Source organism: Musicola keenii (assembly GCF_014855505.1).
Taxonomy (GTDB): domain Bacteria; phylum Pseudomonadota; class Gammaproteobacteria; order Enterobacterales; family Enterobacteriaceae; genus Musicola; species Musicola paradisiaca.
The window spans coordinates 1-57,671 of sequence record NZ_JAAWVW010000013.1 but is presented as its reverse complement, the minus strand read 5'-3'; the positions used below and the strand labels follow the sequence as shown (position 1 = coordinate 57,671).

Sequence of the window (57,671 nt, the reverse complement as noted above, 5' to 3'; positions counted from 1 at the left end):
GACAAAACAACTGGTATTGCTCGCGGTTGTGTCGGAAGGCAAAGCCGCTTTTGGCTGCCCGTTGGGCGTAGACATCCAGCAGTTCAGCGGCGACGTCGCGCACTTTCTCGGCTGCTTTTTGTCGGGCGCGCGCCCAGGCGTCACCGCCCAGTTTGTGCAGCGGCGCGTTGTCTTCGGCGCCGCCTGCGTAACGGCTGATCAGGTGTAGCGAGGAGACCGGCACATACAATTTATCTTCGCCGGCGTAGTGCAGGATCAAATATTCGGCTTTCACGCCGCCCGCTTCCAGGGTGGTTAATCCTACATACCGGCCAACGCCATGCTCCAGGTGTACCACTGGCTGGCCGGGGCGCAGCTCCGCCAGATTGCGGATCAGCGTATCGGCGTTGATGGTACGGCGGTTATCCTGCCGACGGCGATTGATGCGCTCACCGAGTAAGTCGCTCTCGCAGATTAGCGCCCGCCGGCGCAGCGTATCGATGAAGCCGTGTTCGCTGGCGCCGATCGTCAACGAGAATCGCGCGCTTGCAGCCAGACGCGGGATCGCCATCGGTACGATCTTGATGCGAGATAGCAACTCTTGCAACGTTTCACGGCGCCCTTCGCTTTCTACGGAGAAAATGATCTGGCCGTCGAACTGTTCGGTAAACTGGCGTAATGCATCCAACGGTGATTTGTTCTGATGACGGATCGCCAGATCGGGCAGGGCTTCATAGCCCAGATTTACGTGAGCCACTTTTTTCGGCAGGGTCTCCTGGCGCAACTGGACGCGCGGCCAGGGCTTCAGTTCAGCGAACAGCGCATCCACCGGCAGCCAGAGATCATCCGGCGGCAGTAACGGACGCATCGGGTCAATGCGTCGGCTTTGGTAGCGCTGCTGGATATCCAGCCAGAAACGTTCGGCGCTACTCTGAATGTCGCCGGTGTTAACCAGCAACGTACCGGCGGGCAGATAGCTGAACAGAGTTGGCAGCGGTTGGCTGAAAAACAGCGGCTGCCAGTATTCGATCCCGGCAGGGAGAATGTTTTTGCTCACCAACTGGTAGAGATGGTCGGCATCCCGGCGTACCTCGAACCGCTCGCGCCATTGGCTGCGGAACAGTTCTACCGCGTTTTTTTCGGTGGGGAATTCCCGGGCGGGCAGCAGGTTGATGTGGTCAACTTCGTTCAGCGTTCGCTGAGTATCGACATCGAACAATCTTAAACTGTCGATTTCATCGTCAAAAAAATCAATGCGGAATGGCTCTTCACTCCCCATCGGGAACAGATCGAGCAGTGCACCGCGAGTGGCGAATTCACCGTGCTCCATCACCTGATCGACGTTGCGATAGCCGGCTTGTTCCAACTGGCTGCGCAATTTGTCCCGCGATAACCGCTGCCCTTTTTTCAACACCAACGCATGCCCATGCAGGAAGGTATGCGGACACACTTTCTGCATCAGGGTGTTGACCGGTAGGATCAGCACGCCGCGCGTCAGCGTGGGCAATTGGTAGAGGATGGACAGACGGGCGGAGATGATTTCCTGATGCGGGGAAAAACTGTCATAGGGCAGGGTTTCCCAATCGGGCAACGTCATGATCGGCAATTCGCTGAACTGTTGGATTTCATCCCGCAGTCGCAGCGCATTCTGCATGTCTGGTGCAATCAGCACCACCAGTCCGGTATGGCGTTCAATGATTTCCGCGCATTCAACGGCGCAAGCGGCGCCGGTAAGCTGGCCTAGCAGACGTTGTTCGCCTGCATTGGCAGGTAAGGAGTAGCGATATTGTTCAGGCATTATCCAGTTATCAGCGCTTGCCCTCGTCTCAACTAAGAAAAAGCCGGGAAGAGAGGGGGTTAGGGTTCCATAAAGCAGAGCTACCCATTATTATCCTTGATCACTTTGCTTTAGCAACCTCATCCAGACGGATTTCATGTATCAACCTGTCGCGTTATTTATCGGTTTGCGCTACATGCGCGGCCGCGCCGCCGATCGCTTCGGACGGTTTGTATCCTGGCTTTCCGCTATCGGTATCACTCTCGGCGTGATGGCGCTGGTCACTGTGCTTTCAGTGATGAACGGTTTTGAACAGGATCTCGAAGACAGCATTCTGGGGCTGATGCCGCAGGCGCTGATCACCACGCCCCAGGGTTTTCTTGACCCGCAAACGCTGCCCGCCCCGACGCTGAATTCGCTCAAAGGTGTCACTCAGATTACGCCGTTGACCACCGGCGACGTGGTATTGCAGAGCGCCCGCAGCGTGGCGGTGGGAGTGATGCTCGGCGTCAATCCGGAACAGCCGGAGCCGCTGGCGCGCTATCTGGTTAACGCCAGCATGCAGGCGCTGAAACCGGGAGATTATCAGGTGATCCTCGGCGAACAGTTGGCCGCACAACTGGATGTTAAGCGCGGCGATCAACTGCGATTGATGGTGACTAGCGCCAGTCAACTGACGCCGATGGGCCGTATTCCCAGTCAACGTCTGTTTACCGTTGCGGGCACCTTTTACGCTCACAGCGAGGTCGACGGTTATCAATTGTTGGTTAATCAGCAGGATGCCTCACGATTGATGCGCTACCCGGCGGGGAATATTACCGGTTGGCGTTTGTCGCTGGCGCAGCCGCTGACGGTGGATGTACTGGCTCGTCAATCCCTGCCGCAGGGGACGGTGTGGAAAGACTGGCGCGAGCGCAAAGGCGAGCTGTTTCAGGCGGTGCGGATGGAGAAGAACATGATGGGGTTGCTACTGAGCCTGATTGTGGCCGTCGCCGCGTTCAACATTATTACTTCACTGGGATTGCTGGTGATGGAAAAGCAGGGCGAGGTCGCGATTCTGCAGACGCAGGGGCTGACCCGGCGTCAGATCATGACGGTGTTCATGGTGCAAGGCGGCAGCGCCGGCGTGACCGGCGCACTGTTGGGCGCGTTGCTGGGCGTGGCGCTGGCCAGTCAGCTCAATACGCTGATGCCGGTCTTAGGGTTGCTGATCGATGGCGGTTCGCTGCCGGTGCAGATCCAACCGTTGCAGGTGGCCGGCATTGCGCTGGTGGCCATGCTGTTGGCGTTGCTCTCTACGCTTTATCCTTCCTGGCGCGCCGCCGCCGTCCATCCCGCAGAGGCTTTACGTTATGAATAATTCACCTTTATTGCAGTGTCACCGCCTGTGCAAGCGCTATCAGGAAGGGAAACTCTCCACCGACGTTTTACGGGATGTGACGTTTGAGATGCAGGGCGGCGAAATGATGGCGATTGTGGGCAGTTCCGGCTCAGGTAAAAGCACGCTGCTGCACCTGTTGGGCGGACTGGACACACCGACCTCCGGCGATGTGGTGTTCAAAGGGCAGTCGCTGAGTTCGCTGTCGGCGGCGGCGAAGGCCGCGCTGCGTAACCGTGAACTGGGGTTCATCTACCAGTTTCACCACCTGCTGCCGGACTTCTCTGCGCTGGAGAACGTGGCGATGCCGCTGCTGATCGGCCATATTGCGCCGAAAGAAGCGCATCAGCGCGCGCTGGAGATGCTGGCGGCGGTTGGGCTGGAAAAACGTAGCCAGCACCGTTCGTCCGAGTTGTCGGGCGGTGAGCGTCAGCGGGTGGCGATTGCTCGTGCGTTGGTGAACCGGCCGTCGCTGGTATTGGCGGACGAACCGACCGGGAATCTGGATCAGCGTAATGCCGATGCAATCTTTGAGTTGTTGGGCGAACTTAACGTGCGTCAAGGCACCGCGTTTCTGGTGGTGACGCACGATCTCCATCTGGCTCATCGTCTTCATCGTCAGTTAGAGATGCGCGATGGGCAATTACAACAGGAATTGACCCTGACGGGGGATGCACGATGAGTTTTCCTCCACTGTCGCTGCGGGTGGGGCTGCGTTTTAGTCGCGGTCGTCGCCGCAGCGGGATGGTGTCGTTGATTTCAATCATCTCTACCCTCGGTATTGCGCTGGGAGTGGCGGTGCTGATTGTTGGTCTGAGCGCCATGAACGGTTTTGAACGTGAGTTGAATAGCCGCATTCTGGCGGTGGTGCCTCACGGCGAAATCGAGGCGGCCGAGCAGCCGTTCAAACGCTGGCAACCGCTGATCCCCAAAATTGAACAGGTGCCCGGCATCGTTGCCGCTGCGCCTTATGTGCGTTTCACCGGCTTGCTGGAGAATGGCGCAAGTTTGCGCGCGGTGCAGTTCAAAGGTGTGGAGCCGCAAGAGGAAGACCGGCTGAGCGCGTTGCCGCAGTTTGTGCTGAATCAGGCCTGGTCGCGTTTTCGCGCCGGTGAGCAGCAGGTGATTATCGGTAAAGGCGTGGCGGATGCCTTGGGCGTGAAGGCGGGGGATTGGGTAACGGTGATGATCCCCAATAGTGACCCGCAGATGAAGTTGCTGCAGCCCAAACGTATTCGTCTGCAGGTTAGCGGTATTCTGCAACTGAGCGGCCAGTTGGATCACAGCCTGGCGCTGGTGCCGCTGGCGGATGCCCAGCAATATCTGGATATGGGCGATGCGGTGACGGGGATCGCCATCAAAGTGAAGGATGTTTTCGACGCCAGGAATCGGGTTCACGATGCCGGCGAGGCGACCGGTGCTTATGTCTATATCCGCAGTTGGATTGGCACCTACGGGTATATGTATCGTGATATCCAGATGATTCGCACCATTATGTATCTGGCGATGGTGCTGGTTATCGGCGTCGCCAGCTTCAATATTGTGTCGACGCTGGTGATGGCGGTGAAGGACAAAAGTGGCGATATCGCGGTATTGCGCACACTGGGAGCAAGCGACCGTCTGATCCGCGCTATTTTTATCTGGTACGGTTTGCTGGCCGGGCTGCTGGGTAGCGTCCTCGGTACGGTGTTCGGGGTGATTGCCGCTCTGCGTCTGACCGCGATGATCCGTGGGATCGAATCGTTGATTGGTCATCGTTTTCTCTCCGGCGACATCTACTTCATCGATTTTCTGCCTTCCGAACTGCATATACTGGATGTGGCGCTGGTGCTGGCAACGTCGCTGGCACTGAGTCTGCTTGCCAGTTGGTACCCGGCGCGGCGCGCCAGTCGCATCGACCCCGCCAGAGTATTGAGCGGCCAGTAACACCTGCCTTGCATGATGATTGTGCGCTGCGTTCGACGCGGCGCGTTTTCTTTCTACGCTCAGCCATTCTGAGGACGTACATGTACTACTACGGTTTTGACATGGGAGGCACCAAGATTGAGCTGGCGGTCTTTGATGCCGGCCTTCGGCCCGTATGGCGCAAGCGGGTGCCTACACCTCACGATGATTACGACCTGTTGCTAGCGACAATCGCTGCGCTGACTCACGAAGCGGATGCGCGTTTTGGCGTGGGGGCCGTCGGCATTGGCATTCCCGGTGTGGAACAGGGCGTAGACGGGCCATTATTTACCGCTAATTTACCGGCGACGATGGGCCGTTCGTTGCGCGCGGACCTCAGGCGGTTATTGCAGCGTGATGTTCGGCTCAGTAACGACGCCAACTGTTTTGTACTCTCGGAAGCCTGGGATGAGGAATTCCGGCAGTATCCGGTGGTGTTGGGGCTGATTCTCGGCACCGGTATGGGTGGCGGCCTGGTGGTAAACGGGCAGTTGGTTGATGGGGCAAACGGTATCGCCGGCGAGTTCGGCCATTTTCGTCTGCCGGTGGACGCGCTGGACATCCTGGGCGCGGATATTCCCCGGGTGGCGTGCGGATGCGGGCAGCGGGGATGCGTGGAGAATTATCTGTCCGGCCGGGGGTTCGAGTGGCTTTATCAACATTTTTATCAGCAGGCTCTGCCTGCTAGTGCGATTATCGCTGCCTACCGACAGGGCGATCTCAAGGCGGTAGGGCATGTCGAACGTTTTATGGCGCTGTTGGCGATTTGTCTGGGTAATCTGCTGACGATTATCGATCCCCATCTGGTGGTGTTGGGTGGCGGGTTGTCGAATGTTGACGAAATCTATCAGCAATTGCCGCAGCGCCTTGCCGCCAGCTTGTTGCCTATTGCCCGAGTGCCGCGGATTGAAAAAGCGCGTTATGGCGATGCGGGCGGCGTGCGGGGGGCGGCCCTGCTACACTTTACTGTGGTAAACGAATAGGTTAGTGCGGTAACGAATAGGGAGCCGACATGCAGCCGCGTCAAAGGTTACGTCGTTTTCGTCTGCGAGAGCGGTTGCGCCGCCAGCGGCTGCGTGCCGGTATTTTTCATTTTGATTATCTGGTGGTCAGAAACGTGAAGAAACCGCGTGTAGTGGTACTTACCGGAGCAGGGATTTCTGCGGAATCCGGTATTCGCACTTTTCGTGCATCGGACGGACTTTGGGAAGAGCATCGGGTCGAGGATGTGGCAACGCCTGAGGGCTTCTACCGCGATCCGCAAACCGTACAGAATTTCTACAATCAGCGCCGTCGTCAGCTACAACAGCCGGAGATTGCGCCCAACCCCGCGCATCTGGCTCTGGCGGAAATGGAAAAAGCGCTGGGGGATCACTTCCTGCTGGTGACGCAAAATATCGATAATCTGCATGAACGTGCGGGCAGCAAGCGTATTGTGCATATGCATGGCGAACTGTTGAAAGTACGCTGTAGCCAGAGTGGGCAAGTATTTGAGTGGAAAGGGGATGTCGCAGCAGATGAGCGTTGCCACTGCTGTCAGTTCCCGGCGCCATTGCGTCCGCATGTGGTGTGGTTTGGTGAAATGCCGCTGGAGATGGATCGCATTTACCATGCGCTCTCCGAAGCGGATGTGTTTATCGCCATCGGTACGTCCGGCCATGTTTATCCAGCCGCAGGGTTTGTGCATGAAGCGCATTCCCACTGTGCGCATACCGTAGAGTTGAATCTGGAGCCCAGCCAGGTGCAAAGTCAGTTCGACGAACATATCTATGGGCCAGCCAGCAAAGTGGTTCCTGCCTTTGTGACCCAGTGGCTGGCCAGACATAACCTCCTGCCCGCCTGATTACTCCTCCGTCTAGACTACCGCCGTCCCCCTGGCTACGGCGGTAAATTCATGAGGCAAGATTTATGGGGCAAGCGTCATGAGGCATGGCTTTTCGCTTCCGGCGTTGAGCGTTGCAGGGTATGCAGGCACTCATCCGTCTGGTCGAACGGCAGGTTGGCGGCGTGACTGTAAAGACAGTATTCACATTCGGTACAGGTAAGGTTTTCCGTGCTGTCCGTGCGAGGGAATGCGCGACGTGTCAACAATGCCCGGATGAGTGATGCCAGCATGACGATACTCCTTGATGCGTGCCTTTGTTCTGGTAGCGGCTGTGCGGATCTCCGCCGTGTTTTCCGGTTATGTCTCGACGAGAGCGGAACGTCCGCCCGACGCCCAATATGGGATAGCGGTGCGCAGGCGACGGCGTCTGCAGATAGTTATGGTTAATAAATAGACAGATGTCAATTATTGACGGTGACGAACTTTTTATGTGCTGCGCCTGACAAAGCGCCGTGCGGTTAGGCGTGATGTGCTCGGCGAGGCACAAAAGAGGGAGAAATGCCTGCAACCGGCTGTTCTCCTGGACTGGCCCTGCTGGCAACGCGAGCCACGGATGTGGATGATGCCAGGCGGGAATATTTTTTACATGATCTTGATATTCCTCATGATATGACGATGATCAAACCATGCCGCGTAGCGAGAGACGAGCGGTTATCCGCAGGCATCGTTTACGCCTGATCAGGTTTCATCCTTTTTGTTTGCAAACTTTCTGATGGTAATCGTTCAATGCAGCCAGTCGGCGTAAGTTATTCCCAATTGAAGCAGCGGCAGCGTCGACGCGATCGTCAGCGTGTGTTCGGGCTGGCGCTGATTGCGTTGTTGGTTTTTTTGGTCAGCCTGTGCGCGGGCGATCGTTGGATATGGCCGACACGGTGGCTGGAATCGGATGCGTCGCTGTTTTTATGGCAGTTGCGCCTGCCGCGTACCGTCGCCGTTATGCTGGTGGGCGCCAGCCTGGCGATGGGGGGCGCGGTGATGCAGGCATTGTTTGATAACCCGCTGGCCGAGCCGGGATTGTTGGGGATCTCCAGCGGCGCGGGTGTCGCTATGGTGCTGGCGGTACTGGTCGGTCAAGGCGCGGTGTCGGTCTGGGGATTGAGTCTCTGTGCTATCGCCGGCGCCATGCTGATTACGCTTGTGTTACTGCGAATCGCCAGAACCCGGGTATCGAATGCCAGATTACTGTTGACCGGCGTGGCATTCGGCATTATCTGCAGTGCGCTAATGACCTGGGGTATTTATTTCAGCACCAGCATTGACCTGCGCCAATTGATGTACTGGATGATGGGCGGTTTCAGCGGCGTCGACTGGCGTCAGTCGGGCGTGATGTTGGCGCTGCTGCCGCCGTTGTTTTGGCTGGCGCGCCGGGGAGAGATCCTCAATCAACTGGCGTTGGGCGAGATTGCCGCCCGGCAGTTGGGCGTCCCGGTGTTTTACTGGCGTAATTTGCTGGTGCTGCTGATGGGGTACATGGTAGGACTCAGCGTTGCGCTGGCGGGTGTTATCGGGTTTGTCGGTCTGGTCATCCCGCATATTTTGCGCTTGTGCGGGCTGACGGATCAGCGCTATCTATTAACCGGATGTGGTCTGGCCGGCGCCGCGGTGTTGATGCTGGCCGACACGGTGGCGCGAACGATGTTGGCGGCGGCAGAGTTGCCGGTCGGCGTCGTGACCGCCACGCTCGGCGCACCCTGGTTTATCTGGTTGTTGCTGCGCCGCCGGGCGTAATTTTTTCGGCCGCCGAAGAGTGGCTTTTCACCATACAGGAACGGACAATGAGCAACGATTTGTACGCAATTCCCCTGCAAACCATCGATGGCCGTGCGACGACGCTGGATAGCTGGCAGAACAATGTCATGCTGATCGTCAATGTGGCTTCCCAGTGCGGACTGACTCAACAGTATGAAGCGCTGGAAAATCTGTATGAAACCTATCGCGATCGCGGCTTTGCGGTGCTGGGTTTCCCCTCCAACCAGTTTGCCGGTCAGGAACCGGGCAGCAATGAGGAAATCCTGGCGTTCTGTCGGGGCACTTTCGGGGTGCAGTTTCCCCTGTTCGGCAAGATTGACGTCAATGGCGTCGGCCGCCATCCGCTGTATCAGGCGCTGATCGCGGCGCAGCCGGAAGCGGTTCGTCCTGCCGGCAGCGAGTTTTATGAACGCCGTGTGAGCCGCGGGCAGGCGCCGGCGCACCGGGAAGATATTCTGTGGAATTTCGAGAAATTCCTTATCAGTCGACGCGGCAAGGTGATCGCACGTTTTTCGCCGGACATGACGCCGGACGACGGTGTGTTGGTAACAGCGATTGAGCAGGCGCTGGCACAATAATTATGCCTGACGACGTCCTGCTTGAATTGCGGGGGACGGGGGTGCCGCAACGGCTGCATCCCCTGGATGCCCGGTGCTATCGCGGTGAATTGTTGCATATCATCGGCCCGAACGGTTCCGGCAAAAGCACCTTGCTGGCGGTGATGGCCGGGTTACTGATGCCGCACGGGGATGTCCTGTTACAAGGGCAATCGCTTCCGGCGTTGTCGGCGGGTGTGTTGGCCGAAATGCGCGCTTATCTGCCGCAACAGTATCCGGTGTTGGCCCGCATGCCGGCGTTTCAGTATTTGCAACAACATCAGCCGATGGCGGCGGATGAGACGGCTGTCGACGATGCGGTCAGCCATATCGCCCGCAGCCTGTCGCTGACGGATAAGTTGCACCGGCCGCTGACCCAGTTATCAGGTGGCGAGTGGCAACGAGTACGGCTAGCGGCATTGCTGTTGCAGGTCTGGCCATCGCTCAATCCTCAGGCGCGGTTGCTGTTGTTGGACGAACCGACGACCGGGTTGGATATCGCCCAACGGGTGGCGCTGGATACGCTGTTGGCGGGCCTGTGCTTGGCGGGCATTACCGTGGTGGCGTCGAGCCACGATCTGAACCACACGCTTCACCATGCTGATCGGGTTTGGTTGATGTCGAAAGGGGCATTGGCGGCGCAAGGAACGGCTCAGGACGTTATGCAACCGGAGCGGCTGGCTCCGGTGTTTGAAGTGGGTTTCCAACAGTACGTGTTGGATGGCCGTTATTGGATGATGGCGGTTGGTGATTGAAAATCAACCCGTCAACAGCGGTGAAATGCCCCTGTTTTCTGGCGATTAGCGCTGAAATATGTTGATAGGATAAGCGACGGAACGGTTCGACGGGTCATTCCAGAGAGTGAATAGCCTGCTGACGCATAGAGGGTGATGGCATGATGCGCTGGAAGGTATGGTTATTGTTGATAAGCCTGATGTTGGCGGGGTGTAGCGGCCATGGGCCGCAGCAGAATGCCCGCTTGGGCGATTCGGGCGAAGTGCGTTCGCAACTGAATGCTCAGTTGTCCACATGGCGTGGGACGCCTTATCGCTATGGCGGACTGGATCGGGCCGGCATTGATTGTTCGGGCTTTGTTTATCTGACCTTCCGGGATCGTTTTGGATTAATGCTGCCCCGTTCGACGGAAGAGCAGACTGAAGTCGGTACCCGGATTGATCGCGATGAACTGTTGCCGGGGGATTTGGTGTTTTTCCGAACCGGCAGTGGCAGCAGCGGGTTGCATGTCGGCATCTATGACAGCCATGATGAATTTATCCATGCATCGACCAGCCGTGGCGTTACGCGATCATCCCTGAATAATGTGTATTGGAGACGGGCTTACTGGCAGGCCCGCCGTATTTAACACGCCGATCATTTTGTCGTTTTTGGTATGGAGTCGGTTATGTCGTCACTGCGTTTGCTGCTCTCTTCGTCTGTTGACCCCTGGTTTAATCTGGCGGTGGAAGACTGTATTTTCCGTCAAATGTCTGCGACCCAGCGGGTGCTGTTTTTGTGGCGAAACGCCGATACCGTGGTAATCGGCCGGGCGCAGAATCCGTGGAAAGAGTGCAATACCGGGCGCATGGAGCAGGATAACGTTCGGCTGGCACGGCGCAGCAGCGGCGGCGGTGCGGTATTTCACGATTTGGGCAACACCTGTTTTACCTTTATGGCAGGCAAACCGGGTTACGACAAAAGTATATCGACAGGCATTATTCTGCGGGCGTTAGCGATGTTGGGCGTGAATGCGCAAGCCTCTGGGCGTAATGATCTGTTGGTGAATACCGCCGACGGCGCACGCAAGATTTCCGGTTCCGCCTATCGTGAAAGTAAAGATCGTGGGTTTCATCATGGCACGTTGTTGTTGGATACCGACTTGTCACGACTTGCCAACTATCTGAACCCGGACGTTAAAAAGTTGCAGGCCAAGGGGATTACCTCCGTGCGTTCCCGTGTCGCCAATTTAACGGAATTGTTACCCGGCGTTTCGCACGAGGCGGTGTGTAACGCCATTGTCGCAGCGTTTTTCGAACACTATCAGGCGCGCTGTGACGCAGAGTATGTATCGCCGGAGGCATTGCCGGATTTGCCAGGATTTCGCGAGCAGTTCGCCCGGCAAAGCAGTTGGACATGGAATTTTGGCCAAGCGCCGAATTTCTCCCATGTGTTGGATACCCGTTTCGACTGGGGTGGCATTGAACTGCATTTTGATGTTGAAAAAGGGGTGATCAGCCGCTGTCAGCTTTTTACCGATAGCCTGAATTTAACGCCGCTGGAAACATTAGCAGAGAAAATGGTGGGGTTGGCGTATCGTCCAGATGCTGTTTTGGCATTGGGGAAGGAACTCGGGAATATATTTCCGGCACACTGTAAGGATTTTGATGCATTGAGTGTCTGGTTAGCGGAAAGCATTCGTTAATAGATGGTTCAGCATATTGATGTTTTGTCTGAAAAATGAAAAACAGATTGTTTTGCTAAAAAGTTCAACTATAACTTAGCTGTGGACTTTGTAACGTAATATTGGGTATTCGCGTTAAAAGGGATTGAGATTATTAATAAAAATTTCGACTGTGTATTCAGAGAACGGAGGGGGTTGTTATGACTATCCGTTTTCTCAGGATGAAGTTATCGTTAGTAATCTTTATGGGTGTTGTTGGAGTTGTTGCAGCGAATAGCGTCAGGTCTGATTGCTCAGACAGCCCGTATTATCAGGTTTTTACCTTCTAACCCTGGCTATAACACTATGCATATCCAGTTTGACGTTGATTATGTTAATCACTACAGTTTTCTTCCGGTCTATGGCCTGGACGCCCGGCTGATAGCGGTGGAAATAGTGAATAGGTTTCATAATGAATCCAATAAGTTATCAATGCCACAGGAGTTTTTGTCCGGGACGTTAAGTCAACGGCAGAGAAAGACTTTGCTGAAAGAACAACTCACGATATTGAAGAGCAAGTCTTCCTGGTTTATCGATAACAAAATTAACGCACAGCTTAAGATTGATTATTCGCTGGCCGAGATTTTCGTTGAAGACGATGCATTGAATGAGGATTTTCAATCGCTTCCTTTTTTACATCTCGAAATGAATGAAACCGTCTCCGATATTTCACGAGGAGGGGATTTCTCGTACCTTTATAAGCTCGGACATGATTTCCCGCTCTGGTTGGATAATTTTGGTTCTGGGAAAATGAATCTGAAACCTTTTTATGACGGCATTATTCATGGTGTAAAAATGGATGTCAGATTCGTTGGGAAGTTATTAGCTCGACCGACTTCAGTTTCTATTATCAATCCGATGCTGCGTGTGATGAGACGCCATTGTCCTGATTTGAAAGTGGTGGCAAAAGGCATTGATGATAAATCATTTCTTGAGAAAGCCTTTGAGATTGAAGTCAATGCCGTTCAGGGCAACCTGTGGCCGGCATTTTCTCAAGAGACGCTGGATTTACCGCTGTCGATATCCCGTCATAAGCAAGGCGTTCCTTGTTGAGTAGAGGTCTTCCTCGAGATAAAAGGCGCGTTTCAGACGCGCCTTTTTGCATCGTTAACGTATAAATATTAGCGAGATGTGAGGATTTATTGCCCTGCGGCGTAAAGGCCCTGCGGTTATTCCGTGTTAATTCCCTGAATACGGTTTTACACTGTGTTTACATGGCAAGGGGGATCGCATGTCTCGTCATCTGCAGTTTGATAATCATTATCACCGGCAACTGCCCGGTTTCTATACCGAATTACAACCCACACCGTTGCAGGGCGCGAGGCTTCTCTATCACAGCGCGCCTCTGGCGCGCGATCTGTCGCTCGGTCAACACTGGTTTGACGGTGACAACCAGCGTATCTGGGCAGGAGAAATCAGCTTACCCGGAATGGCGCCGCTGGCTCAGGTCTACAGCGGTCATCAGTTTGGCGTGTGGGCCGGGCAGTTGGGCGACGGGCGTGGCATTTTACTTGGGCAACAACGGCGGGAAGATGGCTACACCTATGACTGGCACCTTAAAGGCGCGGGGCTTACGCCGTACTCCCGGATGGGGGATGGGCGTGCGGTATTACGCTCGGTAGTCCGGGAGTTCTTAGCCTCGGAGGCGTTACACCATCTTGGGATACCCACCACGCGGGCATTGACGATTGTCACCAGCGACCATCCCGTGCAGCGGGAACAGGAGGAGCGCGGCGCCATGCTGTTGCGTGTGGCGGAAAGTCATGTTCGGTTCGGTCATTTTGAACATTTCTACTATCGTCGTGAGCCGGAGCGTGTACGCCAGCTGGCAGATTACGTTATTGCTCACCACTGGCCGCATCTTCAAACGGACGTGGATAAATATGCTGTATGGTTCGGCGATGTGGTCGTGAGGACGGCGCAGTTGATCGCGCAGTGGCAGGCGGTGGGGTTTGCACATGGTGTGATGAATACCGATAACATGTCGATTTTGGGGATTACGCTGGATTATGGTCCCTTCGGGTTTATGGATGACTATCAACCGGGATATGTGTGCAACCATTCAGATCATCAGGGACGCTATGCGTTTGATAATCAACCTGCGGTTGCATTATGGAATTTGCAGCGTCTGGCGCAGTCGTTGTCGGAATTGATACCGGTGGCGCAGTTGCAGCAAGGACTGGCGGGCTATGAACCTGCGCTTATGCAGCGCTTTGGCGAATTGATGCGCGCCAAACTCGGTTTTATGACCGCAGACAGCCAGGATAACGCGCTGTTGGTCGAACTGTTGCAACTGATGCATAAGGAATCAGCGGATTACTCCTCTGTTTTCCGGTTGTTATCTGAGACCGAGCAACAGAGTGCGCTGACGCCTTTACAGGATGTTTTTATCGACAGGCCGGCATTTGATGCATGGTTCAGTGCTTACCGGCGACGTCTGGTTGCGGATGGTTGCGATGATGATAGGCGCCAGCGTGTGATGAGGCAGGCGAACCCTCGATTTACGCTACGTAATTATTTGGCGCAGCAGGTTATTGAGCACGCCGAGCGGGATGATGTCGCACCACTACAGCGATTGCATCAGGCCCTGATGCATCCTTATGACGAACAGCCTGATGCATCCGATCTGGCGGTACCGTCGCCTGACTGGGGAAAGCATCTGGTGATTTCTTGTTCCAGTTAATCGCGCCATTGTGGATAGAGTGGATCTGTGAGCGAGAGTGATGAATGCTGTTGGGGCGGCAGTACGCTCCAACAGCATTCAAATCGATTTGCCGATCACCCGAATCACTTGTCGGAGTAAGTTGATTAAAACGCTTTCCTACAACTCGAATTATTCAGGTTATATGTACTCTTCATGGCTTGTCTGGCAGTGGAGTAATTCGTTTCAGCAGATTGAAAATAGCTTGGGAAAGTTTATTTTTATGTTTATATATTGGCAGTTAGCAATAGACATATTCTTCAATTGAATTGTTATTGTTCTGATAGAAAATGAGAGCGGTTGCTGATTATTTTTTGGTCTTTCCAGTATGTTCCGACATGTTATTTTCAGACCTATTTTATGCTTTATGCCGTTTATTTTGTTTTCACCAGGCTTTATGCCGGATGAGAGAATATGTGGTGTGATGTACAGAGGGTAAATGGATGTTATTGACTAAACGAAAAGTGCCCGGGCTGCTTTGGGGGATGACCAGCGCACTCTGGCTGAGCAGTCTATTTCCTTCGTTTTCTGTCCAGGCGGCAAAAACCGCTACAATCGGCGTAGCTTCGGCACCGACGGATAGTTCTGGGGCCAACGGCCATTCACTGACTGCAGCGTTGCCTGCCGGAGTTTCTCTCCATTATCTATCCGCTCTGAATGCACTCTATACACAACGGCATATGTTGCCATTGTGGAGCGATAGTCGTGCGGTCAAAGCGTTTCAGCAGCAGTTGGCTGAAGTGGCGTTGTCCGGCGTTCAGCCTCAATTTACCACCTGGGTCACTTGGTTGACTGATCCCAAACTGACGGGGATTGGGCGGGACGCCGTGTTGTCTGATGCATTGCTTGGTTATATGCAATTTGTCGCCGGGGTGGAGAAGAACGGTAGTAATTGGCTGTACGGCAATGTGCCTTATACGCTGGCTGCGCCGCCATCCAGTATGGTTGCCCAGTGGCAGCAGGCCATCCATGAGGGCAGTAGCGCGGCATTTGTTGCGTCGCTGGCGCCTCGGCATTCGCAATATGCCAAGATGCATCAGGCGTTAAAGGACATGCTGACGGATAACCGTCCGTGGCCTCGTTTAGTGCTCGGCGAGACGTTACGTCCCGGTGATGAGAGCCCGGCATTGCCGGTATTACGAGATATCCTGTTGCGGACAGGCGCGCTGAATCAGGGCAATGTTTCCATGCCGCTGTTCAATGAGACTCAGCCTTCTGGGCCAGAGGCATTGCGGTATGACGGGGAATTGGTTGAAGCCGTTAAACGGTTTCAACGTCTGCAAGGGTTGCAGGATGATGGGTCGATTGGCAAGCGCACACGCGACTGGTTGAATGTTTCATCACAAACCCGCGCGACCCTGCTGGCGCTGAATATCCAGCGTCTGCGTCTGGTGCCGGATAATGTGAGTACCGGTATTATGGTGAATATTCCTAACTATTCATTGAGTTATTACCTGAATGGAGCGGTTATTCTCTCGTCCCGGGTCATCGTTGGGCAGCCCAAACGTAAAACGCCGTTGATGAGCAGTTCTCTCAGCAATGTGGTGATGAATCCGCCGTGGAACGTCCCGACGACATTGACGCGGCAGGATATTATTCCCAAGGTGATTCAGGATCCCGCCTATTTGCAAAAACACGGTTATGTGCTGTTGTCCGGCTGGAGCGAGAATGCACAGCAGATCGACCCCGCGATGATTGACTGGCCGATGGTGAGCGCGAGCAATTTTCCTTACCGGCTGCGCCAGGCCCCTGGGGAAAATAACTCGTTGGGGCGTTATAAGTTCAATATGCCGAATACCGATGCCATCTATTTGCACGATACACCGAATCATAATCTGTTTCAGAAAGACATCCGGGCATTGAGCTCTGGTTGTGTTCGTGTCAACAAAGCATCAGAACTGGCCGCGTTATTGCTGCAGGATGCAGGATGGAATAATGCGCGCATCTCTTCAACGCTGGAACAGGGCAATACGACGTATGTTTCCATTCGTCAGCGGATACCGGTCAATTTTTATTATCTGACCGCATGGGTGGCAGATGATGGCAAACCCCAGTTTCGCACAGATATTTACAATTATGACGATACCGTCAAATCTGGTGTTTCAGCCCTATCCCGAGCCGGGTTGCTGTTGCAGTAAGTACCGGGAATTCGAGTGGTTCCTGAGTGAGCGTTTGATTGATGGGAGCGGTGATGCCGCTCCCAGTGTTTTATTGTGAAAATAAAGCGGGTTGACGGGTGTTATCGGGGACGTTAAGGTTCGTTGCGGTGCATTAATGCGCCGCTTCATTATTATGTTTCTTTTATTTTCTGGCCCAGGGTAATGCTCTTTTATGGAACATATTGATAATCATCGACGCAAATGGTTGGCGCTTGGCGGCGCAGCGTTAGGGATTGCACTATTGCCTGACCAGTCGCTGGCTTCTCTGTCCACTTCCCGTCCCCGTATTCTTACCTTAAATAATCTCAATACCGGGGAGCATCTTAAGGCCGAGTTTTTTGACGGACGCCGTTATAACAAGGATGAGCTTACCAGACTGAACCATTTCTTCCGGGATTATCGTGCCAATAAGATAAAAACGATCGACCCCAAGTTATTCGAGCAGTTGTATCGGTTGCAGGTGATGTTGGGAACCCAGCGGCCGGTGCAGCTTATCTCTGGTTATCGCTCTCACAATACTAATGAAGACCTGCGAGCCAGCAGTAAAGGCGTGGCAAAGCAAAGCTACCATACGCAGGGGAAAGCCATGGATTTCCATATTGAAGGCGTGCAGTTGGCTAATATTCGTAAGGCCGCGTTGAAACTGGGCGCTGGCGGTGTGGGGTATTATCCACAAAGCAATTTTGTTCATATTGATACCGGCCCGGCGCGTACCTGGTAATAAAAATAGTGGTGTAGGAGAGCAGGGCGATGTACAGGGGCTGGCATCGTTATTCGCTGAGGTAAACAAAGCTGTATGAAATACCAAATTATTCCCGTTACGGCGTTTAGCCAGAATTGTACTTTGTTATGGTGTGAAAAGACCCTTCAGGCGGCGATCGTCGATCCAGGCGGGGAAGCGGAAAAGATTATTCGCGGTGTTGAACAGGCAGGCGTTACCGTCAAGCAGATTTTATTGACGCATGGCCATCTGGATCATGTCGGTGCGGCGGTGACGCTGGCTGAGCATTATCAGGTTCCGGTCATTGGCCCGCAGGAGGCTGATGCTTTTTGGCTAAATGGGCTGCCGGCGCAGAGTCGAATGTTTGGTCTACAGGATTGTTCTCCTCTGGTTCCGGCCCGCTGGCTGCAGGATGGTGATCGCATCAGCGTCGGCGAATGTGTCATGACGGTGCTGCACTGCCCAGGGCATACGCCGGGGCACGTAGTATTTGTTGATGAACAGGCGAGGTTGGCCCAGGTCGGTGATGTTCTTTTCCGCGGTGGTGTGGGAAGAAGTGATTTTCCCGGTGGCAACCATGACGCGCTGATTAATTCGATACGATCCCGGTTGTTTCCATTAGGCGATGATATTACGTTTATCCCCGGTCATGGACCGACCTCGACATTCGGTGAGGAAAGGCGGACAAACCCGTTTGTCCGGGATATGTGATAGTTATCAACGACGGTGATATGTCCGGTTGTGGAAAAGAAAAAGCCAGCGAATGCTCGCTGGCTTTTTGCTATCGGTTTTAACTCCCCAGTTCAGGAGGCGGTCTACTGCCTTACAGCACGGCAACGATGGCTTCGCATAGAGGAGCCATATTTCCCGGTGTCATTCCGGCTACATTAATTCTGCCGGAATTAACGGCGTAAATGCCAAACTCGTTGCGCAGACGGATCACCTGATCTTTATTCAGACCACTGAACGAGAACATACCGTTCTGGTGAGTGATAAAGGAAAAATCCTGCTGTGCGCCTTTTTCTTGCAGAGTATTGACGAATAGCTGACGCATGCGATGAATACGTTCGCGCATCGCGGTCAGCTCTTGTTCCCAAAGGCCACGCAGAGCGTCGTTCGACAGAATGGTGGCGACGACAGCAGCGCCGTGTGAAGGCGGGTTAGAGTAGTTGGCGCGAATAACGGCTTTAACCTGGCTAAATGCGGTATCGACGGTAGCGGTATCTGCCGCAACCACCGTACAGGCGCCGACACGTTCGTTGTACAAACCAAAATTTTTCGAATAGGAGCTGGCGACGATAAGTTCCTTATGGCTGGCGGCAAAGATACGCAGGCCTTCTGCATCTTCATCCAAGCCTTTGGCAAACCCCTGATAGGCGAAATCAAATAACGGCAACCAGCCTTTCTCCAGCGACAGCGCTGCCAGTTGTGACCACTGTTCCCGCGTCGGATCGATACCGGTGGGGTTATGGCAACAACCATGGAACAGTACCACATCACCTGCTTGCGCTGCGCTGAGAGAAGAAATCAGACTATCGAAATCCAGCGTATGATTCTCTGCGTCGTAATAAGCGTAATCGCAGACTTCCAGCCCGACAGCGGAAAACACATTTTTGTGGTTCGGCCAACTGGGGTTGCTCACCCAGATGCGTTTGGCGCTGGTTTGTTTGGCGATAAAATCTGCCGCGACTCTCAGCCCCCCAGTGCCTCCTGGTGTTTGGGCGGTACGGGCGCGTTTATTGGCGATGATGTCACTTTGTTTGCCGAACAGCAGCTCCTGAGTACAGCGAGCAAATTCAGGCAAGCCGTCAATACCCAGGTAATTTTTTGTCGTTTCGGTTTCCAGCAGCAGTTGCTCGGCTTTTTTTACACTGGTCAGCACCGGTGTTTTTCCGGTTTCATCTTTATAAACGCCAATCCCGAGATTGATTTTATGAGGGCGGTCATCGGCACGGAAAAGATCGGCTAATCCGAGGATCGGGTCAGCGGGCGCGGCAGAAATTTTTTCAAACATTGCGAGGTAATTCCCTGACTGAGAGTAAGCAGAATTAGCAGGGTAGCGCCAGTATCTGGCTTTGCCAACCGTTTGCATCAAAAGATGTGGAAATAATTGAGGAATAAAATATGAAGGGAGAACAGGTTAAAAGCGGACGCAAATAATGAAAAAAGCAAAGACAGGGCAAGCCCTGTCTTTGCACAGCATCACGTAAGTGAAACTGGATTAGAACTGGTAAACCACACCAACAGCAACGCGATCGTTAGTTGACAAACCGTAAGCGTTGTTTGCGCTCAGCAGGTTGATATCATACTCGGTATACGTCGAGAAGTTTTTGTTAAATGAATAAGTCAAACCCAAGCTAACGTATTTGCTGATGTAATCACTAGTCTTCGTTGCAGAAGTGTCGTTATCTGCTTTAGCCGATACGTAACCGATTGATGGTTTCAGACCGAAATCAAATGCATACTGGGCAACAGCTTCAAACACTTTGGTTTTGTCTAATGCTGCTTTCTGAGTAGCAGCAGATGGCACTATAACGCCGCTGCTGTTGATGGAATAAGTAGTGCCAGTATTGTAGGTGCTTTTATTTGTATAGCTCAGGTTATGGTATTCACCATAGGTTGCAGCTACGTAGATGCTGTTCGCATCATATTTCAGGCCTGTAGCCCATACTTCGGCAGATTTACCACGACCATCAACAACCTGAGTCTGAGTGCGGTTGGCTTCAGCGTATGAAGCGATGGCACTAACACCAATCGGAGTGGTGTAGGAAGCAGAAGTTGCCCAACCAGCACCAGTCTGTTTTGCAACGTTAGTAGAATCAGTGTGTGCTGATTGATAGCTCAAGCCAAAGTTCAGGCCTTTAACCAAACCAAAGAAGTCTTTATTACGGTAGTTGGCAACACCGGAATTACGACCAGTCAGACCGTCAGTATAACCAGAATCGCCACCCCATTCCGGCAGTACGTCGGTGTAAGAGATACCGTCGTAAGACACGTTTTTGTTACGGCCGTAATCCAGAGAGCCGAAGTTGGCAAATTTCAGACCGGCATAAGCATAACGGGTTTTGCTGCTGGCAACATTACCTGTGCTTTCTTCAGTTTTCGCTGCGTTAAACTGGTATTCAAAACGGCCATAACCGGTCAAATCGCTGTTGATTTTGGTTTCACCCAGGAAACCCAGACGGGCATAGGTCTGGTCGCCAGAGTTGTTAGAATCTTTAGAGAAATAGTGCAGGCCGTCGATTTTACCGTTCAGGTCCAGCTTGTTGCCGTCTTTGTTGTAAACTTCGGCGGCATTGGCTGCACCAGCAGCCAGCAGAGCCGGGATAACCACTGCAAGAATATTGCGCTTCATCATTATAAATACCCTCATTGTATTGTTTTGCCCCGGTCGCATTAAAACAGATAACTCTTAACGGAACTTCTTTTATGCGCCGGTGTCTTGTGTGTCCAAGGGCAGTGTTCCATTCATACTGATGTTTATCCATCGCACAAATGATTCCATTGTCGAGTATATGAAACACTATGTTTTTATGTGTTTCTAAATATTAATTTAGAGGTGTGTCACATTCGAAAAATATGAAGTTCTATAAGCAAATACCGTGTTTAGGAAAAAATCGCTTAATATCCATTTTTAATCATATGGTTATAAGTTTTTCTTGTAATAAAAAATACGTATAACCGACATGGGAAATTCATCTTAAGCGCGCTTTTTGGTCATGAACGGTGGGTAAATTGTTCAAGCACGTTTTTTTGACGGTTTATGAGCCACGCAGTTTTGAGGGGAGTATGAGTATCCGGGGGATAATAGGCTGTGGTGTTATCCCATCACGGTGAAAAGGCTGGCGGTGCGACATAAAAAACGCCAGCCGGTGTTACCGACTGGCGCTTGATTTTTACGCGGCCTAAATGGGCGGGTAAACAGTATCAGAACTGATAAACCACGCCAACGGCAACGCGGTCATTGGTATTCAAACCGTATTGGTTGCTGTCTTTCAGCAGGTTGATATCGTACTCAGTATAAGTCGAGAAGTTTTTGTTAAATGCGTAGGTCAGACCCAAGCTAACATACTTGGTGATGTAATCATCTTTCCGAGTAGCAGAAGTGTTATCTTCCGCTTTGGCAGATACATAACCGATAGAGGGAGACAGACCGAAATCGAAATTATATTGAGCGACTGCTTCAAACACCTTGGTCTTGTCAAAAGCAGCTCTCTGAGTAACTTCCGCCGTTGATGTTGTCCCATCACTATTCAATACACCAGTTCTACCCGTTGTAACGGTATGACTATCAACGTAGCTTAGATTATGGAATTCACCGTAAGTAGTAGCTACATAAATGTTGTTTGCGTCATATTTCAGGCCAGTCGCCCATGCTTCGGCTTTCTTCCCTGCTCCATCTAACTGCTGGGCTTGGGTACGATTCGCCTCGGTATAGGAAGCTATTACACCTACGCCAACTGGTGACGTATATGATGCCGATGTAGCAAAACCTGCACCTGTTTGTCTAGATACATTAGAAGAGTCTTTGTGCTCTGATTGGTAGCCCAAGGCAAAATCCAGACCATCTACCAGACCAAAGAAGTTTTTATTGCGGTAAGTAGCAACACCCGCGTTACGACCAGTCAGGTTATCTGTATAGCTCTGATCGCCACCGAACTCCGGCAAAACGTCGGTATAAGAAATACCGTCGTAACCTACTGCGCGGTTACGGCCGTAATCCAGAGAACCGAAATCACCAAATTTCAGGCCGGCATAAGCGTAACGGGTTTTACTTTTGCTGGCATTGCTGTCTTCAGCATTTTGAGCGTTGAAGTTGTATTCAAAACGGCCGTAACCGGTCAGATCGCTGTTGATTTTGGTTTCACCCAGGAAACCCAAACGAGCGTAGGTTTGATCGCCAGAATTGTCAGAATCCTTGGAGAAGTAGTGCAAACCAACAACTTTACCATTCAGGTCCAGCTTGTTGCCGTCCTTGTTGTACACTTCGGCAGCGTTAGCTGCGCCTGCCGCCAGCAGAGCCGGGATTACCACTGCAAGAATATTGCGCTTCATCATCATTACCCTCATTGGTTTTCTTCAGACATCTTTCCCACTGTTTAAAAAACCTTACGGAACTTTCTATGTGGTTCAGATGTCATCCTGTGTCTGCACGCAGTTTTCCATTCACTCGTTCGTTAATCTACCGTTAAAATGATACCAAGTTCGAAAACGAGTAAATTTTAGAAAAAATTGATTTCAAAATGTAAATTTCTGGGAACTTTCTGAATGTGCTTTGGTATAGCAAAAAGGGCTCCCATAAGGAACCCTTCTTTTTTTCACAGCTATTTGTTTTTCTTATCTTCTTCTGACGTTAGAAGCTGGCATTACGCGGAGTGCGCGGGAAAGGAATCACATCGCGCACATTTTGCACGCCGGTAACGTAAGCGATCAACCGCTCGAAACCCAAACCGAACCCAGCGTGTGGGACTGTGCCGTAACGGCGCAGATCACGGTACCACCAGTAATCTTCTTTATTCAGGCCCATTTCTTCCAGGCGGGCATCCAACTGTTGCAGACGCTCTTCGCGTTGCGAGCCCCCGATGATTTCACCGATTCCCGGGGCCAAGACATCCATGGCGGCAACAGTTTTACCATCGCTGTTCATTCGCATATAGAACGCTTTGATGTCTTTCGGGTAATTTTTCACTACCACTGGCGCTTTGAAATGTTTCTCCGCCAGATACCGTTCATGTTCTGAAGAGAGGTCGATACCCCAGGAGACTGGGTTTTCAAAAGATTGCCCTGAATTTTGCAGAATGGTGATGGCATCGGTGTAATCGACCTGGGCGAAGTCCGAATGGATAAAACGCTCCAGACGCTCAACCGCGTCTTTGTCGACACGCTCGGCAAAGAACGCCATGTCATCTGCCCGCTCTTCAAGCACGGCTTTGAACACAAATTTCAACATGTTTTCTGCCAGCGCGGCGATATCGTCCAGCGACGCGAAAGCAACTTCCGGCTCGATCATCCAAAACTCTGCCAGGTGACGGCTGGTATTGGAGTTTTCCGCCCGGAACGTCGGGCCAAAGGTATAGATATTGGACAGCGCGCAGGCGTAGGTTTCGCCGTTGAGCTGGCCAGATACCGTCAGAAATGCTTCTTTACCGAAAAAGTCTTCGCCGAAGTCCACTTTACCATTTTCAGTACGGGGCAAATTCTCCAAATCCAACGTGGATACACGGAACATCTCTCCAGCGCCTTCGGTATCTGACGCGGTAATCAGCGGAGTGGATACCCAATAGAAACCATTCTGATGGAAGAAACGGTGAATCGCCTGTGCCAGCGTGTGGCGTACACGCGCTACGGCGCCAATCAGGTTGGTGCGAGGGCGCAGGTGGGCCACTTCGCGCAGATATTCGATACTGTGGCGCTTCGCGGCCATTGGATATGTATCGGGGTCGTCAACCCAACCGACGACGGCGACATGGGTGGCCTGTAACTCAAAACTTTGGCCTTCTCCCGGGGATTCGACCACGTTGCCGGTGACTTCCACTGAGCAGCCGGTCGTCAGGCGGAGAATCTCACTCTGATAATTATCCTGATGATTATTGACGACAGCCTGTAGCGGATTAAAGCAGGAACCGTCGTAGACGGCGATGAAAGAAATACCGGCTTTAGAGTCTCTCCGGGTACGCACCCAGCCGCGCACGGTGACTTCGCTGTCAACGGCAACACGGCCTTGCAGTACGTCGACTACAGGCACAACGCTCATAACATTCTCTCTGTTGGCAAATTAGGTTGATAAGTATCCGTGCCCCAGAAACGGGCGTTTCGATATGTTACTTGTCGTCCGGCAGGACACAAGCAGAAATAGCAGGAAGGCACCAAGTTTTGCGTGATTGGCGATGTATCGGCTTAAAGATTACCCAATCCCTGCAGCGTTGGCGTCTATCGCAATCCGGCGCTAAATAATGGCGTCTATTATGAGGCGGCGATCCGATAGGCATTACGCCGGGTGTGATAATGCGGATGTTCGGAAGAATATATAGAAGAAGGAAACTGCGTCCGAGGTCTTCTCTATATAGAAGAAGGCGTATAGCGATGAAGGAAACTTTGTCTGAGGTCTTCTCGATATGAGAAGAGATCCGTCTCATCCAAAGTCGCCTTCTACTATAGAAGAAGAGATTCTGCGTGTGTTCGTAAGGAAGTCAGGAAGCCTTTCTGATTTTGGGCAGATCGAACGCCTTGCGCAATGCGCTGACAAACGCCTGATCCTGACAAATCGTTTTTCCCGGGCTATCGGACAGCTTGGCAACCGGACGGCCGTTGCACTCAACCAATTTGATAACGATATTCAGCGGCTTGATACCGGGAATATCGCATGTCAGCCGAGTACCAATGCCAAACGTGACATTAACGCGCTGCCCGAAGTGACGATAAAGATCCAACGCCTTTTCCAGATTGAGGCTGTCGGAAAACACCAGCGTCTTGGTCATGGGATCAATGTCCAATGACTCATAATGGGCGATGGCTTTTTCGCCCCATTCGACCGGGTCGCCGGAGTCATGACGCAGCCCCTGATAATGGCGAGCGAAATATTGGTCAAAATCACGCAGAAATGCATCCATAGTGATGCAGTCGGTCAAGGCAATGCCGAGCTGGTTCGGGTATTCCCGTAGCCAGACTTCGAGCGCCGCGCGTTGGCTGTTGGCCAGTATCGGGCTGATCTGCTGGTGGGCCTGGAACCATTCGTGAGCCTGCGTACCGACTGGCGTCAACTGTAGACGACGCGCCAGATCGTAGTTACTGGTGCCGATTAGATAGGGAAATTCATCTTTGAGCGTGTTGACGATGTGCTGTTGCACGTCGCGGGAAAAACGCCGGCGAGTACCGAAATCCATCAAACGGAAATGCTGCAGATCCACATTTTCGCTGTGCTGACGGAACCGCTGTAGGTTGCTGTGCAATTGGTTGATTGCTGCCTGGAGATGATCGCCGGGAGAGCGTACCCGGTGGACAACTTCGCTGATCACGGCCAGCAACGGCACTTCCCAGAGAATGACTTCACGCCAGGGGCCGGTGATGCGGACATCCAATTTGCCGTGGCGGTTGACGATACGAACCTGACGCGGATCGAAGCGGAATGACCGCAACCAGTCAAGATAATCCGATTTGAAAAACGGCAGTGATGATAAGTAGGCAAGTTCGTCCTGGCTGAGTGTCAGCTGGCTCATGGCCTCGACTTGTGTGCGGATTTCATCCGCATAACTCCCTAACAGCGCATCGTCACGGCAACGGAATTCAGCGGCGACGTCAACATCATAATAATGGTGGAAGACCGCCTGTTGCATATGAAGTTTGTAGGCATCCGTATCCAGCAGTGACGTCAATATCGGGGAAGAGTGTGAAGTCATAATGCGTTACCGCATCCTTGTTTAATACTGTTTACTGACATGACAACCCGCGCAATGATGCGGACTATCTGTTTACTGGCGCTTATCACATCATATCGGGGCGGTGAAGGCGAGATTCAATCGTGCGATTGTGACAAAAAAGTATCTTTTTTTGCCGCTCTTTTAACATTACTCATTGAATAACAATGTTTTTTATACTAAACACGCAAATGAGATAAATTCTCAGAAATGGCATGCTGAACGGTGGCGGGGGGAAAGTTTGCAATCCGCCATACTCTTCCCTTTAATAGACGTAACAGGCTGTCATATAACGGAACTGTGCAATAAACAGGCGATTAATGACGTAAAAGCGTACTCTCTGTCTGGAAGGGGAGACTTCCGGGTTGATGTCGATGTTGTTTACCTCAGTTGACGATAAGCGCGAGGAAGAACAGGTCGTCTGGTCGGCGCGCGTTTTGCATCGGTTTCACGCCGATTAAACGTAATCATGTTGTTAATGCCTGGTCAAATAAGGCGCGCCTGTCAATATTATTTCATGCCATAAAGGTAACGAATGATGAGTCAACAGCCACAAATAAAATATCGGCACGATTATCGTGCACCGGATTACACCATCACGGATATTGCACTGGCGTTTGATCTGCACCCGGAGAAAACCCGTGTGGTGGCTACCAGCCGGGTCGTGTTGCAAGGGGAAAAAGGGGCGGCGTTGAAGCTCAATGGTGAAGGGCTGACGCTTACCGGGGTCAGTGTCGATGGTACATCCTGGGCTGACTATCACGTGCAGGAAGACGGGCTGGAATTAAATAACCTGCCGGAAAAATTCACGCTGCGGATTGAAACGGAAATCAGCCCAGCCGCCAACAGCGCGCTGGAAGGGCTGTATCAGTCAGGTGATGCTCTGTGTACCCAGTGTGAGGCGGAAGGCTTTCGGCACATCACCTATTATCTGGATCGCCCGGATGTGTTGGCACGCTTTACCACCCGCATCTCTGCGGATAAAGCACGTTACCCGTATCTGCTTTCCAACGGCAATCGCGTGGCGCACGGTGAGCTGGACGACGGCCGCCACTGGGTGGAATGGCAGGATCCGTTCCCGAAGCCTTGCTACCTGTTTGCGCTGGTGGCCGGCGATTTTGATGTGCTACGCGATAGTTTCACCACCCGCTCCGGTCGCGATGTGGCGCTGGAACTGTATGTCGATCGCGGCAATCTTGATCGTGCCGATTGGGCGATGACCTCCCTGAAGAGCGCCATGAAGTGGGACGAGCAGCGCTTCGGCCTGGAGTATGACCTCGACATCTATATGATCGTCGCGGTGGATTTCTTCAATATGGGCGCGATGGAGAACAAAGGGCTCAACATCTTTAACTCCAAATACGTGCTGGCCAAGGCGGAAACCGCGACCGACAAGGATTATCTGGGTATTGAAGCGGTGATTGGTCATGAGTATTTCCACAACTGGACCGGCAACCGCGTGACCTGCCGCGACTGGTTCCAGCTCAGCCTGAAAGAAGGGCTGACGGTGTTTCGCGATCAGGAATTCAGTTCCGATTTGGGCTCCCGTCCCGCCAATCGCATCGATAACGTGCGCGTCATGCGTGGTGCGCAGTTTGCCGAAGACGCCAGCCCGATGTCCCACCCGATCCGTCCGGATCAGGTTATCGAAATGAACAACTTCTACACCCTGACCGTGTATGAAAAAGGGTCGGAAGTGATTCGGATGATGCATACCCTGTTAGGCGAAGAGAATTTTCAGGCCGGGATGCGCCTCTACTTTGATCGCCATGACGGCAGCGCCGCGACCTGCGACGACTTCGTGCAAGCGATGGAGGATGCGTCCAATATCGACCTGTCGCAGTTCCGCCGTTGGTACAGCCAGTCCGGGACGCCGGTGGTTAGCGTGCGCGATGAATACGATGCCGTCACCCAGCAGTATCGCCTGCATGTCAGCCAGACGACGCCGGTCGGCGCCGATAAGCAGGCCAAATTGCCGCTGCACATCCCGCTGGATATCGAACTGTATGATACGAACGGGCAGATAATCCCGCTGCGTCAGAAAGGACAAAGACTGGCTTCGGTACTGAACGTGACTGAAGCCGAGCAAACGTTCGTGTTTGATGACGTTCCCTGTCAGCCGGTGCCGTCGCTACTGCGTGAATTCTCCGCGCCGGTAAAACTCAATTATGCCTGGAGTGATACGCAACTGGCGTTCCTGATGCGTCATGCCAGCAATGATTTCTCCCGCTGGGACGCGGCGCAAAGCCTGCTGGCGAACTATATTCGCCTGAATGTGGCGCGCCATCAGCAAAAACAACCGTTATCGTTACCGATGCATGTGGTAGACGCATTCCGCGGTGTATTGCTGGATGACGGTCTGGACCCGATGCTGGCCGCACAGATTTTGTCGCTGCCGAGCGAAAATGAAATGGCGGAGCTGTTCGATACCATCGACCCGGAAGCGATTGCCGCAGTACGCCATGCGTTGACACAAACGCTGGCGCAGGAAATGGCGGACGAATTGCTGGCGGTATACCGTGCCAATAAACTGCCTTCCTACCGTGTTGATCAACAGGACATGGGTAAACGCGCCCTGCGCAACCTGTGCTTACACTATTTGGCGTTTGCCGATCGCACTCAGGCCGATACGCTTATCGCCGCGCAGTTTACCGGAGCCGATAACATGACCGATTCGCTGGCGGCGCTGGCGGCGGCGGTTGCCGCGCAGTTGCCTTGCCGTGAAACATTGATGGCGGCGTTTGACGAGCGCTGGCATCAGGACGGCCTGGTGATGGACAAATGGTTGACATTGCAGGCCACCAGCCCGGCGCCGGATGTGTTAGCCAAGGTTCGCGAGCTGCTGAATCACCGCGCGTTCAGCCTGAACAACCCTAATCGCCTGCGCTCGCTGGTCGGTTCGTTTTGTGCGGGCAACCCATCGGCGTTCCACGCCACAGATGGCAGCGGCTACCAGTTCCTGACCGAGATGCTCAGCGATTTGAACACCCGCAACCCGCAGGTCGCGGCGCGGTTAATTGAACCGTTGATTCGCCTCAAACGTTACGATGCGGCCCGTCAGGCGCTGATGCGTCAGGCGCTGGAAACCCTCAAAGGGCTGGACAACCTCTCCGGCGACCTGTTTGAAAAGATAACTAAAGCGCTGGCCGCGTAAGGTTCAAACATCAGGAGCGGTTTCTTTATCCGCTCTCTCAACGCCGGGAAATATCCCGGCTTTTTTAATTCCATCACATCGCCGTCATCCAGTTACACTCTAAAAAATAAGGTGCGGAGATGAGATATACCGCACCTTATCTTTATCACCGTTTTTCTTTATCAGCGTTCGTCTTCACCAGCCAACACGTTGAGGTTCACTGCTGCTGATGTCTGCTATCGTGTTACTGGCGACAGGCGTTAGTATCCGCTCCAGCACTTGCGCTTCCAGTTCCGCCAGCCGGGCGGAGCCGCGGCGGCGCGGGCGCGGTAGGTCAATCGCTATATCCAGTCCGATTTGGCCTTGTTCGATCAGAATCACCCGGTCGGCCAGCGCGACGGCTTCGCTGACGTCGTGAGTGACCAGTAAAACGGTAAATCCCTGTTGTAGCCACAGCGATTCAATCAACCCCTGCATCTCGATGCGGGTCAGTGCGTCCAGCGCGCCCAGCGGCTCATCCAGCAATAACAGGCCGGGGCGATGGATCAGCGCGCGTGCCAGCGCCACCCGTTGCTTTTGCCCACCGGACAGCGCGGCGGGCCAGTCGTTAGCGTGCGAGGACAAACCGACGGCGTCTAATGCCTGATGTGCGGCGGGGCGCCAGTCGCCGCGCAATCCCAGACCAACGTTGTCGATCACCCGTTTCCACGGCAGCAAACGGGCATCCTGAAACATCAGCCGGATATCGTCACGCGCCTGATGCAACGGTGCGCGGCCCGCCAGCAACGCTCCGTGGCTGGCTTGCTCCAGCCCGGCGAGTAACCGCAGCAGGGTACTTTTTCCGCAGCCGCTGCGCCCGACCACGGCGATAAACTGACCGGCCGGGACACGCAACTGGATATTTTTCAGAACAGTGCGATGGGCATAACGCTTGGTGACGTTATCGATGAGCAGTGGCGTACCGGCATTAAGGCGCGCCGGCGTGGAGATGCGGGGTGTTGCCGTACTGAATGTCATGCGTGTTCCTCCGGTGTTTGCCAACTGGGATGCCAACGTAACCAAAGTCGTTCCAGCGCCAGCGCGATAACGTCCGCCAGCTTGCCCAGTAGGGCATAAAGAATGATCGCCACCACCACCACATCGGTTTGCAGAAACTCGCGGGCGTTCATTGCCAGATAACCGATACCGGCGTTGGCGGAGATGGTTTCCGCCACAATTAATGTCAGCCACATTAGGCCGAGCGAAAAACGCACGCCGACCATGATCGAAGGCAACGCGCCGGGCAGCAGCACCTCGCGAAACAGCCGGAAGCCAGACAAACCATAGCTGCGCGCCATTTCCAGCAGGCCGCTATCGATATGGCGGATGCCGTGATAAGTGTTGAGGTAGATGGGAAATAACGTGCCGAGCGCCACCAGAAAAATCTTGGCGCTTTCGTCAATGCCGAACCACAAGATCACCAACGGGATCAACGCCAGATGCGGCACATTGCGCAGCATCTGGATTGAGGTATCCAGCAGCCGTTCGCCGGTACGGGATAAGCCGGTGATAAAACCGAGTGCCAGCCCCAGCGCGCCGCCGATGGCAAACCCGGTCAACGCCCGCCAGGTGCTGATGTTGAGGTGCTGCCACAGTTCGCCGCTGCGGGTGAGTCGCCAGAAGGTTTCGGCAATCGCTGCCGGCGAAGGCAGGATCCGGGTGGAAAGCCAGCCGGCGCGGGACGCCAGTTGCCAGCCTGCGACCAACAATAGCGGCAGCAACCAAGGCGTCAGGCGTGCGGTGACGAGTATCATTGTCTTGCGCATGTGGCCGACCTTAGCTTTGAGCGGCTTTCAGCAACGGGACAAACTCATTACCGACGATTTCACCCGCAGCATCCAGCGACTGAGGTTGCGGTATCTCAGGGATCGCGACATCCAGGTGTGGGAACAGCAGTTCGGCCACATGGTAGGCTTCTTCCAGATGGGGGTACCCAGACAGTACAAAGGTATCGATGCCCAGAGCGGCGTATTCCTCAATGCGCTGCGCCACCGTTTGCGGATCGCCGACCAACGCCGTACCGGCGCCGCCACGCACCAGACCGATACCGGCCCACAGGTTGGGGCTGATTTCCAGCTTGTCGCGGCGGCCACCGTGCAGCGCTACCATACGTTGCTGGCCGACCGAGTCAAACCGCTTCAGTGAGGCTTGCGCTTGGGCGATAGTTTCATCATCAAGCTTGGAGATCAGCCGGTTAGCGGCTTGCCAGGCTTCTTCATTGGTTTCACGTACAATCACGTGCAGGCGAATACCGAAACGCACGCTACGCCCTTGTGCGGTGGCTTTGGCTCGCACGCGATCCAACTTTTCTTTCACCTGTGCCGGTGGCTCTCCCCAGGTGAGGTAGAGATCTACCTGTTCGGCGGCCAGATCCAGCGCGGCGTCGGACGACCCGCCAAAATAGAGCGGCGGATGCGGTTGTTGCACCGGCGGATAGTGCAATCTGGCACCTTTGACCTGAATATGCTTACCGTCGTAGTCGACGCTTTCCCCTGCCAACACTCGCCGCCAGATGCGAGTGAACTCGGCAGACGCTTCGTAACGCGCCGCGTGATCGAGGAATAACCCTTCGGCGGCCAGCTCGTCGGGATCACCGCCAGTGACCAGATTGAACAGTGCGCGGCCGTTGGAAAGCCGGTCCAGCGTCGCGGCCTGACGGGCGGCCAGCGTCGGCGAAATAATGCCGGGGCGCAGTGCGACCAGAAAACGTAAACGTTGAGTGACTGGGATCAGCGAGGCCGCCACCAGCCAGGAGTCCTCGCAAGAGCGCCCGGTGGGGATCAACACGCCGCCGAAGCCTAGCCGGTCGGCCGCCTGAGCAATTTGCTGTAAGTAGCCGTAATCAACCGAGCGGGCGCGCTCTCCTTTACCAAAATAGTGACCGTCGCCATGGGTAGGCAGAAACCAGAACATATTCAGACTCATCGTCTTTGTCTCCGTGAAATGAGCCGGTGGGTTATTGCGCTGTCGGGGCGCGCCAGATACGGCTGGCGATATCCAGCCGGGTGGGGATCAGGTGATTGTCATAGAACAGATCGGCGGTTCGCTGCTGTGCCTGCAAGGTGCGTTCATCCACCGGCCTGATGAGGGTAATGGGGCGATGGTCGAAATAGCTGCCGATCACCGACTCGGGCAACCCCATCGCATTAGCCAGCAGTGTAATGCTCTGTTGACGTTGGCTGATGGTTAATGCGTCGGCCTGCGTCAGGGTATGAAGAAATTGCTGCAAAAACGGGCCATACGTCTCGGCATAGCGACGCGAGGCCAGATAAAACGAACCGGTCAGATTCAGGTCGGTGCCGTCGGCCAGCACCCGCACGCCACCTTGCAGCAGCGCGGCGGAATAGTACGGATCCCAGATCGCCCAGGCATCGACATTCCCCTGCTGGAAGGCGGCGCGCGCATCGGCCGGGGTCAGGTAGGCCGGCTGAATATCGGCGAATGTCAGCCCCGCTTTCTGCAAATTACGCAGCAGTAGGTTGTGGGAACTGGATCCTTTCTGGAACGCCACTTTGCGGCCTTTCAGGTCAGCGACGGTTTTGACTGGGCTCTCGCTCTTGACCAGAATCACTTCGGCTTTAGGTTTCGGCGGTTCTACGCCGATGTAAACCAAATCGGCCCCGGCGGCCTGTGCAAACAACGGCGGAATATCGCCGGTACTGCCGACATCGATGCTGCCGATGTTGAGCGCTTCCAGCATTTGCGGGCCGGCCGGAAATTCGATCCAGCTGATTTGGGTATGCGGGTACTGTTTTTCCAGCAACTGGTGGGTCTTGGCCAGTACCAGGCTGACAGAACCTTTCTGGTATCCGATGCGCAATTGTGCCGGCGCATCGGTGGATTGTGTCGCCGACGTGAAGCCCGGTAAGCCAATGATCAGCAGCGCGAGAAGCGTGGCCTTGAACGATGCAAACATAGTGTTTCCTTCATGGTTGAACGGGGATCATGCACTCCGGCGCAGTGGTTCCGGTTGACGCCGAATCAGCGCCTGCAGAAAGTGGTGCAGCGATTCCTTCAGGCGCGTTTCCAGCGCCGCGGTGAAAACCGGCGTACGGTCGTCGTGGGCGATCTGGCTGTCATCCGCGAATACGCCTTGCAGAATGTTCTGTGCTTTTAGCGCGTTGAGTACCGGTTTCAGGCTGTAGTCCACCGCCAGCAGATGGGCGACGGAGCCGCCGGTGGACAGCGGCAGCACCACTTTATGTTCCAGCGCTCTTTCCGGCAGTATGTCCAGCACCGCTTTCAAGCCGCCGGGAAAGGAGGCTTTGTAGATGGGGGTAGCGATAATCAGGCCGTCGACGCTGGCGAGTTGCTCGGTGAAAGTGATCAGCGCTGGGCTGTCGAAACGCGCCGCCAGCAGATCTTCCGGGGGAAAGTTATGCAAATGCCAAGGCAGAACATCGACGCCCTGAGATTCCAGCCACTTGCCGGCATGATGCAGTAAGGCGCTGGAGCGGGAAGGATAACGGGGACTGCCAGCCAACGTTATAACGCGCATATTGACTCCTTATAACCAAACGTTTTTAGATGCGGTGGATTAATAACATGACGTGTAGTCTGGCAGCGGAGAGAAGGTCCAGAAAATAATTTATTGTGGAATAGAAAGCCGAAATGTGAATAAAAAGTGATCGTCAGGGGGTGTTGGTGTGAATCAAACGATGTCGATTAAGGCGGGTGGTTATTTCGCCATGCCGTTCCGGGGTTTTTTGCCTCAGGTCAATTCCCTTTCATTCGATGATGCAGGATAATACGGCCCCGGTTTGCCACCGGGAATTCAGGAGAATTCATGTACCCCCTTATTCGCAAAGCGTTATTCCAGCTCGACCCCGAACGAGCTCACGAATTTACCCTTCAGCAGTTGCGTCGTATTACTCATACCCCGTTCACTTTTCTGGTTCGCCAATCTGTTCCTACCAAACCGGTATCCTGCATGGGATTGTCTTTCCCCAATCCGTTGGGGTTGGCCGCCGGATTGGACAAGGATGGCGAATGTATTGACGCCTTCGGCGCTATGGGGTTTGGTTTTATTGAAGTGGGCACGGTAACGCCGCGTCCTCAGCCGGGCAATGATAAGCCGCGTTTATTCCGTGTGGTGGAAGCGGAAGGATTAATCAACCGTATGGGTTTCAATAACCATGGGGTGGATAATCTGGTGGAGAATGTCAAAAAATCCCATTTCGGCGGCGTGCTCGGCATCAATATTGGTAAGAATAAAGATACGCCGGTAGAGCATGGGAAAGAGGATTACCTCATCTGTATGGAGAAGGTGTATTCCCACGCCGGATATATTGCCATCAATATTTCTTCGCCGAATACACCTGGGTTGCGGACGCTGCAATATGGCGACGCGCTGGATGATTTGTTACAAGCGGTAAAAAATAAACAGGCGGCGCTGAATAACCAATACCAAAAATATGTACCGGTAGCGGTGAAGATTGCACCGGATCTTTCCGAAGAAGAATTGATCCAGATTGCCGACAGTTTAGTGCGTCATAATATCGATGGCGTCATTGCCACCAATACGACTTTGGATCGGCAATTGATTCAGGGCCTGAATCATTGCGGGCAAACCGGCGGGTTAAGCGGCCGCCCCTTGCAACTTCACAGTACAGAAATTATTCGGCGACTGTCTCAGGAATTAAATGGTCGATTGCCGATTATTGGTGTCGGTGGAATTGATTCCGTTATTGCCGCCCGTGAAAAAATAGCGGCAGGTGCCACACTGGTACAGATTTATAGCGGCTTTATTTATCGTGGCCCACGACTGATTAAGGATATTGTTACTCATATCTGATTTTTCGTCCGTTCTCATTTCACCGGGGGGTTTATTTCTCCCCCCGGCTGGTCTATATTTTCTTCGTTTGTGCAAAAATACGTCAGCGCCTTGTCTGATTGACTATTCGGTATGTGGTAATTACCCGGCGAATAACGCGAAGGATAAATAAAGGTAGAACGATGAAATTAATCCCTGACGATAATTGGCGCTGGTATTTCGATGCCGATCAGGCGCGCCTGATGTTGGATTTGGCCAACGGCATGACTTTTCGTTCCCGTTTTTCCGCCACCATGTTGACGCCTGACGCATTTAATCCCAGCGATTTCTGTGTCGAAGACGCCGCGTTGTTTTTTACCTATCAGGAAAAATGTCTGACGTTGAATATCGATGCGCAAGCCAAAGCCGAATTGGTATTAAATGCGTTGGTGGCCAATCGCTTTCTGAAACCGTTGATGCCGAAAAGTTGGCACTTTGCCGCGCTGGGGCATGGCGAATATTGCCCGCAGTTGGGTGATCTGGTCTGGGTACGTTTGAACGAACGGCTCGAAGACGCCTGCTTTATGGTGGTGGATACCGGCGACAAAGCCAGCCTGTGCTTGCTGGCGCAGGCTGAGCTGGCGCTCAACGGTAAAGTTATGGTGCTGGGGGAGGCGATTAAAATCATGCACGATCGGCTTTGCCCGGTTGATGAAGGCGCCGAGCACGCGCAGCCGCCACTGCATTTCGCCCACGCCGGGTAATGCCGCCCGGCGCAGGTCGCCGGATGATTATGCCAGGCGAAGATTGCTTAAAGGCACGCAACTGCAAGCGAGCAGGCTGCCATCTTCTCTTTTTGCTCCGCTTTTCAATTCAGCGACTTCTCCGTCCAGCAGCGTCAGTTTGCAGCAGCCGCATAATCCCGCCCGACAAGAGTAGGGAACACGAATACCTTGTTGTTCCAATTGCTCGAGCAGTATCTGTTGATTGTCACCCTGAAAACGTTTCCCCTGAAAATCGATTTCTACACTGTTTTCCGCCATGAGCGGCGGTGCGAGCGTGTCTACCCGCCGTCCGGCGCCATAAGGACGTGGTGGATGCGTCGCCAGAATGTCGACGTTATCGCCGGCGCGCAAAATCCCCTGATTGCGGGCGATCAGATTGAGACCGAAATCCACGTCGCCGTTGTCGGCGGTGCGGTAGCCCTGCAATGTCGCCAGCGGTTCGCTGGTCGGATGGTGTCGACCGCGCTCTGGGCTAACGGTAGTCAGGATGCAGCGGCTGCATGGTTTGACGACATCAAAAATTACCTCGCCGATACGCAATGTTTTCCAACTGTCCTCCGCATAAGCGGCCGCACCGCTGACCACCAGATTAGGACGGAACTGCTCAAGGCGGATCCCCGCCGGGCAGCGCTGGCGCAAATCTTCAAATGAGGCCTCATTAATCAGCAAAAACGGGTAGCCGTCAGCAAAACCGAGCGGAATCTCGGGATGACGTTTAACCCGTCGTGATAGCGCCCAGCCCTGCCAACGCAATTGCACCGGGCGTTGCAGGTAATGGCTCAGCCAGTGGTTGACGTGTTCCGGTGCGATGCCGGCCTGGAAGTGGTTTCCCCATACTTCGGTGGGATGCGTCGGGGCGGCGAATTCGTCAAACCGGATGTGCAGGTAATCGCCATCCGGCGCGCGCAGGCTGATCCCTTCGTGGGTCAATGCCGTGGTAAACAGCACCAGTTGGGGATATTGCCGGGCGGTAATAAAAGTGCCATCGGGTTCACTCACCATCAGAATACGATCGAAACTCAGTCCGCTAAGACCGGCGAAGGATTGGGAAAGCTGGAGGCCGCGCATGGATTTGACTGGATGGACGAAAAGCCGACTTAACGCTATCACGGGGGGACATTCCTTGCTGATGTAAAGCGGCAACTTTATGACAAGCCGTCGGGATTGGCTATAATGCGCCTCAATTTTCTTTAAGGTGATAGCTGCACTATGAACTCTCTGTTTGCCAGCACGGCGCGTGGTTTGGAAGAACTGTTAAAAAGTGAACTCGAGGCGCTGGGCGCGCAGGACTGTACCGTAGTGCAGGGCGGCGTACATTTTCAGGGTGACGATCGCCTGCTTTATCAGGCGTTGATGTGGAGCCGTCTGGCGTCTCGCATCCTGCTGCCACTCAAAGAATTCAAGGTTTACAGCGATTTAGATCTTTATCTGGGAGTGCAGTCGGTAGACTGGCCGACGGTGTTTGACGTTCGTAGTACCTTCGCCGTCAGTTTCACCGGCACCAATGAGGATATTCGCAACAGCCAGTATGGCGCGTTGAAAGTCAAAGATGCCATCGTCGACAGTTTCAGCCGTAAAGTCGGGCAGCGTCCGGATGTGGCGCGTCAGCAACCGGATATACGTGTCAATGTCTTTCTGAATAAGGAAAAGGCCACCCTGGCGCTGGATCTCAGCGGCGAGGGGCTGCATTTGCGCGGCTATCGTGAAATGGCCGGTCAGGCGCCGTTGAAAGAAACCTTGGCGGCAGCCATTGTGCTGCGTTCCGGCTGGAAAGCGGGGACGCCGATGGTGGATCCGATGTGCGGCTCCGGCACCTTGCTAATCGAAGCGGCGATGATGGCCTCGGATCGTGCGCCGGGGCTGACGCGCCAGCACTGGGGGTTCCTTGCCTGGAACCGTCACCAGCCTGAACTGTGGCAAAGCCTGGTGGCCGAGGCGCAACAGCGTGCTGATGCCGGCTTACAGGCTACGACGTCACGGTTCTTTGGTTCCGATATTGATGGCCGGGTGATCGATATCGCTCGCGCCAATGCCCGCCGGGCGGGCGTGGATTCGCTGATCCGTTTTGATGTGCAGGATGCTGCCCGCCTGCAGAACCCGTTGCCGGCCGGGCCGACGGGTACCGTGCTCAGCAACCCGCCTTACGGCGAACGTCTGGAAAGCGAACCGGCGCTGATTGCACTGCACAACCTGTTGGGACGAAAAATGAAAAGTGCGTTCGGCGGCTGGCAATTGTCGCTGTTCAGCGCATCGCCGGCGCTGCTTGATAGCCTTCAACTGCGTGCTGATCGTCAGTTCAAAGCGAAAAACGGCCCCCTGGATTGTGTGCAGAAAAATTATCGGTTGTCGGAGAAAAGCAGCGAAGCTGCTGCGCCGCTCGCGGAGGACTTTGCCAACCGTTTGAAAAAAAATCTGCGCAAGCTGGAGAAATGGGCCAGTCAACAAGGTATTGAATGCTATCGGTTGTACGATGCCGACCTGCCGGAATACAACGTGGCGGTGGATCGCTACGGCAGTCGGGTGGTGATTCAGGAATACGCGCCGCCGAAAAGTGTGGATGAACAGAAAGCCCGTCAGCGGCTGTTTGATGTCATCAATGCCACGATTGCGGTGCTGAATGTGCCCGCCAACCAGTTGGTGCTGAAAACGCGCGAGCGGCAGAAGGGTAAAAATCAATACGAAAAATTGGCAGAGAAAGGTGAGTTTCTTCAGGTGCGGGAGTTTGACGCCCGTTTGTGGGTGAACCTGACGGACTATCTGGATACTGGGCTATTTCTGGATCACCGTATTGCCCGACGGATGTTGGGCGAAATGAGCAAAGACAAGGATTTCCTCAACCTGTTCGCTTATACCGGCACTGCCAGCGTGCATGCCGGCTTGGGCGGCGCGCGCTCCACCACGACGGTCGATTTATCCCGTACCTATCTGGAATGGGCGGAAAAGAACCTGCGTCTTAACGGGTTGACCGGGCGGCAACATCGTCTGATTCACGCCGATTGTCTGGCCTGGATGCGTGATACGCGCGAACAGTTCGATCTGATTTTTATCGACCCGCCCACGTTTTCCAACTCCAAGCGGATGGACGCCACCTTCGATGTGCAGCGCGACCATCTGGCGTTGATGAAAGATCTCAAGCGCATACTGCGCCCTGGCGGTACCATTATGTTTTCCAACAATAAACGCGGTTTCCAGATGGATCAGGACGGGCTGGCCGCGCTGGGGTTGACCGCACAAGAGATTACCGCGCGCACGCTTTCGCAGGATTTCGCCCGTAACCGTCAGATTCATAACTGCTGGCTGCTGATGCATGCCGGAGAGGAAAAGTAACACCATGTCATTGATCAGTTTATCCGGTGCCTGGCTGTCGTTTAGCGATGCGCCGTTGTTGGACGATACCGAACTGCATATCGAAGAAAATGAGCGTGTCTGTCTGGTCGGCCGTAACGGCGCGGGCAAATCCACGCTATTGAAAATTTTGTCGGGAGAGGTGCCGTTGGATGACGGTCGCCTGGTGTATGAACAGGATCTGGTGGTGGCCCGCCTGCAACAGGACCCGCCACGGGATGTCGAGGGTACGGTATTTGATTTCGTCTCGGAAGGCGTCGCGGCCCAGGCCGGATACCTCAAAGAGTATCACGCGGCGTTGCGTCGAGTGGAGGACGATCCCAGCGAGAAACACTTGAGCCAACTGGCGAAGATCCAGGAAGTGCTAGAGCATCAAGCGTTGTGGAAGCTGGAAGACCGCATCAATGACGTGCTGGGGCAGTTGGGGTTGTCGGCGGATATGCCGCTATCGGCCTTATCCGGCGGCTGGTTGCGTAAAGCGGCATTAGGACGGGCATTGGTCAGCGCGCCGAAAGTGTTATTGCTGGATGAACCGACGAACCATCTGGACATAGAAACTATCGACTGGCTGGAAGGCTTTTTGAAAACGTTTCAGGGGAGCATCGTGTTTATTTCTCATGATCGCTCCTTCATTCGCAATATGGCGACCCGCATCGTTGATCTCGACCGCGGCAAGCTGGTGTCCTGGCCGGGGGATTACGACAAGTATCTGCTGGGCAAGGAAGAAGCGTTGCGGGTGGAAGACCTGCAGAATGCGGAGTTTGATCGCAAACTGGCGCAGGAGGAGGTTTGGATCCGGCAGGGTATTAAGGCCCGACGTACCCGTAACGAAGGGCGGGTACGGGCGTTGAAAGCCATGCGCCAGGAGCGTGCCCAGCGGCGTGAGGTGATGGGCGCCGCCAAAATGCAAGTGGAAGAGGCGGCTCGTTCCGGCAAAATCGTGTTTGAACTGGAGCAAGCGTGTTATCAGGTTGATGGGCGCACGCTGATTGACCATTTCTCCTCGCAGGTTCAGCGCGGCGACAAGATAGCGCTGGTGGGGCCGAACGGATGCGGTAAAACCACACTGCTAACACTCATGTTGGGGCAACTGAAACCATCCAGCGGCCGTATCCACTGCGGCACCAAACTGGAAGTGGCCTATTTCGACCAGCACCGCGCCGAGCTCGATCCAGAAAAAACCGTGATGGATAATCTGGCTGAGGGCAAGCAAGAGGTGATGGTGAATGGTCGCCCGCGTCATGTCCTGGGTTATTTGCAGGATTTTCTGTTTCATCCGAAACGCGCAATGACGCCGGTGAGTGCATTGTCCGGTGGTGAACGCAACCGTCTGTTGTTGGCGCGTTTGTTTCTGAAGCCCAGCAATTTACTGATCCTCGATGAACCCACCAACGATCTGGATGTGGAAACGTTGGAGCTGCTGGAAGAGCTGATCGAGCAATATCAGGGCACCGTACTGCTGGTCAGCCACGATCGTCAGTTTGTGGACAACAGCGTGACCGAGTGCTGGATTTTTGAAGGCGATGGCCGTATCGGGCGGTATGTCGGCGGTTATTATGATGCACAACAGCAGCGCGCCTCAGCCACGCCGTTGCGTCAACCGATATCGGTTAAACGGGATGACCGCGATGCTACGCCGTCAGGCACCGCAGCGCCTGCTAAGCGCGCATCGGGGAAACTCAGTTATAACCAGCAGCGGGAGCTGGAACAGTTGCCGCAGCAGATTGAGGCGCTGGAACAACGAATCGACTCGCTGCAACAGCAAATGAACGATCCGTCGTTTTTCTCTCGTCCCCATGACGAAACGCAACCGGTACTGGCGGCGTTGGCGGAGGCGGAGCAGCAACTGGAGAACAGCTTTGAGCGCTGGGAAGCGCTGGAAGCTCAGAAAAACGGATAATCCCTGCGTGGTTAACGGCACGGCGCGTTGTGCGCCGAGGCCGAAAAGGAGGCAGCGCATGTGTACGCATCACAACCACTACGATCGTCATATGCTGTGCCCACAGTGTGATTTGCTGGTTGAACTGCCGGCACTGCAAGACGGGCAGCGGGCGTTGTGTCCGCGTTGTAAAACTGCGCTTGCCAGTCGCCAACGCGAGCCGCGCTGGCGACCTGCCAGTTTCGCGTTCAGTGCGTTGATCATGTTGGTGCTGTCCACGTTGTTCCCGTTTGTTTCCATGAGCGTGGCCGGTATCACCCGTGAGATTACGCTGCTGGAAATTCCCCAGGTGATGGTGGCGGAAAACTATGTCAGCGTGGCGACGCTGTTCCTGCTGTTTGTGCAGTTGCTGCCGGCGTTCTCCATGATGGCGATACTGCTACTGTGTCTGCGTGCGCCACTCTCTCAGGACATTCGTCGCTGGCTGACCCGTATGCTGTTCCTACTGAAAACCTGGGGAATGGCGGAAATCTTTCTGGCCGGCGTGCTGGTGAGTTTCGTTAAGCTGATGTCTTATGGGCAGATCGGCATCGGCGCCAGTTTTATTCCCTACATCGTGTTTTGCGTCATGCAACTGTTGGCTTTCCTGAATCTGGATCGCCGCTGGTTGTGGGATGACGTTGCACCGCCGCCGCCGTTACCGATGGGATTGACCAGCGGGCGCAGCGGGTTATTACAGGGCGTGCGCTCCTGTTCTTGTTGCAGTGCGATTTTGCCGGCGCAGACACGCCGCTGTCCGCGCTGTCATACCCATGGACATACCCGGCGGCATCAGAGTCTGCAATGGACGCTGGCGCTGCTGATTACCTCGCTGATGCTGTATGTGCCTGCGAATATCCTGCCGATCATGGTCACTGAAGCGCTGGGCGAGCAACTCACCTCCACGATTATGTCCGGCGTTATTCTGCTGTGGGATATGGGGTCATATCCGGTGGCGTTGGTGATCTTCATCGCCAGCATCATGGTGCCGACGCTGAAAATGCTGGCATTGGCATGGTTATGTTGGTGCGCCCGGGGCCATCGTCATCATGATACCGAGCGGATGCATCGGGTCTATGAAATGGTCGAATTCGTTGGGCGCTGGTCGATGATCGATGTGTTTGTCATTGCGGTACTGTCGTCGATGGTGCGTATCGGCCGTCTGATGAGCATTTATCCGGCGATTGGCGCGGTGCTGTTCGCCGCGGTGGTGATTCTGACCATGTTCGCCGCGATAACGTTTGATCCCCGCTTGCTGTGGGATCGCGATAATCATGAGCTAGAGGAGACGTCTGTTGACGAACACTAAGCGCAGCGTAGCGGAGATTGAAACCATCAAGCGCTGGTCTCCGGTGTGGATTGTTCCTATTGTCACGGTGCTGATAGGCGCCTGGATTCTGTTTTATCACTTTAGCCATCAGGGGCCGGAAATTACGCTGTTCACCAGCAATGCCGAAGGTATCGAAGCGGGAAAAACCACGATCAAGAGCCGCAGCGTGAATGTCGGCATCGTGGAGACCGTCGTGCTGACCGAGGATCTGCATCGAGTGGAGGTGAAGGCCCGGTTGAACGACGGTATGGACAAGCTGTTGAACAAGGACTCGGTATTCTGGGTGGTTAAGCCGCAGATCGGGCGCGAGGGGGTTTCAGGGCTGGGTACGTTGTTGTCCGGCGCCTATATCGAACTGCAGCCAGGGACGGACAAGGCGCAGGATCGCGAGTTCCAGTTGCTGGATTCGCCGCCGTTGGCGTCGCCTAATGCCCGGGGGATCCGCATTATGCTTAGCAGTGAGCAGTCGGGGCAACTGTCGCCGGGCGACCCGGTGTTGTTCCGGGGGTATCGGGTCGGATCGGTGGAAACCAGTCAGTTTGACGCCAATGCGCGCAAGATGACCTATCAACTGTTCATTTCTGCGCCGTATGACAGCCTGGTGACGACCAACGTGCGTTTCTGGAAAGACAGTGGCATCGCGTTGGATCTATCGTCGCAGGGGATGCGGGTTGAAATGGGGTCAATTAGCACCCTGTTGACCGGTGGCGTCAGTTTCGATGTTCCTGCTGGCTGGGAGTTAGGAAAATTAGCCCGTGACCGTGATGAATACAGACTTTTTGACAGCAAAAATAGTATTCAGGATTCGCTGTATACCGATTACAAAGAGTATTTGATGTTTTTTGATGAGTCGGTGCGTGGCTTGCAAGTCGGGGCTCCGGTCGAGTTCCGCGGCATTCGGCTGGGGACAGTGATGGAAGTGCCGTTTTTCCCCCCCAGTGTGTTTCAGAGCTTCGACAGCGATTACCGCATCCCCGTTTTGGTTCGTATTGAATCCGAACGGTTGAAAAAAAGTGTGCGTGACAAGTTCAATCTCGATGAAGAGCTTGAGAAAAGTTCAGCCCTGGGGCTGAGCGCTTCGCTAAAGACAGGGAACCTTCTGACTGGGGCACTGTATATCGATTTGGATTTTTATCCGCAAAGCAAAGGCAAACGCCCTGTCTTACAGACGGTGGATGGTTATTCGGTATTGCCGACAGTCAATGGCGGATTGACGCAAATCCAGCAGAAACTGATGGCGGTGCTGGATAAAGTCAACAATCTGCCATTGAATCCGATGTTGGATCAGGCCACTAAAACGTTGGTGGAGAGCCAGTCTACCCTGCGTGAGATGCAGAAAACACTGGCCTCGCTGAACCGCATTACCGCAAGCCCGGCCATGCAGCAGTTGCCGGACGATCTACAACAGACGTTGCGCGAGTTGAATCACAGCCTGCAGGGCGTACAACCCGGCTCTCCCGCCTATAACCGTATGGTGAGCGACTTGCAGCGGCTCGATCAAACCCTGCGGGAACTGCAACCGCTGTTGCGTACCTTGAATGACAAAAGCAATGCGTTGATCTTCGAGGCGCCCGGCGCCCAGGATCCTCAACCGAAAAAGGCGAAACCATGATGAAGCGCTGGTCGTTGCTGCTGCTGTTATTGCTGGGGGCCTGCAGCAGCCCGCAAAAAAATTATTATCAGTTACCGGCGGTTACGTCATCGTCCGCTGTCGTTAGTCAAACGGCCGGGCGGCAATTGCTGGTGGCGCCTGTGACATTGACCGATGCGCTGGCCGGAAACGGTATCGTGTTTCAGACCTCGGACGTCAGATATACCCTCACCACGCAGAACCAGTGGGCGAGCCCGTTGGATCAACAATTGCAATTGGCATTGTTGACGACATTGCGCAGTGGGCTGCCGGGCTGGGATGTGACCACCAGCGGCGCTGGCGCGACGCCGGTAACGCTTCAGGTAAACGTTACGGCGTTCCAGGGGCGATTCGACGGGCGGGCGATAGTGCGTGGCGAATGGGTTCTGCGCGATAAATCCCGCGTTGTCACTCAGCCGTTTAATGTGGAAGTTTCCCTGCGCGAAGACGGTTACGATGCATTGGTGAAAGCGCTGGCGCAGGGATGGCAGCAGGTGTCGCTTTCGTTGGCTCACCAGGTCGCTGCGTCGTCCTGAATCGCTCCTCTTCCCGGGCATAGCAAATACCTCTGAATACTATTTTTGTGAGCTGTTTCACTATTCAGGGGTTTTGTTTTGTCCTCAAGCTGTTAATGCATCATTTCACCGGCCGTGAGAGAAAAACTCACCAAATTAGTGCATAAATGTGACAGCGGTATGACTTTCATGGCTTGATCTTCTTTTCTCGAATGGCTATTCATAACCTGTGGTTGGCCGAAATCTAACCACTGTTTTCTTTCCACCAGAGTCAACATGAGGGAAACAAGGCATGAAGAGACAAAAACGAGATCGTCTGGTTCGGGCGCATGCAAAAGGGTATCAGGCTGGCATATCAGGGCGTTCCAAGGAACTGTGTCCGTATCAAGCGGTCGATGCCCGGTCTCACTGGTTGGGAGGTTGGCGAGAAGCCATGGAAGACAGGACGGTGATGGCCTGACTCCCCGTCTGTCAGTCACAAAAAGGGAAATACCTCCGCCAAGGCGGAGGTTTTCGTTTCAGGTGTATTAGCGTGCAATACGGCTGTCGACTGCATCCGCCAGCATCGACAATAATCGGGTGCTATCTTCCCAGCCAAGGCAGGCATCGGTAATGGATTTTCCCCAGGCCATGGCGCCAGGGGACGTCATAGGCTGATTGCCTTCTTCCAGAAAACTTTCGACCATAACGCCGGCGATGGCGTTTGAACCTGTGCGAATCTGGCGACAAATATCCTCAGCGACGACCAACTGCCGTTGGAATTGTTTCTGGCTGTTGCCGTGACTGCAATCCACTACCAGACGAGCGGGTAAATCATGGGTTCTCAGGGCATCGCAGGCCGTCGCGATGTATTCCGCTTGATAATTGGGCTCTGCGCCGCCCCGCAGAATCACATGGCCGAATGGATTGCCCTGGGTCTGATAGACGGCCATTCGCCCTTGTTTATCCTGTGACAGAAACATATGGCTGGCGCGCGCCGCCCGGATGGCGTCAATGGCGATGCGGACATTGCCGTCGGTACCGTTTTTGAATCCGACCGGGCAAGAGAGTGCGGAGGCCATTTCACGGTGGATCTGGCTTTCCGTTGTCCGCGCCCCAATCGCTCCCCAACTGATCACGTCGGCAATATATTGTCCTGTCACCGTATCGAGGAATTCTGTGGCAGTCGGAAGGCCTAGCTGATTGACGTCCAGCAGTAGCCGGCGTGCCAGCCGCAGGCCTTCATTGACATCAAATGACCCATCCAGATAAGGGTCGGCGAGCAATCCTTTCCAACCTACAACCGTTCTGGGTTTTTCAAAATAGGCCCGCATGACGATTTCCAACCGTTCCTGGTAATGGCGTTGCAATTCCGCCAGCCGATGCGCATATTCGAGCGCGCTTTCCGGGTGATGGATGGAACAGGGGCCGATCACCACCAGCAGGCGGTGATCGTGACCGGTCAGAATATCTTCAATACGCGATCGCGCATTGATCACCGATTCAGCCGTGCCGGCGGTCATCGGTAGGGCGGTAAGCAACGCATGGGGGGACATCAGATCGCTGAGGCGTTTACTGCGCAACTCATCAGTTTGGTACATGTGTAATCTCTGAATGCTTTAACGTGATAAACGAACGGAGCGTAAACCAATAAAACGGCAACCGGATCGCAATGATCTCGGTTGCCGATAACACTCCGCGAACCGTAATGAGGAGCATTCTATCACGATGTTCAGTACATACGACGGTTGATACCCATGATGTCAATGATACGGGCAGAGATTTCTTCTACAGAATAGTTAGTGGTATTGATGTAACGAATCTGATGGCGGCGAAACATCGACTCGACTTCACTCAGTTCCATGCGGCATTGCCGCAGCGAGGCGTAACGGCTGTTGTTACGGCGTTCCTCACGAATGGCCGCCAACCGTTCCGCGTCGATAGTCAGACCGAATAGCTTATGTTGATAGGTTTTCAGTGCGTCCGGTAATCGCAGATTATCCATGTCGTCTGCAGTAAAAGGATAATTAGCCGCTCGGATGCCGAACTGCATGGCCAAATAGAGACTGGTTGGCGTTTTGCCGCAGCGAGAAACGCCCAGCAGAATAATCTGCGCCTGATCGAGGTTGCGCAATGAGATGCCGTCGTCGTGCGCCAGCGTATAGTCGATGGCAGCGATACGAGCGTCGTATTTGATCAGATTATTGGCGGTCAGTCCGTGCGTTCGATTAGCGACCGGCGTGGGGGCGACGTTCAGTTCTTGTTGCAGCGGAGCGACCAACGCCTGAACGATATCCTGACAAAAGCCTTCGCTATGGGTAATGATGTCGCGAATTTCCGGGGTGACGATGGAGTAAAACACCAGCGGGCGTAAGCCGCTCTGCTGGTAAAGGGTATTGATCTGTTCACAGACCGCACGGGCTCGTGCTTCGTTTTCGACGAAGGGCAGGGTGTAACTGACGGTACTGATGGGGAACTGGGAAAGGACGGCGTGTCCCAGCACTTCGGCGGTAATCGCCGTACCGTCTGATACGTAAAAGACACTTCTCTCCACGGGAACTCCTTGCTGTTTTTTTGCGATGATAAAAATTATTCGTGCCGAAAATTGTCGGTTAACGCCAATTTTTATTAAAACATCATTTCATTATCTCAATGATTCAGATGCCTTTCTTTTTCAATATTGGGATTTTTCCGCGTTATGACTATTTAGAATAGTGGATTCCATTTTTTTTAATAGGTTGATCGATTCACCTTTCCGCCCTTTCCAAAACCCTATGCTACGCTCAAAACGCTGAGACCGATTCCCAGCAAGATATTTCATACCCTAATTGTATGCAGAAAGGATTATTTTCGATGTCCAACAATGGCCCTGATATGCGTAATGTCCTGTGGTATAACCAGCTTGGTATGCACGACGTTGAGCGAGTGGGAGGCAAAAACGCCTCGCTGGGGGAAATGATCACCAACCTGTCGGAGCTGGGCGTATCCGTTCCGAATGGTTTCGCCACGACTGCCCAGGCGTTTAATGACTTTCTTAATCAGAGTGGAATCAACCAGCGTATTTATGAGCTGCTGGATAAAACCAACGCGGATGATGTGAATCAACTGGCTAAAGCGGGTACGCAGATTCGTCAGTGGATCATCGATACGCCGTTCCAGCCTGAGCTGGAACAAGCTATTCGCGATGCATACCAGCAACTGGCCGATGGTGAGCCGGATGCTTCTTTCGCTGTGCGTTCTTCCGCTACCGCAGAAGATATGCCGGATGCTTCCTTTGCCGGCCAGCAGGAAACCTTCCTCAATGTGCAAGGCATTGATGCGGTGATGGTGGCAGTGAAGCACGTTTTTGCTTCGCTGTTTAATGACCGCGCCATTTCTTATCGTGTACATCAGGGGTATGACCACCGCGGCGTGGCGCTTTCCGCCGGCGTGCAGCGCATGGTGCGGTCTGATCTGGCCGCGTCAGGCGTGATGTTCACCATTGATACCGAATCCGGATTTGATCAGGTGGTGTTTATTACCGCTGCGTGGGGGCTGGGTGAGATGGTGGTGCAGGGCGCGGTCAACCCGGATGAGTTTTATGTCCACAAGCCGACGTTGCTGAGTGGAAAACCGGCTATCGTGCGCCGTACCATGGGGTCGAAAAAGATACGGATGGTCTATGCCGCCAGTCAGGAGCATGGCAAGCAGGTACGTATCGAAGATGTGCCGGAATCAGAGAGCACCCGATTTTGTCTGTCGGATGACGAAATCCAGGCGCTGGCGCATCAGGCGTTGCTGATTGAAAAACATTATGGTCGTCCGATGGATATCGAATGGGCGAAAGATGGCCATACCGGCAAACTGTATATCGTTCAGGCGCGTCCTGAAACGGTACGTTCCAACGGGCAGGTGATGGAGCGTTATCAGTTGCAGGCAAAAGGCAAGGTGTTGGTTGAGGGGCGTGCCATCGGCCATCGCATTGGCGCTGGCGAGGTCAAAATCGTTAATAACATCAGCGAAATGCACCGCGTTAATGCCGGCGATGTGCTGGTGACTGATATGACGGATCCTGATTGGGAACCGATCATGAAAAAAGCGGCGGCGATTGTGACCAATCGCGGCGGCCGTACCTGCCATGCGGCGATTATCGCGCGTGAACTGGGTATTCCGGCGGTGGTCGGTTGTGGTGATGCAACGGAACGTTTGCGCAATGGCCAGAAAGTGACGGTTTCCTGCGCCGAGGGCGATACCGGTTATGTTTATCAGGATCTGCTGGACTTCTCTGTGGACAGTTCGCAGGTTGATACCATGCCGGCATTACCGCTGAAAATCATGATGAATGTCGGCAACCCTGATCGGGCGTTTGATTTTGCTTGTCTGCCGAATGAAGGCGTGGGGTTGGCGCGGCTTGAGTTCATCATTAACCGCATGATTGGTGTTCATCCGAAAGCCCTGTTGGAGTTTGATCAGCAACCTCCCGAACTGCAGCGCGAAATTCGCACATTGATGCAGGGATATCAGGATCCGGTCGAGTTTTATATCGAACGGCTGAGGGAAGGCATTGCAACGCTGGCCGCGGCGTTTTGGCCGAAACGGGTGATTGTCCGCCTGTCCGACTTCAAGTCTAACGAGTACGCCAACCTGCTGGGTGGTAGCCGTTATGAGCCGGACGAAGAGAACCCGATGCTTGGCTTCCGTGGCGCAGGTCGTTATGTCTCGCCGGATTTTCGTGCGTGTTTTGCATTGGAGTGCGAAGCCGTCAAACGTGTGCGCAACCTGATGGGGCTTACTAATGTCGAGGTGATGATCCCATTTGTACGCACCGTTGAGCAGGCGAAGGCCGTCGTTGACGAGTTGGCTACGCAAGGGCTGAAACGTGGGGAGAACGGTCTCAAGATCATCATGATGTGCGAGATTCCTTCCAACGCTTTGCTGGCCGACGCATTCCTGCAGCATTTTGATGGGTTCTCGATCGGCTCCAACGATATGACGCAACTGACGCTGGGTCTGGATCGCGATTCCGGCGTGGTGTCGGCACTGTTCGACGAACGTAACGATGCCGTGAAAGCGTTGCTGGCAATGGCGATTCAGGCAGCGAAGAAGCAAGGAAAATACGTCGGTATTTGCGGTCAGGGGCCTTCTGATCATGAAGATTTTGCCGCCTGGTTGATGGAGCAAGGGATTGATAGTCTGTCACTAAATCCGGATACCGTCGTGCAGACCTGGCTAAGCCTGGCAGGCCAACGCTGATGCTGTTTGCTGTTTGTTAAGTCCGTGCGACGTTTCACTGGATGGTGAGGCGTCGCACGGAAATGAAAACCATCCGTATCGGATGCTAACTGTTTAGCATGGCTTATCGGTAACGTGTACAGGAGATTACATTTCTTTTTCTGTGCAGGTACCGTCCAGCGGTGACGCAGTGGCATTAACGACAACGGATGGTTTTTTTTCAGTATGGGTGAAGCGTTCAGGACGAGAGTAAAGCCGATTTCGAAAGAAGCTCGACTCGCGTCAACCCTATGCTCGTACCTTAGGACAAGGTGGCGTGAAAAAAGCAGTGTTCCCCGGTCGTGCGCGATGAACCAAAAAAAAAGCCCATCTCGGGGGATGGGCAAAGACTACACACAGCAATTCGTTACTGGTTCTTGATGAGGAGAAACCTCAATCAACAAACATTACGTTAACAATAGCTCCGGGATTAATACTAGAAATTCAATGCTTGAGAGTCATTAAGAATCATCCTAATGGTTAATTGTTTTTTAATAATGACCAAGGAAAGAATATCTCTCATTCAATAAAATTGAATAAAAATACCTAATACAGGCACTGAAAATGAATTTTCATTGAGATTTGTCTTAAACACATAAGAGTGATTATAGAGTTTGGCATTCCTGCTTTCATCCGTCAGGAACGCCGTAAACCGTGAGAGCGCGACTACTTTTTGTGGTCGCTGTGAATTCGGAAGTGGACGGACTCGGGCGTATCTTTCATCCATGCGGAAAGCAACCGGTAAGAGACGGCCAGCACTACGGGGCCGATGAACAGCCCGATCATGCCGAAGGCCAAAAGGCCGCCGATAACGCCGGAGAGAATCAGCAACATGGGTAAATCCGCGCCCATGCGGATGAGTAACGGGCGGATGACATTATCCAGCGTCCCGACAATACAGCTCCAGACCAGCAGGATGGTTCCCCAAGTGGTATCCCCCGTCCAGTAGAGCCAGATGATGGCGGGCACCAGTACCATCAATGGGCCCAATTGCGCGACGCATGATAAGAACATCAGTACCGTCAGCAGCGTTGTATAGGGAATGCCCGAGAGCGCCAACCCAATACCCCCCAGTAATGATTGTACGATTGCCGTGACCACGACCCCCAGGGCCACGGCGCGGATTGACTGGGCTGCAAGGATGACTGCCGCTTCCCCCCCCTGTTTACCCAACCGCATGGCAAAACGACGAACGCCAAGCGCGACCTGATCACCTTTGCTGTACAGCAGAATGCTGAATAACACCATCAAGGCACAGTGCATCAGGAAACGGCCGATATGCGCCGCCTGTGCGACCGCCCAGGAGGCTGCCTGACCAACGTATGGCTGCACTTTGGCCATGACGGCGGCGCCACCGCTGTGCACCAGCCCATACCAGCTGCTGTGCAGCTTCTCGCCGAACATGGGGATGGAGCGCAGCCAGTCGAGAGACGGCGGGGTAATGCGCGCCTGACTGCCCGCCCAGGCGATGAGCGTAGAGGTATTGTCGATAACGCTACTGACCAGAATCGATGTCGGGATCACGAAGAACAGCACTAACAGCAAGGTCATGACTATCACGGCCAGAAAGCGGTAGCCCCACAACATTTTCTGTAGCTTGATTAACAGCGGCCAGGTAGCGATAACCACCATGCTGGCCCAGGCGAAGCCCAAAATGAATGGCTGTACAACCCAAAAGCAGGCGATGATCAGAATACCGATAAACAACAGGCTGAATACGATTCTTGCGAGATCGAAGCGCGGGGGTTGAGATTGCTTCATCAACAGGTGTTACCTCAATGTCAGCGGGTGATAAACCTTGTCGAGTCCTCACGCTCAGGCGTGGTGCCCTACCTGAACCGGACTTCGCCTGGGGAGTAACCCTCAGGCTACATGATGAAAACGGGAATAATTTATGATGCGTGATTTCCCGCAATTTGGACAGCAGTTCTTACCTGAGTAGCGTCGGATCGCGGCGCGCTACCATAAGTTTTTATTTATCCCTTGACGCACGGCGCACTGAATAGGATAAAACGGGGTGCGCCGGAAAGGACAACCCCTTGTTCTCCGGCCGTTATCGTATTGGCAAACACCTCTCGCACAGACAGGGTCACAAATAATGATCCCACAGATCACGCAGGCGCCCGGGCTGATTCAGCCGGTGCTGAGCTTTTTGGAAGCATTGAAGCAAAACGGATTCACCGGCGATACGGCGACAAACTATGCCGATCGTCTCACCATGGCCACAGACAACAGCATTTATCAGCTATTGCCGGATGCGGTGGTATTTCCCCGATCCACGGCGGATGTGGCATTACTGTCCCGTCTGGCGGGGGAGGAGCGTTTTCGCGCCCTGACGTTTACTCCGCGCGGCGGCGGAACCGGTACCAACGGGCAGGCGCTCAATCAGGGGATTGTGGTGGATATGTCCCGCTATATGAACCGTATTCTGGAAATCAACCCGGAGCAGGGCTGGGTCAGGGTAGAGGCGGGCGTCATCAAGGATCAGCTCAATCAATATCTGAAGCCGTTCGGCTATTTCTTTTCACCGGAACTGTCTACCAGCAACCGCGCTACGCTGGGCGGCATGATCAACACCGATGCTTCCGGCCAAGGGTCGTTGGTGTACGGTAAAACGTCCGACCATGTACTGGGGTTGCGCGCCGTTTTGTTGGGCGGTGAGTTACTGGATACGCGCGCGATGCCGGTCGAGCTTGCCGAACAGCTAGCCCAGGAAGCGTCGCCCGCCGGTCGCATTTACCGCACGGTGCTGCACCGTTGCCGCGAGCAGCGGGATTTGATCATAGCAAAATTCCCCAAACTGAACCGGTTCCTGACCGGATACGATCTGCGGCATGTGTTCAGCAACGATATGCAAACGTTTGACCTGACGCGGATTTTAACCGGTGCAGAAGGTACGCTGGCCTTTATTACCGAGGCGACGTTGGATATCACGCCGTTGCCGAAGATTCGCCGGTTGGTCAACGTCAAGTTCGATTCGTTCGACTCCGCGCTGCGCAGCGCGCCGTTCATGGTAGAAGCTAAAGCCCTTTCGGTAGAAACCGTTGATTCCCGGGTGTTGAATCTGGCGCGTGAGGATATCGTCTGGCATTCCGTCAGCGAGCTGATTGCGGATGTTCCCGGTCAGGATATGCAGGGGCTGAATATCGTCGAATTTGCCGGCGATGACGAAGCCTTGATCGACAGCCAGTTGTCTGCGCTGTGCCGCCGGCTGGATGAACTGCTGTCCGCCCGCGAGTCGGGCGTCATTGGTTATCAGGTTTGCAATGACCTGACGGGGATCGAACGCATTTATGCGATGCGTAAAAAAGCGGTAGGCCTGTTGGGCAACAGCAAGGGGCTGGCGAAACCCATTCCGTTTGCCGAGGATACCTGCGTGCCGCCGCAGCATCTGGCGGACTACATCGCCGAGTTCCGCGCGCTGCTCGATAGCCATAATCTAAGTTACGGCATGTTCGGGCATGTGGATGCCGGGGTATTGCATGTCCGCCCGGCGCTGGACATGTGCGATCCGCAGCAGGAGCTGTTGATGAAGCAGCTTTCCGACCGCATTGTGGATCTGACCGCCAGGTACGGCGGGTTGTTGTGGGGGGAGCACGGTAAGGGATTCCGCGCCGAGTACAGCCCGGCGTTTTTCGGTGCGGAACTGTATGACGAGCTGCGGCGAGTCAAGGCGGCGTTCGACCCGGATAACCGGTTGAACCCCGGTAAAATTTGCGCGCCGCTCGATGTTGATGCGCCAATGATGAGGGTGGACGCGGTAAAACGCGGCACGTTCGATCGGCAAATTCCGCTTGCGGTGAGAAGCGCCTATCGCGGTGCAATGGAATGTAACGGCAACGGCCTCTGTTTTAACTTCGATGCGCGCAGCCCGATGTGTCCCTCCATGAAAATCACCGGCGATCGGATTCATTCGCCGAAGGGGCGTGCCACGCTGGTGCGAGAATGGCTGCGTCTGCTGGCGGAGCAGGGCGTCGACCCACTGTTGCTGGAAACGCAGTTGCCACAGCAGCGTCTGAGCCTGCGCAGCATCATCGCCAAAACCCGTAATACGCTGGCGGCGCGCCAGGGAGAGTACGATTTCTCCCATGAGGTCAAAGACGCCATGTCCGGCTGTTTGGCCTGTAAAGCTTGTTCGACCCAGTGCCCGATAAAAATCGATGTGCCCAGCTTCCGGGCTCGTTTCCTGCAGCTTTACCACACGCGCTATCTGCGGCCGGTGAAGGATTATCTGGTGGCCGAGGTAGAGCGCTATGCCCCGCTGATGGCGCGTACTCCGAAGACCTTCAACTTTTTCCTGCGCCAGCCGTGGGTGAATGCACTCAGCCGTCGTTGTATCGGCATGGTGGATTTGCCGCTGTTGTCATCGCCATCGCTGAAACGGCAGTTTGCTGGTCACTCCGCCATGACGACCACGCTGGAGCAATTGGAACAGATGTCGGCGGAAACGCGGGGACAGTATGTGTTGATCGTGCAGGATCCGTTTACCAGCTACTATGACGCGCAAGTCGTGGCGGATTTTGTGCGGCTCGTGGAAAAATTGGGGTTGAGGCCGGTATTACTGCCGTTTTCACCCAATGGAAAGCCCCAGCATATCAAGGGATTCCTGCAACAATTTGCTCGAACTGCCGCCCGGACGGCGGAGTTTCTGAACCGTGTCGCTGGGCTGGGGCTGCCCATGGTGGGTGTCGACCCGGCGCTGGTGCTGTGTTATCGCGATGAGTACCGTGACGCGCTGGGCGATAAGCGCGGCGATTTTCAGGTGCAACTGGTGCATGAGTGGCTATCCGATTGGCTGAAACAGCGGAAACTGGAGAAAACGGAAACTCGGCAGGGGGATGTCTGGTATCTGTTCGGCCACTGTACGGAAACCACGGCGTTACCGGCCAGTACCGCGCAGTGGAGCGATATTTTTGCATATTTCGGCGCTCGTCTTGAAAACGTCAGCGTCGGGTGCTGCGGTATGGCGGGAACTTATGGGCATGAAAGCCGGAATCTGGCTCATTCACAGGGCATTTATGATTTGTCCTGGCAACCGGCGTTACAACGTTTGCCGCAGGAGCGCTGCCTGACAACCGGTTATTCCTGTCGCAGCCAGGTCAAGCGTATGGAGGGCCGGGGATTGAAACATCCGTTGCAGGCGTTGCTGGAGTTGGTGCGATGATGTGGAAAAGATCGATCGATCTGGAACAGCTTAATCAGATGTCCGTCGGGTGCATGGTCGGGCATCTAGGGATTCGCATGACGAATCTGACCGACGATACCATTGAAGCCGTCATGCCGGTTGATAGCCGCACCTGTCAGCCGTTTGGGTTGCTGCATGGCGGCGCATCGGTCACGCTGGCGGAGTCGCTGGGGTCGATCGCCGGCTATCTGTGCACCGAGGGTGAACAGCGCGTGGTCGGGGTGGAAATTAACGCCAATCATCTGCGGGCGGTAACGGGAGGCGAAGTACGCGGCGTCTGTCGTTCAGTGCATGCCGGGCGGCGTTTACAAGTCTGGCAAATTGATATTTTTGACGACAAGGCTCGTCTCTGCTGCACTTCTCGCTTGACGACGGCGGTACTCACGCCGGAAGGGTAATACCGCAACGTTCCGGGTATGGAGGCATATCCGGAACGTGTGTCCCACTGTGCGTTATGGCATAAACACCACACGCTGCACGAAATCCTGCTGAAAAGCGGAAACCTTTTCCCAACATCCTAACACGCTGAACTGATTGCAAATCATCTGTAGTGTCTGGCGGGCAAAGTAGTAACTCTGTACCCGAAAAAGATGACAACGATGGGTGTCGTTGATTGCGGCGATAAGGCAGTGGTGCATTTTTATCAGGCTGAAAAGATAGCGGCCTTCATCCCCCGATTGCTGGCTGAGCTCGGCCATTTTCATCCCGGTCAGATAGTAGTTTCGCAACTGGCCGATATCGCAAATTTCCCGATCCATCGCCAGTTCCGCCATATAAAAATCCACCGAGGCATCGCGCAATTTGTGGTGATAGTTGTCCATTTGCGTTCTCAGCCAGGCGTTGAACGGGAACATGTGCGTCGCTCCTTAAATATAAATAAGAATCATTATCGTATTTGTCGACGGTGAGATGCAATAATCGCTGTGTAAAAAACAGGACAAAGCTCATGGTGCATGGTGTTCCAGATAGAAAAAACCACTGTAACGGCAAGACTGCGAAACATTGTCAGTAGCACTGCGAATGTCCCATCCTTATCGTTGTCGTTGTGTGTCTACCTGGGGTAAATCTAGGGCGGTGATATTTAGCAGGAGGCCGTAACACAGAACGTTATGCATTATTTCGGAGTCCGGGCGGTGGATTTTACGTCAAACTGCTTTTATCCTTGAAAGTCCGATTAAAGTTGGTTATTGATAACTTGTTGATTAAGAAATAGAAAATGATTTTTTCCGAATGGTCGTTGCATGCTCTTAACGAGCGATGCTCGCCGTATTTGGAAAGATTTTTCGGATAATGAGGCAGTGAATAGGAATCTGACTATGAAACGTGCGATTACTCTACTGGGAACGTTGTTTACGCTGTGTTTACTGGGGAGCACGCTTGCGGAAGCGGCCGAATACCCGTTACCGCCGCCAGATAGCCGGTTGATTGGAGAGAATATAAGCTATACCGTCCCGAATGATGGACACCCGCTGGAGACGATAGCCGCTAACTTCAAGATTGGCTTGCTGAATATGCTGGAGGCTAACCCAGGGACAGATCCCTATCTACCCAAGCCGGGGTCGACGCTGACGATCCCATCACAGATGTTGCTGCCGGATACGCTGCGGGAAGGGATTGTGGTCAACCTGGCTGAACTGCGTCTGTATTACTTTCCTAAAGGCAAGGGCACCGTCATTGTGTATCCCATTGGTATTGGCCAGCTAGGCCGAAATACGCCGGTGATGGTGACACGGGTTATCGAACGTCGTCCCAATCCTACTTGGATACCGACAGCCAATATCCGTCGTCATTATAAAGAACAGGGTATTGACTTGCCGGCAGTCGTACCGGGTGGCCCGGATAATCCGATGGGGTTGTTTGCATTGCGTCTGGAAAAGAGCGGTGGGGTTTATTCCATCCATGGCACCAATGCTAATTTCGGTATCGGCATGCGCGTTAGCTCTGGCTGTATTCGTCTTCGTCCTGAGGATATTGAAGCACTGTTCAACGATGTTCCCGTAGGAACACGGGTTCAGATTATTAATGAGCCTATCAAAGTGGCGGTAGAACCGGATGGGAAACGCTATATCGAGGTTCATCAACCGCTCTCTCGTACTGATAAGGATGACCCCCAGACGATGCCAATTGGGTTGGGCCAGAAAGTACAGGCGTTCGTACGCAGCCCAGAGACGGATGTTGAGGTTGTACACAATGCGATCGTCCGCCGTTCAGGTATGCCGATACTGGTGAACAAAGGTGAAGTGCTGTCTACACCGCAAACTGGCGCAGCACCGGTGACGGTAGCCGTTCCAGTCCGATAAATTCAGGAGTATGCGCGTCAGGGCGTGTAGACGCGCTGATGCGTATTACAGGGAAACGTGGGAATACGAAGGGAAATCAACAGATAAAAAAATGGCGCACACTGTGCGCCATTTTTCGTTCAACCAGCTCTTACTTCTTGTAAGTACGAACCTGGTTGTCCAGGCGCTGGTTAGCACGAGCTGCGTCATCTTTAGCAGCCTGCACGTCAGTAGCCAGAGCGTCAACTTTGCTGGTCAGAGCAGATACTTTGTCGTTCAGAGAAGAAACGTCAGAAGACAGCTGATCCAGTTTAGCGTTGCTGGAGCAACCAGCCAGCAGAGTTGAACCCAGGATTACCGCGCCCAGTACCAGTTTAGTACGATTCATTATTAATACCCTCTAAATTGAGTTAATCTCCATGTAGCGTTACAAGTATTACACAAACCTTTTTCCGATGAGAATAAATTTTTGATGGGAACATGCTTAATTTTGATCGTTCGCTCAAAGAATCATCGAGTTTTACAAACAGGTTAAAAAAAGCAAGAAAAACAGGGGAGTTTTATCAGATTCTTCTGGTCTTGATTTTTGTTGATATACTAATTTTGTATAACTGTAACGGGTGTAGATTAATACTGGAAATCAGCGAGAATAAAAAAAGCGCCCGACTGGGTAATGCCAGTCACTTAAGGTGACTGGCATTGTTTTTAAAAGGGTATTTGGGCTTTTTTTGCCTCACTTCTCTTTCATACTCCCGCTCCCGTCTCGGCGGCAGTTTCAGCATCGCGGCATT

46 protein-coding genes, 1 other RNA gene and 1 pseudogene (1 of these 48 running past the window's edge) are annotated in these 57,671 nt (G+C 53.8%); 29 read left to right on the top strand and 19 right to left on the bottom strand.

The features are described from left to right. Positions 1-1,777, bottom strand: partial view of a transcription-repair coupling factor gene (mfd, locus tag HEP82_RS14015; RefSeq protein WP_192458648.1) — the 5' portion only. Its footprint begins 1,667 nt before the window's first position; only the first 1,777 of its 3,444 coding nucleotides appear in the window; it begins with the start codon at positions 1,775-1,777; its stop codon lies off the left edge, out of view. Between the two features lie 136 nt (positions 1,778-1,913). Between mfd and lolC the strand changes: the two genes are divergently transcribed. From lolC to cobB, 5 genes are all read left to right on the top strand, one after another. Continuing rightward, positions 1,914-3,116, top strand: a complete 1,203-nt coding sequence (gene lolC, locus HEP82_RS14010) for a lipoprotein-releasing ABC transporter permease subunit LolC (protein ID WP_192458647.1) — start codon at positions 1,914-1,916, stop codon at positions 3,114-3,116. Further along, positions 3,109-3,816, top strand: coding sequence for a lipoprotein-releasing ABC transporter ATP-binding protein LolD (lolD, locus tag HEP82_RS14005; protein ID WP_192458646.1), 708 nt, complete (start codon positions 3,109-3,111; stop codon positions 3,814-3,816). The genes lolC and lolD overlap by 8 nt, the downstream gene beginning before the upstream one ends. Further along, complete coding sequence (lolE, locus tag HEP82_RS14000; protein WP_192458645.1) at positions 3,813-5,060, top strand: lipoprotein-releasing ABC transporter permease subunit LolE; 1,248 nt, start codon at positions 3,813-3,815, stop codon at positions 5,058-5,060. The genes lolD and lolE overlap by 4 nt, the downstream gene beginning before the upstream one ends. Positions 5,061-5,140: 80 nt before the next feature. After that, positions 5,141-6,061: an N-acetylglucosamine kinase gene (nagK, locus tag HEP82_RS13995; protein WP_192458644.1), complete on the top strand. Its 921-nt coding sequence runs from the start codon at positions 5,141-5,143 to the stop codon at positions 6,059-6,061. A 29-nt stretch (positions 6,062-6,090) separates the two neighbouring features. After that, on the top strand, positions 6,091-6,921 hold the full coding sequence (gene cobB, locus HEP82_RS13990) for a Sir2 family NAD+-dependent deacetylase (RefSeq protein WP_192458643.1): 831 nt from the start codon (positions 6,091-6,093) through the stop codon (positions 6,919-6,921). Positions 6,922-6,998: 77 nt separating this feature from the next. Here the strand turns inward: cobB and HEP82_RS13985 are convergent, their stop codons facing one another. Next, entirely contained in the window at positions 6,999-7,193 is a 195-nt protein-coding gene (locus HEP82_RS13985; protein WP_192458642.1) for a hypothetical protein, read from the bottom strand. Between the two features lie 268 nt (positions 7,194-7,461). Between HEP82_RS13985 and HEP82_RS13980 the strand changes: the two genes are divergently transcribed. The 11 genes and pseudogenes from HEP82_RS13980 to HEP82_RS13930 all read left to right on the top strand — a co-directional run bounded on the left by HEP82_RS13980 (position 7,462) and on the right by HEP82_RS13930 (position 18,037). Further along, positions 7,462-7,641: a hypothetical protein gene (locus tag HEP82_RS13980; RefSeq protein WP_192458641.1), complete on the top strand. Its 180-nt coding sequence runs from the start codon at positions 7,462-7,464 to the stop codon at positions 7,639-7,641. 48 nt (positions 7,642-7,689) lie between these two features. Then, the gene (gene btuC / locus HEP82_RS13975; RefSeq protein ID WP_192458640.1) at positions 7,690-8,691 is read left to right on the top strand and encodes a vitamin B12 ABC transporter permease BtuC; all 1,002 of its coding nucleotides are present in this window, start codon (positions 7,690-7,692) and stop codon (positions 8,689-8,691) included. 47 nt (positions 8,692-8,738) lie between these two features. Beyond that, complete coding sequence (locus HEP82_RS13970; RefSeq protein WP_192458639.1) at positions 8,739-9,290, top strand: glutathione peroxidase; 552 nt, start codon at positions 8,739-8,741, stop codon at positions 9,288-9,290. A 2-nt stretch (positions 9,291-9,292) separates the two neighbouring features. Next, positions 9,293-10,063 (top strand): vitamin B12 ABC transporter ATP-binding protein BtuD, encoded by a 771-nt coding sequence (gene btuD, locus HEP82_RS13965; RefSeq protein ID WP_192458638.1) that lies wholly within the window; start codon positions 9,293-9,295, stop codon positions 10,061-10,063. A 140-nt stretch (positions 10,064-10,203) separates the two neighbouring features. Next, positions 10,204-10,671, top strand: coding sequence for an NlpC/P60 family protein (locus tag HEP82_RS13960; RefSeq protein ID WP_192458637.1), 468 nt, complete (start codon positions 10,204-10,206; stop codon positions 10,669-10,671). A gap of 39 nt (positions 10,672-10,710) precedes the next feature. Next, positions 10,711-11,727 (top strand): lipoate--protein ligase A, encoded by a 1,017-nt coding sequence (locus tag HEP82_RS13955; protein WP_192458636.1) that lies wholly within the window; start codon positions 10,711-10,713, stop codon positions 11,725-11,727. Positions 11,728-12,051: 324 nt separating this feature from the next. Next, positions 12,052-12,798: an EAL domain-containing protein gene (locus HEP82_RS13950; protein ID WP_192458635.1), complete on the top strand. Its 747-nt coding sequence runs from the start codon at positions 12,052-12,054 to the stop codon at positions 12,796-12,798. 178 nt (positions 12,799-12,976) lie between these two features. Then, the gene (locus HEP82_RS13945) at positions 12,977-14,428 is read left to right on the top strand and encodes a protein adenylyltransferase SelO (RefSeq protein WP_192458634.1); all 1,452 of its coding nucleotides are present in this window, start codon (positions 12,977-12,979) and stop codon (positions 14,426-14,428) included. Positions 14,429-15,051: 623 nt separating this feature from the next. Next, positions 15,052-16,584 (top strand): annotated as a pseudogene (gene ldtD, locus HEP82_RS13940) (L,D-transpeptidase); the annotation flags it as partial. Positions 16,585-16,777: 193 nt separating this feature from the next. Beyond that, entirely contained in the window at positions 16,778-17,326 is a 549-nt protein-coding gene (locus HEP82_RS13935; protein WP_192458632.1) for a YcbK family protein, read from the top strand. 75 nt (positions 17,327-17,401) lie between these two features. Beyond that, the gene (locus tag HEP82_RS13930; RefSeq protein WP_192458631.1) at positions 17,402-18,037 is read left to right on the top strand and encodes an MBL fold metallo-hydrolase; all 636 of its coding nucleotides are present in this window, start codon (positions 17,402-17,404) and stop codon (positions 18,035-18,037) included. A 112-nt stretch (positions 18,038-18,149) separates the two neighbouring features. Here HEP82_RS13930 and HEP82_RS13925 read toward each other — a convergent pair whose 3' ends face one another. From HEP82_RS13925 to pncB, 5 genes are all read right to left on the bottom strand, one after another. Further along, positions 18,150-19,340 carry an amino acid aminotransferase gene (locus HEP82_RS13925; RefSeq protein ID WP_192458630.1) on the bottom strand — a complete coding sequence of 397 codons (1,191 nt, stop codon included), beginning with the start codon at positions 19,338-19,340 and terminating at the stop codon, positions 18,150-18,152. A gap of 207 nt (positions 19,341-19,547) precedes the next feature. Further along, positions 19,548-20,684, bottom strand: coding sequence for a porin (locus HEP82_RS13920; protein WP_269150429.1), 1,137 nt, complete (start codon positions 20,682-20,684; stop codon positions 19,548-19,550). Between the two features lie 569 nt (positions 20,685-21,253). Further along, the gene (locus HEP82_RS13915; protein ID WP_269150430.1) at positions 21,254-22,384 is read right to left on the bottom strand and encodes a porin; all 1,131 of its coding nucleotides are present in this window, start codon (positions 22,382-22,384) and stop codon (positions 21,254-21,256) included. A 295-nt stretch (positions 22,385-22,679) separates the two neighbouring features. Continuing rightward, on the bottom strand, positions 22,680-24,080 hold the full coding sequence (gene asnS, locus HEP82_RS13910; RefSeq protein ID WP_192458629.1) for an asparagine--tRNA ligase: 1,401 nt from the start codon (positions 24,078-24,080) through the stop codon (positions 22,680-22,682). Between the two features lie 436 nt (positions 24,081-24,516). Next, on the bottom strand, positions 24,517-25,722 hold the full coding sequence (gene pncB / locus HEP82_RS13905) for a nicotinate phosphoribosyltransferase (RefSeq protein ID WP_192458628.1): 1,206 nt from the start codon (positions 25,720-25,722) through the stop codon (positions 24,517-24,519). A 556-nt stretch (positions 25,723-26,278) separates the two neighbouring features. Here pncB and pepN point away from each other — a divergent pair. Continuing rightward, the gene (gene pepN / locus HEP82_RS13900) at positions 26,279-28,894 is read left to right on the top strand and encodes an aminopeptidase N (RefSeq protein ID WP_192458689.1); all 2,616 of its coding nucleotides are present in this window, start codon (positions 26,279-26,281) and stop codon (positions 28,892-28,894) included. Between the two features lie 174 nt (positions 28,895-29,068). Here pepN and ssuB read toward each other — a convergent pair whose 3' ends face one another. From ssuB to ssuE, 5 genes are read right to left on the bottom strand one after another with little or no spacing between them, the layout of a single operon-like run. After that, the gene (gene ssuB / locus HEP82_RS13895) at positions 29,069-29,863 is read right to left on the bottom strand and encodes an aliphatic sulfonates ABC transporter ATP-binding protein (RefSeq protein ID WP_192458688.1); all 795 of its coding nucleotides are present in this window, start codon (positions 29,861-29,863) and stop codon (positions 29,069-29,071) included. A 23-nt stretch (positions 29,864-29,886) separates the two neighbouring features. Next, on the bottom strand, positions 29,887-30,678 hold the full coding sequence (gene ssuC, locus HEP82_RS13890; protein ID WP_192458627.1) for an aliphatic sulfonate ABC transporter permease SsuC: 792 nt from the start codon (positions 30,676-30,678) through the stop codon (positions 29,887-29,889). A 10-nt stretch (positions 30,679-30,688) separates the two neighbouring features. Next, complete coding sequence (gene ssuD / locus HEP82_RS13885) at positions 30,689-31,837, bottom strand: FMNH2-dependent alkanesulfonate monooxygenase (protein WP_192458626.1); 1,149 nt, start codon at positions 31,835-31,837, stop codon at positions 30,689-30,691. Between the two features lie 31 nt (positions 31,838-31,868). Beyond that, positions 31,869-32,828: a sulfonate ABC transporter substrate-binding protein gene (locus HEP82_RS13880; protein WP_192458625.1), complete on the bottom strand. Its 960-nt coding sequence runs from the start codon at positions 32,826-32,828 to the stop codon at positions 31,869-31,871. A gap of 27 nt (positions 32,829-32,855) precedes the next feature. Then, on the bottom strand, positions 32,856-33,410 hold the full coding sequence (gene ssuE / locus HEP82_RS13875; protein WP_192458624.1) for an NADPH-dependent FMN reductase: 555 nt from the start codon (positions 33,408-33,410) through the stop codon (positions 32,856-32,858). A gap of 288 nt (positions 33,411-33,698) precedes the next feature. Here ssuE and pyrD point away from each other — a divergent pair, with 288 nt between their 5' ends. Continuing rightward, positions 33,699-34,706, top strand: a complete 1,008-nt coding sequence (pyrD, locus tag HEP82_RS13870) for a quinone-dependent dihydroorotate dehydrogenase (RefSeq protein WP_192458623.1) — start codon at positions 33,699-33,701, stop codon at positions 34,704-34,706. Positions 34,707-34,867: 161 nt separating this feature from the next. Continuing rightward, the gene (locus HEP82_RS13865; protein WP_192458622.1) at positions 34,868-35,428 is read left to right on the top strand and encodes a cell division protein ZapC; all 561 of its coding nucleotides are present in this window, start codon (positions 34,868-34,870) and stop codon (positions 35,426-35,428) included. A gap of 27 nt (positions 35,429-35,455) precedes the next feature. Here HEP82_RS13865 and HEP82_RS13860 read toward each other — a convergent pair whose 3' ends face one another. After that, positions 35,456-36,559: a YcbX family protein gene (locus HEP82_RS13860; protein WP_192458621.1), complete on the bottom strand. Its 1,104-nt coding sequence runs from the start codon at positions 36,557-36,559 to the stop codon at positions 35,456-35,458. Positions 36,560-36,658: 99 nt separating this feature from the next. On the opposite strand from HEP82_RS13860, the gene rlmKL reads away from it, so the two are divergent. From rlmKL to rmf, 6 genes are all read left to right on the top strand, one after another. After that, positions 36,659-38,776 (top strand): bifunctional 23S rRNA (guanine(2069)-N(7))-methyltransferase RlmK/23S rRNA (guanine(2445)-N(2))-methyltransferase RlmL, encoded by a 2,118-nt coding sequence (gene rlmKL / locus HEP82_RS13855; protein ID WP_192458620.1) that lies wholly within the window; start codon positions 36,659-36,661, stop codon positions 38,774-38,776. Positions 38,777-38,780: 4 nt separating this feature from the next. Then, positions 38,781-40,694, top strand: coding sequence for an ABC transporter ATP-binding protein (locus HEP82_RS13850; protein WP_192458619.1), 1,914 nt, complete (start codon positions 38,781-38,783; stop codon positions 40,692-40,694). Positions 40,695-40,752: 58 nt separating this feature from the next. Continuing rightward, complete coding sequence (pqiA, locus tag HEP82_RS13845) at positions 40,753-42,021, top strand: membrane integrity-associated transporter subunit PqiA (RefSeq protein WP_192458618.1); 1,269 nt, start codon at positions 40,753-40,755, stop codon at positions 42,019-42,021. Continuing rightward, the gene (gene pqiB, locus HEP82_RS13840) at positions 42,008-43,654 is read left to right on the top strand and encodes an intermembrane transport protein PqiB (protein WP_192458617.1); all 1,647 of its coding nucleotides are present in this window, start codon (positions 42,008-42,010) and stop codon (positions 43,652-43,654) included. Before pqiA ends, pqiB begins: the two co-directional genes overlap by 14 nt. Beyond that, entirely contained in the window at positions 43,651-44,208 is a 558-nt protein-coding gene (pqiC, locus tag HEP82_RS13835) for a membrane integrity-associated transporter subunit PqiC (RefSeq protein WP_192458616.1), read from the top strand. Before pqiB ends, pqiC begins: the two co-directional genes overlap by 4 nt. A 271-nt stretch (positions 44,209-44,479) precedes the next feature. Beyond that, positions 44,480-44,647 (top strand): ribosome modulation factor, encoded by a 168-nt coding sequence (gene rmf, locus HEP82_RS13830; RefSeq protein ID WP_012765268.1) that lies wholly within the window; start codon positions 44,480-44,482, stop codon positions 44,645-44,647. 67 nt (positions 44,648-44,714) lie between these two features. Here rmf and HEP82_RS13825 read toward each other — a convergent pair whose 3' ends face one another. Together HEP82_RS13825 and ppsR are read right to left on the bottom strand one after the other, a co-directional pair. Then, entirely contained in the window at positions 44,715-45,767 is a 1,053-nt protein-coding gene (locus tag HEP82_RS13825; protein WP_192458615.1) for a 3-deoxy-7-phosphoheptulonate synthase, read from the bottom strand. 131 nt (positions 45,768-45,898) lie between these two features. Then, positions 45,899-46,720: a posphoenolpyruvate synthetase regulatory kinase/phosphorylase PpsR gene (gene ppsR, locus HEP82_RS13820; protein ID WP_192458614.1), complete on the bottom strand. Its 822-nt coding sequence runs from the start codon at positions 46,718-46,720 to the stop codon at positions 45,899-45,901. 299 nt (positions 46,721-47,019) lie between these two features. On the opposite strand from ppsR, the gene ppsA reads away from it, so the two are divergent. After that, on the top strand, positions 47,020-49,398 hold the full coding sequence (ppsA, locus tag HEP82_RS13815; RefSeq protein ID WP_192458613.1) for a phosphoenolpyruvate synthase: 2,379 nt from the start codon (positions 47,020-47,022) through the stop codon (positions 49,396-49,398). A 333-nt stretch (positions 49,399-49,731) separates the two neighbouring features. Here ppsA and rprA read toward each other — a convergent pair. After that, an RNA gene (rprA, locus tag HEP82_RS13810) (antisense sRNA RprA) lies at positions 49,732-49,844 on the bottom strand. A gap of 238 nt (positions 49,845-50,082) precedes the next feature. Beyond that, positions 50,083-51,180: an AI-2E family transporter YdiK gene (gene ydiK / locus HEP82_RS13805; RefSeq protein ID WP_192458612.1), complete on the bottom strand. Its 1,098-nt coding sequence runs from the start codon at positions 51,178-51,180 to the stop codon at positions 50,083-50,085. 334 nt (positions 51,181-51,514) lie between these two features. On the opposite strand from ydiK, the gene ydiJ reads away from it, so the two are divergent. Then, positions 51,515-54,580 (top strand): D-2-hydroxyglutarate dehydrogenase YdiJ, encoded by a 3,066-nt coding sequence (ydiJ, locus tag HEP82_RS13800; protein WP_192458611.1) that lies wholly within the window; start codon positions 51,515-51,517, stop codon positions 54,578-54,580. Continuing rightward, entirely contained in the window at positions 54,577-54,999 is a 423-nt protein-coding gene (locus HEP82_RS13795; protein ID WP_192458610.1) for a hotdog fold thioesterase, read from the top strand. The genes ydiJ and HEP82_RS13795 overlap by 4 nt, the downstream gene beginning before the upstream one ends. A 54-nt stretch (positions 55,000-55,053) precedes the next feature. Here HEP82_RS13795 and HEP82_RS13790 read toward each other — a convergent pair whose 3' ends face one another. Next, positions 55,054-55,455 (bottom strand): hypothetical protein, encoded by a 402-nt coding sequence (locus HEP82_RS13790; RefSeq protein ID WP_192458609.1) that lies wholly within the window; start codon positions 55,453-55,455, stop codon positions 55,054-55,056. 462 nt (positions 55,456-55,917) lie between these two features. Here HEP82_RS13790 and HEP82_RS13785 point away from each other — a divergent pair, with 462 nt between their 5' ends. Continuing rightward, positions 55,918-56,901, top strand: coding sequence for a L,D-transpeptidase family protein (locus tag HEP82_RS13785; protein WP_192458608.1), 984 nt, complete (start codon positions 55,918-55,920; stop codon positions 56,899-56,901). Positions 56,902-57,031: 130 nt separating this feature from the next. Here the strand turns inward: HEP82_RS13785 and HEP82_RS13780 are convergent, their stop codons facing one another. Continuing rightward, a complete protein-coding gene (locus HEP82_RS13780) occupies positions 57,032-57,268 on the bottom strand; it encodes a major outer membrane lipoprotein (protein ID WP_012765277.1) in 237 nt (78 codons plus the stop codon). Positions 57,269-57,671 lie beyond the last annotated feature (403 nt).

Excerpts from the sequence above, each read along its gene's own strand:
- HEP82_RS13985 (WP_192458642.1), bottom strand. The coding sequence starts at position 7,193 with ATGCTGGCATCACTCATCCGGGCATTGTTGACACGTCGCGCATTCCCT.
- HEP82_RS13865 (WP_192458622.1), top strand. The coding sequence starts at position 34,868 with ATGAAATTAATCCCTGACGATAATTGGCGCTGGTATTTCGATGCCGAT.
- asnS (WP_192458629.1), bottom strand. The coding sequence starts at position 24,080 with ATGAGCGTTGTGCCTGTAGTCGACGTACTGCAAGGCCGTGTTGCCGTT.
- HEP82_RS13980 (WP_192458641.1), top strand. The coding sequence starts at position 7,462 with ATGCCTGCAACCGGCTGTTCTCCTGGACTGGCCCTGCTGGCAACGCGA.
- btuD (WP_192458638.1), top strand. The coding sequence starts at position 9,293 with ATGCCTGACGACGTCCTGCTTGAATTGCGGGGGACGGGGGTGCCGCAA.
- pqiA (WP_192458618.1), top strand. The coding sequence starts at position 40,753 with ATGTGTACGCATCACAACCACTACGATCGTCATATGCTGTGCCCACAG.
- ssuE (WP_192458624.1), bottom strand. The coding sequence starts at position 33,410 with ATGCGCGTTATAACGTTGGCTGGCAGTCCCCGTTATCCTTCCCGCTCC.
- nagK (WP_192458644.1), top strand. The coding sequence starts at position 5,141 with ATGTACTACTACGGTTTTGACATGGGAGGCACCAAGATTGAGCTGGCG.
- HEP82_RS13850 (WP_192458619.1), top strand. The coding sequence starts at position 38,781 with ATGTCATTGATCAGTTTATCCGGTGCCTGGCTGTCGTTTAGCGATGCG.
- HEP82_RS13925 (WP_192458630.1), bottom strand. The coding sequence starts at position 19,340 with ATGTTTGAAAAAATTTCTGCCGCGCCCGCTGACCCGATCCTCGGATTA.
- HEP82_RS13950 (WP_192458635.1), top strand. The coding sequence starts at position 12,052 with ATGCATATCCAGTTTGACGTTGATTATGTTAATCACTACAGTTTTCTT.
- HEP82_RS13935 (WP_192458632.1), top strand. The coding sequence starts at position 16,778 with ATGGAACATATTGATAATCATCGACGCAAATGGTTGGCGCTTGGCGGC.
- ssuD (WP_192458626.1), bottom strand. The coding sequence starts at position 31,837 with ATGAGTCTGAATATGTTCTGGTTTCTGCCTACCCATGGCGACGGTCAC.
- lolC (WP_192458647.1), top strand. The coding sequence starts at position 1,914 with ATGTATCAACCTGTCGCGTTATTTATCGGTTTGCGCTACATGCGCGGC.
- lolE (WP_192458645.1), top strand. The coding sequence starts at position 3,813 with ATGAGTTTTCCTCCACTGTCGCTGCGGGTGGGGCTGCGTTTTAGTCGC.
- HEP82_RS13795 (WP_192458610.1), top strand. The coding sequence starts at position 54,577 with ATGATGTGGAAAAGATCGATCGATCTGGAACAGCTTAATCAGATGTCC.
- pyrD (WP_192458623.1), top strand. The coding sequence starts at position 33,699 with ATGTACCCCCTTATTCGCAAAGCGTTATTCCAGCTCGACCCCGAACGA.
- HEP82_RS13915 (WP_269150430.1), bottom strand. The coding sequence starts at position 22,384 with ATGATGAAGCGCAATATTCTTGCAGTGGTAATCCCGGCTCTGCTGGCG.
- HEP82_RS13785 (WP_192458608.1), top strand. The coding sequence starts at position 55,918 with ATGAAACGTGCGATTACTCTACTGGGAACGTTGTTTACGCTGTGTTTA.
- ppsA (WP_192458613.1), top strand. The coding sequence starts at position 47,020 with ATGTCCAACAATGGCCCTGATATGCGTAATGTCCTGTGGTATAACCAG.
- HEP82_RS13920 (WP_269150429.1), bottom strand. The coding sequence starts at position 20,684 with ATGATGAAGCGCAATATTCTTGCAGTGGTTATCCCGGCTCTGCTGGCT.
- HEP82_RS13880 (WP_192458625.1), bottom strand. The coding sequence starts at position 32,828 with ATGTTTGCATCGTTCAAGGCCACGCTTCTCGCGCTGCTGATCATTGGC.
- HEP82_RS13945 (WP_192458634.1), top strand. The coding sequence starts at position 12,977 with ATGTCTCGTCATCTGCAGTTTGATAATCATTATCACCGGCAACTGCCC.
- btuC (WP_192458640.1), top strand. The coding sequence starts at position 7,690 with ATGCAGCCAGTCGGCGTAAGTTATTCCCAATTGAAGCAGCGGCAGCGT.
- pqiC (WP_192458616.1), top strand. The coding sequence starts at position 43,651 with ATGATGAAGCGCTGGTCGTTGCTGCTGCTGTTATTGCTGGGGGCCTGC.
- lolD (WP_192458646.1), top strand. The coding sequence starts at position 3,109 with ATGAATAATTCACCTTTATTGCAGTGTCACCGCCTGTGCAAGCGCTAT.
- rlmKL (WP_192458620.1), top strand. The coding sequence starts at position 36,659 with ATGAACTCTCTGTTTGCCAGCACGGCGCGTGGTTTGGAAGAACTGTTA.
- HEP82_RS13780 (WP_012765277.1), bottom strand. The coding sequence starts at position 57,268 with ATGAATCGTACTAAACTGGTACTGGGCGCGGTAATCCTGGGTTCAACT.
- HEP82_RS13825 (WP_192458615.1), bottom strand. The coding sequence starts at position 45,767 with ATGTACCAAACTGATGAGTTGCGCAGTAAACGCCTCAGCGATCTGATG.
- HEP82_RS13955 (WP_192458636.1), top strand. The coding sequence starts at position 10,711 with ATGTCGTCACTGCGTTTGCTGCTCTCTTCGTCTGTTGACCCCTGGTTT.
- HEP82_RS13970 (WP_192458639.1), top strand. The coding sequence starts at position 8,739 with ATGAGCAACGATTTGTACGCAATTCCCCTGCAAACCATCGATGGCCGT.
- HEP82_RS13960 (WP_192458637.1), top strand. The coding sequence starts at position 10,204 with ATGATGCGCTGGAAGGTATGGTTATTGTTGATAAGCCTGATGTTGGCG.
- HEP82_RS13930 (WP_192458631.1), top strand. The coding sequence starts at position 17,402 with ATGAAATACCAAATTATTCCCGTTACGGCGTTTAGCCAGAATTGTACT.
- ssuC (WP_192458627.1), bottom strand. The coding sequence starts at position 30,678 with ATGCGCAAGACAATGATACTCGTCACCGCACGCCTGACGCCTTGGTTG.
- cobB (WP_192458643.1), top strand. The coding sequence starts at position 6,091 with ATGCAGCCGCGTCAAAGGTTACGTCGTTTTCGTCTGCGAGAGCGGTTG.
- ydiJ (WP_192458611.1), top strand. The coding sequence starts at position 51,515 with ATGATCCCACAGATCACGCAGGCGCCCGGGCTGATTCAGCCGGTGCTG.
- rmf (WP_012765268.1), top strand. The coding sequence starts at position 44,480 with ATGAAGAGACAAAAACGAGATCGTCTGGTTCGGGCGCATGCAAAAGGG.
- pncB (WP_192458628.1), bottom strand. The coding sequence starts at position 25,722 with ATGACTTCACACTCTTCCCCGATATTGACGTCACTGCTGGATACGGAT.
- pepN (WP_192458689.1), top strand. The coding sequence starts at position 26,279 with ATGAGTCAACAGCCACAAATAAAATATCGGCACGATTATCGTGCACCG.
- HEP82_RS13790 (WP_192458609.1), bottom strand. The coding sequence starts at position 55,455 with ATGTTCCCGTTCAACGCCTGGCTGAGAACGCAAATGGACAACTATCAC.